Here is a 57,671-nt window from a genome sequence, read left to right as displayed (position 1 = left end):
GCAAAACACCGTTCCCATGAATTCATCGGGGAACGGTGTTTTTTTACAATTCATTCTAATCCTCAATCGTGGATAGATCTCCTGTCGGTAAATGCAGCTCCCATGCCTTCAGGACACGCCGCATAATTTTACCTGATCGTGTCTTCGGAAGTTTATCCTTAAACTCGATTTCCCGCGGGGCAGCATGTGCAGACAGACCCGCTTTGACAAAAGCGGCGATCTCCTCTTTCAAGGCAGCAGTTGGAGTATAACCTTCTCTAAGCGAGATAAAAGCCTTAATAATCTCCCCCCGCACAAGATCCGGTTTGCCGATTACACCCGCTTCTGCCACTGCCGGATGCTCCACTAATTTGCTCTCCACTTCAAATGGACCAATACGCTCACCAGAAGAGTTGATAACATCATCAATTCGTCCCTGAAACCAGAAGTATCCTTCGTCATCCATATAAGCTGAATCGCCAGAAATGTACCAGCCAGGAATCCGGAAATATTCCTCATACTTCGTCTGATTGTTCCAGATCGTTTTCATCATGGATGGCCATGGAGTTTTTATCGCAAGATTCCCCATAGAAAAAGGCGGGAGAACATTTCCACGATCATCCAGAATCGCTGCTTCAATCCCCGGTAACGGACGGCCCATCGAGCCTGGTTTGATATCCATTGACGGATAATTACAAATCAATTGTGCCCCTGTTTCAGTCATCCACCAAGTATCATGAATACGCTGATTGTAAAATTTATCTCCCCAACGTACTACTTCCGGATTTAACGGTTCACCAACCGATAGAACATGGCGCAAACTGCTTAAATCAATCCCCTGTAAAGAGTGCTCCCCTGCACCCATCAACATACGAAAAGCTGTAGGTGCGCTGTACCATACAGATACCTTATTCCGTTCGATTGTCTTATACCAATCCTGAGGACTAAAGCGGCCGCCTCTGACTACATTGGTCACCCCGTTTAACCAAGGGGCAAATATGCCGTATGAAGTTCCGGTCACCCAGCCAGGATCTGCCGTACACCAGTATATATCGTCTTGACGTAGATCTAGCACTACTCTACCTGTATAATAATGTTGAATCATTGCTCTATGCACATGATAAACGCCTTTGGGCTTACCTGTAGAACCAGAAGTATAATGCATAATAAGGCCATCGTCCAAATCAAGCCATTCTAAATTAAGATCAGCAGAAACGTTAGCCATCTCTTCTGCGAATCCTAAGTTTCCTTGCTCAATATCAGTTGCTCCACCTACTAGAAAAATATGACGCAGCTCAGGAAGCTCTTCTCGCTTGACCCGATGCAGCAATTCTGGCGTAGTTACCAGCGCAACAGCCCCACTATCCTCCAAACGATCCTTAACCGCTGTTTCCATAAAGGCTTCGAATAAGGGTCCTGCTATGGCTCCGATTTTGAGAATACCTAGCAGACTGAAATACAGTTCCGGTTGGCGAGGCATAAAAATAAATACCCTATCTCCTTTACCGATGCCATATTTACGCAATACATTTCCGAACCGGTTCGACCGCTCCTGCAGATCGGCAAATGTATAGGATTCTTCCCGTACAGTGTCACTGTAGAGTAGGGCCGTTGCCGCTCCCCGCCCTTCATCCACATGGCGATCAACGGCTTCATAGGCCATATTAACCTTGCCGGTTTCATACCATGAGAAATTACGTTCAACATCCTCCCACTCAAAATTGGCTACTGCCTCCGCATAATCAGACATATTGGAGCTCTGCACACGACCCGGCAAAATTTCGCTATGGACTTGACCCATCACTCTTGCCTCCCTCACTCGTTTGATTTAAGCTTTAAGGGTAAGACTCATGTTTTAAATAATGATGTCAATGCAATGAATGTGAATTTTTTATGTCTGAATTAGTATACCATAGCAAGCGTTTACATACCATTTTTTTGATCTGAAAGGAGCACTGTCATGGAGCATCGCAAAATCCCTATTTCCCATACTCTCTGCTATATGGGTAGAACGATAACTGTGAGCGGACCCCGATCTCCCGAGGACCTTGAAGTCCTGCATATGCATCAGGACCTTGATGCTTTCCGCAGGCCCTTAGAGCAGCAAGAGGCGCTCGTAGAGATCGCCAGCTTGCCAGAGGGCCGTGTAATTACCGCAGTAGAGAATGACGTTATAGTAGGCTATGTGACCTTCCATTATCCAGATGAAATGGAGTTATGGTCACAGGGTGGTATGGAGGATCTTATTGAGCTTGGAGCGATAGAGGTGAGTAATGATTATAGAGGGGCCGGACTAGGCCGGCTGCTGGTTTCTACTGCTTTTGAGCGGGAGCAATTGGAGAATTGTATTGTTTTTACAACAGAGTATTACTGGCACTGGGATTTAAAAGGCAGTGGGCTGGACGTATGGGCCTATCGCCAGATGATGGAACGGCTGATGAAGACCGTAAATATGGTTTGGTATGCTACGGATGATCCGGAAATTTGTTCACATCCCGCTAACTGCCTAATGGTTCGCATTGGACAAGAGGTGCCCATGTCCTCCCAGGAGACCTTTGACAGAGTACGTTTTAGACAACGCTTCATGTATTGAGCATTAAATATGCTGCAGCATAAATTCTAATATGGAATGCGAGCGTTGTGAAGATTGTACTGTAAATTCCCTGAAATTCACCTCAGCTGATCCATCAGACTTATCTGACATGGAGCGAATGATGACAAAGGGCGTGGCGTTCATATGACAGACTTGGGCAACCGCCGCCCCTTCCATTTCCACACAAGCCCCCTCCATTTGCTCTCTTAATTCAGCTACAATCTCCGCATTAGAAATGAATTGATCACCAGATAACACCTTGCCTATCAAGTACTTTTGACCTAGCTCATTGCATGCCTTCTCAGCAAACTGTACTAGCGCAGGGTCTGCCTGGAAGACGGAAGTCTCCTGATAAGGAATTTCGCCTCTTGCGAACCCAAGCCTCGTAGCATCCATGTCATGTTGTATACATGTAGATGATATAACAATATCTCCAATATTCAATTCAGGATGTACTGCTCCAGCAACCCCCGTAAACAGCACACGGGATACGCCAAAATTATCAATTAGAATCTGAGTTGTAACTGCTGCATTTACTTTACCCACGCCAGATTTACAGAGCACTACGGATTTTCCTAATATGTTTCCTATGTAATATTGTATACCTGCTTTAACTTTTGTCCGCTTGTCCTCCATACCCTCTAGAAGCAGCTTGATTTCTTCATCCATCGCTCCGATTAATCCGATGATTTCACTCACAGTAAATACCTCCTTTGATGATTTATTTAGCAAATAAAAACATAAAAAGCTCCATAAGGAGCTTTTTACGGAATAACTGTTCAGTTCTTAAATTACTTATTCAGATGATTAACCGACAAGCGGAGAATCGTTTCATGAGGCAGGATAACCCGCGGATTCTCAACGGTTTCTTTCTTCATAAGCTTGGTCAAAAGTCTCATCGCAACTGCACCCAAATCGTACATAGGCTGAGCTACAGTTGTTAGCAAAGGACGAACCATCGAAGCCATACGAATATTATCCACACTAATGATGGAGAAATCATCCGGTACCTTAAGACCTTCATCTTGAATACTGTGAATGGCACCAATAGCCATTTCATCCGTTGCCGCAAAAATAGCGGTTGGTTTCTTCTTGAGTCCAAGGAAATACTTCATTGCTTCTACACCAGATTCATAGCGGTAGTTACCGATGCGTACCAAATCCTCTTGGTACTCGATTCCTGCCTGTTCCAATGCTTTCTTGTAACCATGGAAACGTGCATATCCATTTGCAGGATCCTGCAGTGTGCCACTGATCATAGCGATCTCACGATGACCGTGACGAATCAATGTGTTCACAGCATCAAAAGCAGCGGTTTCATGATCGATGTCAACGGAAGGATAAGTTCCCTTCTCATCCCGTGTAGCACATAGAACAATCGGAACTGCAGAAGTCTGGAAAGCTTGAATATGTTCGTCAGTTACTGTACCCCCCATGAAGAGCAGACCATCGACCTGTTTCTCCAAAAGGGTATTAATGACACGAATTTCTTTCTCTTTACGCTTATCCGCGTTACACAATATGATATTGTAATGATACATGTTCGCGATATCTTCAATCCCGCGTGCAATTTCTGCAAAAATCGAGTTTGAAATATCAGGGATGACAACCCCAACGGTTGTCGTTTTCTTACTGGCAAGACCTCTTGCCACGGCATTGGGACGATATCCCAAACGTTCAATCGCTTCAAAAACTTTCTTCCGGGTCTGCGGTTTCACGTTAGGGTTATTATTCACAACCCGTGATACCGTAGCCATAGATACGCCTGCTTCTCGAGCTACATCGTAAATGGTTACCGTCAAATTACTCTCTCCATTGCGATAAATTTTATCGTTCGACTAATTAAAAATATGATACGACACTTTGTACATTTGTGCAATGATAACGCTTCATTTTCCTTTCAAAATTTCTTTCAAGGCTGAAAACGTCACCCTGGATTAAAATTGTGACCAGTGCTGGTTAACCTGTCCAAGAGCATCAATAATGTAACTTCTATCTATCGTAACAAAAAGTGAGTGAAAAATCCAACATTCCGTGAAAAATTTTCATTATTTTCACACAATTTTTTTATAATCTTCATTTTCAGTCATTTGGAAGGTTAATTGAGACAATCTTCGACTAGTTTCTTCCATCCAATGCTGGTCTGACAGCTTCTCAGCTAAACGATAGATATCGAGAAGCATATCGACTCGGGTCTGAATCCTCTCTCGGATTATCGTCTCTAGTTCTGATATTCCCCCTATTATAGTTTCTGACAAGGATTCTTTTAATACACTGGCCAATTCATTTCTCTCCGTAAACAAAAAATCTTTTCCCGGATCATCTCCACTGAGTTCTTTTACTAATTTGCCTAGATCTGCTTTAATAAACTGCAAAGGTTCATAACTAGCGCATTCCGGGCAGGTATAGACAGGAACATGAGTAATCTTCATCTTCGTATTAAAAATCAAAGAATGCATATGTAAGTTCATGAGGCCACCACAACTGCACAACTTCTCCATCAAATTATCTTTATACATCTTCTACACCTCTTGCACAAAATTAATAACGCACAAAGTTTGACTTTTTCAACTTCTATATTCGACTCCACTCGATTAAAACCCTCCTTTATTGCATATAATGATTAAATTGGCAATTTGTCTATAATTTACATCCCTAAAGATGACTTCATATTTTAAATTTGATAGAATAATGAAAGAATCATGGGAATCGAAAGGAGCTTAACTAAATGAGACTAGCCGGTAAAAAGGTCATAGCACTCGTAGACGATGAATTTGAAGATTTGGAGCTCTGGTATCCCGTGTATCGGGTGAGAGAAGAAGGTGCCGAGGTTCACTTGGCAGGTCTGGAAAAAGATAAGACGTACATCGGTAAATATGGCGTACCTGCTAAAGCAGAATACTCCTGGGACGAGCTTAATGCCGCAGATTATGATGGGATTTTGGTTCCAGGCGGCTGGGCTCCTGATAAAATCCGTAGATACAGTGCCGTTCTAAAGCTCGTACAGGATTTTAATGCGGCTAAAAAACCAATTGGGCAGATCTGCCATGCAGGCTGGGTATTAATTTCCGCTAAAATTCTGGAAGGTGTAACCGTCACCTCCACGCCAGGTATCCGTGATGACATGGAGAATGCCGGAGCCATCTGGAAGGATGAAGCTGTAGTTACGGATGGACATATCATTTCTGCTCGCCGCCCGCCAGATCTTCCGCCATACGGCAAAGCCTTTTGCGATGCACTAGCTGGGGAATAAACAGTAGGAATATAGTTAAAATCAAACAAGCCCTGTTTCTCACAATTTGAGGAACAGGGCTTTTGATTTGAGGCGTTTAAAATCCAGATGGTTATCTAATCCGCATGGAATCCGTCTCCATGATCATATTTGGATAATTTGTAAACCTAAAAGTCAAAGGTTGAGGCAGCTTTTCTTTGCCTACGTTAAGATAATAAGTTATTGTAGTTCCCTTAGCGTCTTCACGGTATTCTCTATATCTAGAATAACTCTCAGAATCATGTACAAGCCAATGTCCGCTTCCAGCACTATCCACAAAATTATCGTCTATCCCAAAACCGGTTGCTTCATGCAACTCCTCAACTTTTTTGGGAATCAATAAATCCAATAATATAATCCCCTTCTCCTCATCCGCGGTCCGTTTAGAAATCGTGAGATAGTTATCAGGTTCCTTCAGAATCTGTTTGGTTTCCGTGTTAATCACTAACTCCACCTTAGATTTATCCAGTGCTGAAATCCCCTCAATTTCAAGCTTAATTGGATCATCGGGTCTCATATTATCGTTATGGTAGATATTTGTCTGTGGGCCGCCATTTGTTAATGAAACACTACCCAACCCATTTAAGGTCTCTTGATCCTTCCCTTTTCCCATAATTAACTTAGGCGAAAGTGTTCTAAAAATCTTCATTTTATTATCGCCGTCATAAGATTCTTGCATATAAATCCCAGTAGGCCCCATATAAACATTATTCACTTTGATCTTCTGTCCAGAAACAGCCAAACTATCCTTCAGATCAACGAACTCTCCTTCAAAATAATCTTTATCAGTATCCATAGGAATGGTGACGCTTAATTTTTTGATATCACTGTTCATGATAATATGTTCAATTGTTGCTGGAAAAAGCGATAATGTAACATTCAACTTCTCCAGCAACTCATCTTGGTATTTATCCCACACAATTTGTTGAAACATATAAGTCGTACCAGGAGAACCATCCTCCTCACTCACGGAGTTACTAACGCCACTATAGCCACTCATTGAAAATTTATCCTCTGGCGCTTTTTTCAAAGACAACCCCATGAATTGCATCTTCTGATCCGTATTGTTCTGGATTGTATAAAGTACTGCAATGCCTCTCCGGTCTGCAATGATTCCATTAACAGTCCAAGTTATCCCATCCACCTCAGGAGAAGAGATATTTACCTCCTTCATCATCCCCGCATCAAGTGCTGATTTAATCGTCAGATTATTAGCAATAACGGGTCTAAACACTTCAAGCTGACCCCAGCTTTTTGGAGGTAATTGCGCACGTACGGGATTTATCATCTGATTTGCCCAAGGCACAATTATAAGTAAGGCGAATGCCAAGACTACCAATACAACAACAGCGTACTTTTTTCTAAAAGACAAACGTGAACGGTTCCCTTGCTGCATCCCCTTGCGGATCGCGGTGTCCAGTCTTACATCCAGAATTTCTTCTGCCTCCGCATCGATTTTCTGAAAATAATCTTTAAGCAGCTTCTCTTCAGACTCAGCCATAAAATAGCTCCCCCTTCCGCTTCATTTTGTCACGCAGTTGTTTTAATCCTTTATTCAGCCATGTCTTCACTGTGCCCTCGGGTTTATCCAGCACCTCTGCAATCTCGGCAAGGGTCATATCCTTGTAATATTTGAGCACCAGCACTTGGCGATATTTGGGTTTCACTCCATCCAGCGCTTGTTCCATGTCCAGTCTGCGGTCACTTTTCATCTCCATGATCCCCTCATCACTTCGAGCAGCTTCTGCGACTGTATTCCTCTTTCGGCGCTTCAGCTCATCATTACAGCAATTAATCAAAATACGTGTTAACCAAGGAGCGAAACGTTCCGCATCTTTTAAGCTTTTTCGTTTAATCCATGCACGGCAGGTGGCCTCCTGCAAAACCTCCAGCGAATCCGCTTCATTTCGCAAATAGCTGTAAGCAATGCTATAAAGTTTTCTTTTCTGTCCAGCCACTTGCTCATAAAACAGCTCTTCGTCCGTAGCGGCCATTTCCATTTCGTCATTTATAATGTGATCCATTTTCGGCCTGCCTCCCCCCTTGCCTTTATATCTAAATCGGTTCTGTGTAACTCTCTATGTATTGACTGCGCCGCAGGGCAAACGGTTTTGTTTTTTTAAAGTATGGCATAAATAAAGAAAAAGGCTCGGCAAGAATGCCGAACCTTGATATGAAATGAATAAAAGTTACAGTAACTTTAGGATGAGGCTTTCTCCTGTAGTTCCCCGCTTGATCCAAGTGTAAGACCACTTTTTTGGGCAAACGCAGTTAACATTTCTTCCGTCTCTGAGCTTGTACGATGGTGGAAACACGCTTTGGCGATTCTTTTGGCATCCTTGGCCAGTGTGTTCAGTGTGCGGTGTTTAACCTTCAGCAGCGCCTGCGGCGACATGCTGAGTTCTCTAATTCCAAGCTCCAGCCAAAGAGGCAAAGAACGCTCATCCGCCGCCATTTCACCACATACACTGATATCAATCTTGGCATTACGTGCCGCTTCTACCGTCATACGGATCATTCGCAGAACCGCTGGATGGTACGGATGATACATATGAGCAATTTGTTCATTCATACGGTCTACCGCTAACACATATTGAACCAAATCATTAGTGCCGATACTGAAAAAGTCAACTTCCTCAGCCAGTAAATCAGCAATCATAACCGCCGCTGGAACTTCAATCATAATACCCACAGGAAGATTCCGGTTAAAAGGGATATCTCGTTGCTCCAGCTCAGCTTTCACTTCTTCTAAAACAACTTTTGCCGCCTGCACTTCCTCTACGGAAGAAATCATTGGAAACATCAACTTTACATTCCCGTATGCACTTGCCCGCAGAATGGCACTTAGCTGAGTTTTGAACATATCTAATCGGTCCAAGCTGATGCGAATCGCCCGGTAACCAAGGAAAGGATTCTGCTCTTCAGGCAGCTGGATATAATCCAACTGCTTGTCCCCGCCAATATCCAGCGTACGAATCACTACAGTGTTATTGCCCACCTTCTCGACAACCTGTTTATACACTTCAAATTGTTCATCCTCAGTTGGAAAAGATCTGCGGTCCATATAAAGAAACTCCGTGCGGAACAGGCCTACGCCTTCAGCTCCATACTTAAGCGCTATGTTGAGTTCTTTAACTGAACTGATATTGCCGGCAAGTCGCAGGTTCACACCATCCTTGGTAACAGCCTCCACGGTGGCGAGCAGTTCCAGTTGCTCTTTCTTTTTATGCTGTTTATCCCGAATCGCTACGTATTCATTTATCGTAAGTTCATCTGGATGGATTTGTACAGATCCGGTATCACCGTCGATCACAAGCATGTCCCCGGTCTGAATAGGATTAGACAGATTATTCTCCAAGCCTGCTACAAGAGGAATGCCTAGCGCACGAGCCATAATGGAGGAATGTGAGGTTTTACCGCCCATCATGGTGACAATACCTAGAACATAAGTTGGATTCAAGTGAGCTAGCTGGGAAGGAGACAACTCCTTCGCAACAAGAATATATGGCTGTGTATCCGATGGTAACGTAACCTCTGGAGCGCCTAAAAGATGTTTTAAAAGACGGTTTCCGACATCCTTGATATCCACCGCCCGCTCCTTCATGTACTCATCGTCTAGCAGATCAAACATCGCTACAAAATGATCAATCGCTTCTTTCACAGCTACTTCTGCCGCCTTGTACTGGCGCTCAATGATCCCGCGGATTTCACTCATGAACACAGGATCATCTAAGATCGCCAGATGAGCATCAAAAATACTCGATTCCTCCGGACCTACCACTTCTCTGAACTCTTTTTTGATGAATTCAATCTCGTCCTTAGAGGTACGGATACCTTCGTATAAACGCTCAAACTCCTTAGCTAGATCCACTGGGTTCACTTGTGTATCCGGTAAGCTCCATTCCCAGTTCGGCAAGACAAAGGCCTTCCCGATAGCTACACCTGCTGCTGCGCCTATGCCTTGTATCATCCTTCAATCCCTCCAACGTTACTTTCGTGTAAGACTACGGACATTACTGATGATTGCCCCTTTTTAACATTTTTAAATGGAGCATAGCTCCATGATTTGACTCGATCAGGATTCGTGATCACCATCGGTGTAGCCAATGAGGCCGCATGTTCACGCAAATAAGCGAGGTCGAATTTAACAAGCAATTGACCCGGCTCCACGCTGTCGCCTTCTTTTACAACCGCCTCAAAGGGTCCCTTGAGCTGTGAAGTGTCGATCCCTATATGCATGAGTACCTCCAACCCTTCCGGCGTCGAAATACCCACGGCATGCATTGTAGGATAGACGTGCATAACTTTCCCGAATACGGGTGAAGTAAGTTCCCCTTTTTCCGGCAAAAATGCAACCCCATCCCCCACTAGCTTAGCTGCAAAAATGTGATCAGGCACTTCCTCAATGGGCATCATTCTACCCTGCATTGGCGAACTGAACAGCACCTGCGGTAAATCACGAAGCATAAGCTTATTAATCTCCTCGCGGATCAGTTCTGAATACGTGCCAAATACTACCTGGACATTTCCGCCGCCTAGCTTGATAATCCCAGCAGAACCTAAACCTTTAAGCGCTCCAGTATCTATATATCGGTCATTATGAACGGTAAGCCGCAGACGGGTGATACAGGACTGCACTTGTACAATATTCTCCTTGCCTCCAAGCGCCTCTAAGATCAGCGGTGCCTGATAAGGGATATTGCCGGCCCAATCCCCAAGCTCTGAACCTTCTTCACGCCCCGGTGTCGGGATCTGAAAACGGCGAATCGCCCAGCGAAATAAATTATAGTATACAATCCCGTAGCCGATACCAATCGGAATCAGCAGCCAAGCCCTCTGTGACAAATGCATGTTCAAGAAGAAATCGATGGCTCCAGCCGAATAGGAGAACCCGTGATGGATTCCCAGCATGTAGGTCAGCACCATAGCGAGACCGGACATTACAGTATGTACCGCGAACAAATATGGAGAAGCAAATAAAAATGCAAATTCGATCTGCTCCGAAACCCCGGTCAGAAAACAAACCAACGCCGCCCGCACAAAAGTCTTTTTAATCTTGGGCTTCAAATCCTCGCGCGCTTCCTGAATAATTGCAAAAGCAATGGCAGGCAGCGCAAACATCATAATCGGAAACAACCCCGCCATAAAAATCCCCGCCGTAGGATCACCTGCAAAAAAACGCGGCAAATCCCCCTGAACCACAGCACTGCCATCAGGAGTCGTAAAATTCCCAAATTGAAACCAAAACACATTATTAAGAATATGATGTAGTCCAAAAGCGGTCAGAACCCTATATAGGACCCCATAGATAAAAACGCCAAACCCGCCCGTCTGCAATATTCCCTGAAAAAGATTATCAAGCCCTATCTGCAGCAGCGGAGATATTCCTAACATTACCCATGCGAACCCGGCAGAAAATAAGCCCATGAACAGCAAAACAAAACGCGACCCTCCAAAAAACTGGATCGCCTCTGGAAGCTTAATATTTTTAAACCGGTTTTGCGCGACACCGGCAACGATCCCCAGCAAAATTCCGATTAGTGTTGCAGGTTGTACAAGCCCGTCTCCCATTTGGGTGACAATTCGGTCGTAAGTGAACATCCCAGCCAGCGCTGCCAGACCCGCTGTTCCGGCTTGATTGGATAACCCCCATGCTACACCTACAGCGAACAAATAAGGCATATAATAAAATATTGCCTGCCCCGCGTAAGTAGCCACTTCAGACACCGAAGAAAGTCCCCATGCAGACCAAGGTAAGCTGCCCAAACTAAGCAAAATGGCTGCCGCCGGCAGTACCATGGTAGGAAGCATTATGGCTCTGCCCAATTGCTGCAATGATCCGAGCCAATTCAAGGCTACCCTCTCCTTTCTTTCTATATTGAATGGTAAGCGCTGCGGGGATTTTTGTCAAAAGAAACTCATGAGATCATCACGTTACATTTTTAAAACAAATATTCTCACATTCCACTAAACATTTATTCATTAGTATCCATAGAACGGCTGGTATTTACGTGAGGCTGATGAATACTACAGAGTCAGAATCGAGTTTAAGTGTACTTTGTGCAACTATTTATATCGACGTTACTCTGAGCACCTTTTTAACTGCACTTCATACAACTATTTTTAATGATTTTCCACTTCATCTAATCTTTGAGGCGTTTTAAGTGTACAAAGTGCAACTATTTCGCATTTAGATAGCTATTTCGGCAATTTAGTTGTATAAAGTGCAATTATTCCCTTGCGCAGCTACCGTATAGATTCCCTAGCATACCTGATCAGATCAGGTATGATTTGGTCTGGTGTGGTCTGGTGTGGTCTGGTGTGGTGTGGTCTGGTCTGAACTGATCTGATCTGATCTCAGAGCATTCGCTTCATAACATCGAACTTTTCTCCCACACTAACTAGCTCCAACACCCTAAACTCACAGTTAGGAATTCCACCTGAGTTTAAGTGTACTTTGTACAACTATTTATATATCGGCGTTACTCTGAGCACTTTTTTAACTGCACTTCATACAACTATTTTTAGTGATTTTCCACTTCATCTAATCTTTGAGGCGTTTTAAGTGTACAAAGTACAACTATTTCGCATTTAGATGGCTATTTTAGCGTTTTAGTTGTATAAAGTGCAATTATTCCCTTGCGCAGCTGTCCTATAGATGTCCCTAGCATACCTGATTGGATTGGATTTGATTTGATTTGATCTGATCTGATCTGATTTGATTTGGTCTGGTCTGGTCTGGTCTGGTCTGGTCTGGTCTGGTCTGGTCTGGTCTGGTCTGGTCTGAACTGATCTGATCCCAGAGCATTCGCTTCATAACATCGAACTTTTCTCCCACACTAACTAGCTCTAACACCCTAAACTCACAGTTAGGAATTCCACCTGAGTTTAAGTGTACTTTGTACAACTATTTATATCGGCGTTACTCTGAGCACCTTTTTAACTGCACTTCATACAACTATTTTTAGAGATTTTCCACTTAACCTAATCGTTGATGCGTTTTAAGTGTACAAAGTACAACTATTTCCCATTTAGATAGCTATTTCGACGATTTAGTTGTATAAAGTGCAATTATTCCTTTGCGCAGCCTCTAAAGATCCTCTTACCACATTTGATCTGGTCTGAGAACCTTCACCTCATAATACCGAATTCTTTCTCCCTGATTAACCGGCTTCAGCAACCCCTTCTCACTTAATGATTGCAGCAATCGACGCGCCGTACGGAAATTAATGCAGAAATGCGTGGCCACATCCTTTGGACGAACCGGTCTACCGAGACGCCAAGCGAAACGCAGAACCTCTTTTTCCTCAGATAAAATAGCTACGCTAGCAGATTTACGCGCCAAGTAAGGCGCCAGCACCAGTTGTAACAGCATCCGGCAGACCTCGGGACGTTGCTGGATATCATCAAAAGAAAAATGAATCATCCTCCAGCCCATCCCAGTCAAAAAAGTGTCCCGATTTACTGAATAGTTGAATTTCTCGCGGTCCATATCTTTCACATGGCTTTGATATCCATCACACTCGATCCCAAAGCTGCTGCCCGTCTGTGGAAGATAAGCAAAGTCCAGAAATTGTGATTTGCGATTCCAGTCATATACTTCGTATTCTGGATGCAAATCGTCTAGGGACTCAAACATAGGCCACCATACATTCTGCAAAAACAGCTTTTCCGCAAAATTATGTCCTCTAAGCAGCCTGCCTCTTCTTTCACCTGCTCTTGATTTCATATGCTGGTCGATAAACAAACCATGCGCTTCTTCAAACTCCATAACCTATAGCCTCCCCTACAAAATAAAAAAACGCCCTTCACCGCAAAAAGCGGTTAAAGGACGTTCTTCGTCTAATCTCATTATAACTAGCGCAAGGTGCGATTTACATTAGAAATCGCACCTTGCGTTACACAATACCACTTATTTTGGCTAAACTTCATCATCTAAGTTTGCATTAGCCACAGCATCATAAATTTAAACCTAGTTAGTTTATTCCACTTTTGCTCATTCTTCACCAGCTAGTTCGTTCTTCACCAGTTAGTTCGTTCTTCACCAGTTAGTCCGTTCTTCACCAGCTAGTTTGTTCTTCGCCAGTTTGCTCATTCTTCACCAGTTTGTTCGTTCTTCACCAGCTAGTTCGTTTATCACCAACTAGTTCGTTTATCACCAACTAGTTCGTTTATCACCAGCTAGTTCGTTTATCACTAGCTAGTTCGTTCTTCATCAGTTAGTTCGTTCTTCACCAGTTTGCTCGTTCTTCGCCAGCTAGTTCGTTCTTCACCAGTTAGTTTATTCCACTTTTGCTCGTTCTCGCCAGCTAGTTCGTTCTCGCCAGTTTGCTCATTCTTCACCAGTTAGTTCGTTCTTCACCAGTTAGTTCGTTCTTCACCAGCTAGTTCATTCTTCGCCAGTTTGCTCGTTCTTCGTCAGTTCTTTGTGACGTCCGTTGGTCAACGCTAACTATAATCACTACATATTTAACTCAGTGTTTAGTTTAACAGTTATATAACCGAACCTACTGCCGGCTACGCCCATGCATTGTGATCGCTTCTTCGACCTTGATGCAGCGGTCCATAATGGCGATCATACCGTGCTCAGCGGCGATTTCAGCGGCTTCCGCGCTAACTATACCCTGCTGGAGCCACAGCACACGTGCGCCAATGTCAGCTGCCTCCTGCGCGACCTTTGCGCAGTGTTCGCTTCGACGGAATACATTGACGATGTCCACTGGCTCTGGAATTTCTGCTAAAGTGTGATAACACTTTTCTCCCAGGATTTCTCCGTCCACCGTTGGGTTAACGGGGATGATCCGATATCCCCGGCTTTGCATGGCGCCCGCGACCATATAAGAGGTACGATCTGTTTTGTCTGATAAGCCGACAACAGCAATGTTACCTGCGGAAGCAAGAATATCTCCGATCTGCTCCCGACTTGGATTCTCAAAGCTCATAAGTAGTGCCCCTTTCCATAGTTACACTTAATGATCCTTGTTTAACTGAAGCTAGAACTGAAGCTAGATACGCTAGCTCCCTTATTCCTATTGTACCCACTCCACATTCGCACCAAGCGCACGCAAGTGATCAAAATATTGCGGATAAGATTTTGCCACATGATGTGCATCCTTAATCAAAAGAGGTTGACGCGCACGCAAGCCTACTACGGATAGTGCCATAATTACGCGGTGATCATAATGCGCATTAATGGTGACTCCGCCTTCGACACCTTCGGGCATGCCGTGAACAATAATCTCATCGCGGCGTTCTTCTACCTTGGCTCCGGCACGGGTTAACTCTGCCAAGTAATCGGTAATGCGATCACATTCCTTATAGCGCAAATTCTCAACGTTGTAGAATCGGGAGGTACCTTCTGCAAATACTGCAGCAGCCACCATGGCCAGTACCGCATCTGTTGCAGCATCTCCATCGAATTCAACAGCTTTTAGGATACCGTTCCCTTGGACATGTACTGTACCCTCTTCATGTGTAAGAGGAACTTCCATCATCCGCAGCACATCAACAATAGCTCTTTCACCTTGTTTACTTTGTTCTGCAAGACGGTGAATTTTCACATCCGACTTTGTAACGGCAGCCGCCGCAAGGATTGCCGCAGAGCCTGGATAGTCACCTTGAACAGTATATGATTTAGCTGCATAAGCTTGACGACCTGGAACTTTAAAGGACATGTAATCATCCGCGGCGTGCACCACAATACCTGCCTGCTCCAACACTTCCAAGGTCTGGCCCACGACAACCTTCGATTTCAAATCATCGAGGACAATAATTTCACTATCTTCTTCAAGCAATGGTGTCAGAAACAGTAGAGCACTTAAGAACTGGGAGCTTACTGCACCAGAGACAGTAATTCTGCCTCCAACCGGTTTACCCCCACGGATCGTGATCGGCAGTTTCCCTTCATTATGCTCCACCTGAACACCTAGCTGTTCCAACGACACAATCAAGTCGTCATGCGGACGTTTGCCCAATGAGTCTGGATACGTATTTACAAAAGTAACCTCAGGACTTAACGCGGCCACAGCCATAAGAAAACGCAGTACTGCTCCGGCATTTCCTACATTAAGTTCTTTAACGTCTTTTGGGTGACGTCCGAAGCCTTGAATCACAATCTTTTCCTCATCTTCTGTAAGCACAGCACCCAAATCTGCTATGCAGCGGCGGATCGCGTCGCTATCCTCACTATGTGCAGGATGATAAATCGTACTTACTCCTTCAGACAATGCCGCAACCAGCAGATAACGTGTCGTATAGTTTTTGGAAGAGAGGGCTCCAAATTCTCCTTGCAGAGATGGCGTTGGCCTAACAATAACGTCCATAATATAAACTCTCCTTAGTAGATGTAGTGGGTATGTAATGCTTGTTTGACAGGGTATTCTGTTCTTGTGTTATCATTAAACCATTCTTCTGATGAAAAGAGGTCAAACCCATGCATAATGTACCACAAATCACACCGCAAGAATTACGGCAGTGTATAGAGACAGGTGAAGACCTTGTACTCATCGATGTTCGCGAAGACGAAGAGGTGGCCTTTGGGATGATTCCCGGTGCACAACATATCCCTATGGGAGAAATTCCACACCGTACAGAGGATATTCCAAGCGATGCCAAAGTGATCTTCATTTGCCGTTCCGGTGCCCGCAGCCAACGTGTCTGCGAATATCTACAGCAATTTGGTTATAACGCTGCGAACCTTAGCGGCGGTATGATTGAATGGAATGAGACACTCTCTTAAAAGCTCAACCGCGGTAATGCATTAAAATATGTTGCGACACTTCTGCCGCAGTCAGTCCCGTTGTATCGACCGTGTAATGCGCGAATAGGTATGCATCCTGGCGATCTTCCATGATTCGTCTGACCCGTTCTTCTGCATTGCCGGCGAGCAGCGGACGATTCTCATCCCCGCTAACACGTGCAATAATCTCTTCCTCAGTTGCCGTTAGCGCAACTACATGCCCTTTACTCAGCATTAAGGCTGTATTTCCCGGCGCCAATACCGCGCCTCCACCCGTGGATATTAATTTATTCTCAGACTCTAGCATTTGCTTTAGAACCGCAGTTTCTACGCTTCGAAAGTATTCCTCACCATCTTCTGCGAAGATTTCTGCAATGCTTCTGCCTTCAGTCTCAATAATGACATGATCCAAATCAACCAGCTCATAGCCCAGCTCCTCAGCCAAAATAGCACCAACGGTTGACTTACCAGTCGCCATCATCCCTACTAAAATAATGTTTTTGTTCTTATCTTCCTGACTCATCGTTTTTAGTTCTTCTGTATCCCCAGCCATGACTATCCTCCAACCGCGATATTTGTCATATCATAACACAGGGTCAAAACATTAGACAATCCGCTTCTTCCAGTAAAAAAAGACCCGAAAGGCTCCCCATTTCTGGTGAAGCCGTCCGGGCCGCTTGTCATACCGTCAATTAGATTATTCCGCTGCCATCCAGTTGTGGTGGAAGACGCCTTCTTTGTCCACACGTTTGAAGGTGTGAGCGCCAAAGTAATCACGTTGAGCCTGAAGCAAGTTAGCAGGCAAACGTTCTGTACGGTAGCTGTCATAGTAAGCCAATGCGCTGGAGAATCCAGGAACTGGAACACCCAAAGTTACCGCAGAAGCAATGACTTTACGCCATGCAGATTGGTAATTGTCCATAACATTCTTGAAGAAAGGATCAAGAAGCAGGTTCTTAAGCTCTGCATTGTTCTCATAAGCATCTGTGATATTTTGCAGGAAACGGGAACGGATAATGCAGCCGCCGCGCCAGATTTTAGCCAGCTCGCCATATTTCAGATCCCAACCATATTCGTCGGAAGCTACGCGAAGTTGAGCGAAACCTTGCGCGTAGGATACGATTTTGCTCGCGAACAATGCTTTACGCACGTTCTCGATGAATTCGGCTTTGTCACCTTCAAATGTTGTTGCTTCTGGTCCGTTAAGCACTTTGCTTGCTTCTACGCGCTCATCCTTCATAGCAGACAGGAAGCGGGAGAATACGGATTCGGTAATCATGGACAGAGGTACACCAAGATCAAGTGAGCTTTGGCTTGTCCATTTACCAGTACCCTTTTGGCCAGCGGAATCAAGGATAACGTCAACCATAGGTTTGCCGGTTTCTTCGTCGTATTGAGCAAAGATATCAGTAGTGATCTCGATCAGGTAGCTGTCGAGCTCGCCGCTGTTCCACTCTTTGAAAATATTGTGAAGTTCTTTTGCATCCAGACCTAGAACATCTTTCAACAACTGATAAGCTTCACAGATCAATTGCATATCACCATATTCGATACCGTTGTGCACCATTTTAACATAGTGTCCTGCACCGTCAGGTCCGATATATGTACAGCAAGGCTCTCCGTCAACTTTGGCTGAGATTGCCGTTAGGATAGGCTCTACAAGTTTATACGCACTTTCTTGACCACCTGGCATAATCGAAGGACCTTTAAGAGCACCTTCTTCACCACCGGAAACTCCAGTACCGATAAAGCGGAAACCCTTTTCTTCCAGCTCTTTACTACGACGAACTGTATCAGGGAAGTAAGCATTCCCTCCGTCGATAATGATGTCGCCTTGATCAAGATGCGGCAGCAGTTGCTCGATGGTAGCATCAGTAGCTTTACCAGCTTGAACCATGATCAGAATTTTGCGCGGTGTTTCCAGCGAAGCTACAAATTCCTCAACGGAAAATGTGCCTACGAGGTTTTTACCTTCCGCTTCAGCAAGAAGATCATGTGTCTTCTCCGGGGAGCGGTTGAATACGGATACGGAAAAACCTTTGCTTTCGATATTTAGAGCCAAATTCTTGCCCATTACCGCCAAGCCAATAACGCCGATTTGTTGTTTTGCCATCTGGTCCTCCACCCTTTGCACCCTATATTTTTGTGAAATCCATTTCTCGCAGTATAAGAATACCACCCTTTATCAGAGACAGCAAAGCCTGCCCTGCGAATAGAGATCAATTTCATTGACAAATTCAGTCTAAGAAATGATCACAATGACTATTTTAACGTTTTTAACGTCAGAAGTGAACCCCTGTATGCAAGTTCCAATACAAATATAAGACACCCCGATGAACGGGGTGCCTTGAAAGAACATTTGCGGCACTTGCTTACCATTCTAACATAAACAATTCCTTGGTCAAAAAGGCAAGCTCAGCTCGACATTTGTCCGCGCGAACCGTATCTCCAGCCTTTAGGGCATCATTTAACCGATCCAACTGTTCATCTACTTCAATTCTCCGCTGGCGAACCCGTTCTTCCCCTTCAATAGAATAAAAGAGTCTTGTCAGCTCCTCATCTGTGAGCATAGGTCCCTTCTGATATAACACGCGCTGCTGATAACCAGAAATTTCAACTAGGCGAATCACTTCGCCAAACAAAATATTTTCAATAATAATCTGCCGATCCCGGAAACGTTTAACGATTGCATGCCCGCGCATATCCCCAATTAATTTCTCCATCCACTCTGACAAGCGAGCATCACGGATCATATAATCGCCCACAAGCTTATAGCCGTCTTTAATCCTTTGAAACCGCAATTTCACTAACTTACGACCCGTACGGACCGAAATCACAAAGACCTGTTCATTCTCGCTCCAATATAGGGAATAACCTTCTTGAATCAAATCCTTGATCAGGTCCTGGATATGCTGTCTGTCGAACCGCAGTTCCAGGTTACAATATTCCACCTCGTCGTTTTTGTTCACGGCACTCCCCCCTAACAGCTTCACATCTGTAAAGCCAACCTTCATTAGTTCAATTCCAGAGTAATCATGGCTGCCGGACCTCTTCTTGAGTTAACTTCCTTTTTGCGTTCGTCTTAATCTTATTTTATACTTCAGTTTATGTAGCGGTAACTTGGTTTATTGACTATTTTTACCCGCAACAGCCTTTCTCCAAACGCTGATCGAGAATTTTAATGCCTTTTAGTCCTTTTGGAGCATAAACGTTCTAGTCCTTCAGCTGCACAGTGTCATACAGAAGACCTTCGAAACTTACTTCTGTTATATCGTATGTCCTTCTAATTTTCTAAAAAGCCGCTGATATACCGGATCATTCTCCGGTTATCAGCGGCTTTTTTTCCTCAGCTAGTCTTAAATTTCTGTTTCGTTCTATGCACGATAAGCAGATGCAGCCCGAAGAGCATCAGCATTACAATAGCACTTGCCAGGAATGGGACACCATGTCCTACATGATCCCATAATCTACCTGATAATACTGGCCCCGCTACCATTCCTGAGCCTTGGAGTGTCAGGAACAGCCCCCAGACCGTCCCTCGTTCTCCCTTAGGTACTTGCTTAGCCAGAAAGGCATTCCATGCCGGGAGGATAAGCGCGTAGCTTATACCGACCAGTGCCACCGCGATAAAGGCAAGTGGCAGCCAGCGAACCTGAGAGAAAAAGGCCAGCGAAAAGGCAGCTAACAAAAAACCTATATTCAGAAACACCGTTGTCCCTATACGGTCCACCAGCTTACCTGCGGGAATAAGTGCAAGAACTGTAATCCCTCCCCCTGCAATGAGGAGTAAACTGAATTGATTGGGACTAACATGCAGCTCTGTACGTGCGAACAAGGTAACTACAGGTGTCATCAAGCCAATGGCGAAGGCCTGTAGGAACAACGCCGGGTACAGCCATCTGCTGACTTTCAGCGTAGTTCTCACCTGATGCAGCGTTCTTTTTATACTTTCTAACGGACTAAGCTTTTTACGCTCCATTGCTCCACCAAGTCCATGCATGTCCCTCACGACAGCATGAGACCCGCTAGAAGAGATTCGTTTAGGTAAGAAAAGGGCTACTACAACTACAGCGGCAGCACAACCTAACAAGACTAGAAAAGCTACGTGATAGCTTTGTCCACCCTGATCCATTAAAAAATTCACAACAATTGGACCGATTCCTGTTCCTGCGAGAGAAGCCATCTCAACAGCGCCCATGGCCGCACCACTGCTGCCGCTTTTGGTTGATCCGGCCAGCTCGGTAATCCCGGTCATCACACATGGCCAAAGCGGTGAGGTCCCGATCCCAAGAATGAGACAGGCGATGGATAACGCAACGGCCGTTTTGGCATAGATGATCAAACCAATGGCTACTAGAATCAGCAGCAATGCACTTGTCATCGTCCAGCGGAACCCTATGCGCTCCATAACCCAGCCTGAAGGGCTGCGGAAGACGTTGTCCCCCAAATACTGTAGGGCAAAAGCGAATCCCACTACTGTCACCGACAGCCCCAGTATATTCTCCATATACACTGGCAATAAAGCAACAAGCAGCGAACCTTTAACAAATTCAACTAAAAAAATAATTACCCACATCTCAACAATAAATGGTGATGCTAAACTAATATTCATCCGTTGTTCAGCTTTCGTGGACATTCTATCACATCCAAATCCTAGTATTCTGAAGATTGTTTTGTTATACTGATGCTTGCCTTAAAAATTAACTATTCGCGAAAGGTTGTGACAGCATTAAATGAATCAACACCGTACTCCCCTCTTCACAGCTCTAAAAAAGCATGCCGCCGGCAATCCAGTTCAATTTCATATTCCCGGGCATAAGAAGGGGCTAGGAACCGATGCCGAATTCCGTGAGTTTATCGGCGATAACGCTCTATCCATAGATCTAATCAACATCGCACCGCTTGATGATCTACATCAGCCAACTGGCGTAATCCAGGAGGCTCAAAAGCTGGCTGCGAAGGCTTTCGGCGCCGACTATACGTATTTTAGCGTACAGGGCACGAGCAATGCCATCATGACGATGATCCTCTCTGTCTGCTCACCGGGTGAAAAAATAATTGTGCCGCGTAACATTCATAAATCCGTAATGTCGGCCATTATCTTCTCCGGAGCCAAGCCTGTGTTCGTCTCGCCTGTACAGGATGAGAATCTCGGGATAGATCACGGCATAACCACCAGTGCGCTGGAACGAGCGTTAAAGCGTCATCCAGACGCTAAAGGAGTTCTAGTTATCAATCCAACGTACTTCGGCGTATGTGCCGACCTGCGTTCGATTGTCGACCTGGCTCACCGTTACGGGGTACCCGTTCTGGTGGACGAGGCACATGGAGTACTGATTCATTTTCATGAGGATCTGCCGGTATCGGCCATGCAGGCCGGTGCGGACATAGCTGCCACTAGTGTGCATAAGCTTGGTGGTTCCATGACGCAAAGCTCGGTACTGAATCTAAATGCGAAGACTGGGCTGATTAACCCACAACGGGTGCAGACCATTATGAGCATGCTGACTACAACATCAACCTCATATATTTTATTAGCGTCTCTCGATACATCTAGACGCAATCTCGCGCTGAACGGACATGAAATGGCGGAAAGAACCATCCAATTGTCCAACTACGCACGCGAGACCATTAACACTATCGAAGGCTTGTACAGCTTTGGTAAAGAAATACTTGGAACAGAAGCAACTTTCGATCTAGATCCAACCAAACTTAACATTCACGTTCGCCATTTAGGGATCACTGGTTACGAAACCGAAAACTGGCTGCGTGAGAAATACAACATCGAAGTTGAACTGAGTGACATGTATAATATTCTTTGCCTTATTACCCCAGGTGATACTCAAGAATCAGTAGATAAATTATTAGCTGCTTTACGGGTGCTATCCGCTATCCATTATAGCAAGGGTGAAATCTATGAACTGAAGGTTCAGGTTCCAGAAATCCCGCAGCTTGCTTTAATTCCAAGAGATGCTTTTTATGCTGACACTCAGTTAGTTCCGTTCCGCGAATCTGCTGGGTACATCATTGCAGAGTTTATCTATGTATATCCACCGGGGATACCGATTCTCCTCCCTGGCGAAGTCATTACTCAGGATAATATCGACTACATTATCGACCACGTCGAAATCGGCCTGCCGGTTAAAGGGCCTGAGGACCGCAGCATCACTAATGTTAAGGTGATTGTTGAAGCCGATCCTATATCCTAAGATCTATCTTTTTCCTTAAAAACTTAAATCATTTATACAAAAACCCGATACCATAATGAGTATCGGGTTTCTGTATATAAGCATCAACTGTTCCATTCACATAGAACAGCTTAAGTTTAGTCGCTAGAATCTATTCTTGCTGAGCAAGCAGATTGTTGTAAGCTTCTTCAACAGCTTTCCATTCTTCTTCATCTTCGATATTATACAATACCATTTCTTCGTCTTCTTCTTCCATACGCAGAATAATGCCGTCTGCTTCTGGATTCTCGCGCTCTAACAACAGAGCATATAATTTCTCGCCTATGTCGAACGTTTCTACAAGCACCATTTCCACATCTTCGCCCTGCTCGTTCGTCAAGGTCAGCACAAACTCCTCGTGCTCATGGTCGTGATCATGCCCGCAACCGCATGCTTCACCATGCTCATGTTTGTGATCGCTCATTGTAATACCTCACTTTGAATTGTATTATCCTACATCTGGTATCGTACCACGTTAGATTAGTTCAGGTCAATTTAGAACACCTAATTTAACGCTGTTATTACCTTCTCCGACACAAGTACGTAATCGGCATTTTTGGAGGGCTTAATATAGAAGCCTACCCGGTATTTGCCCGCTTCTTTAAAATCATAAGTAAACTCCGAGGTTGGAAACCAGAAATTATCCTTCTGCGAGCCTTCAAGCACCTGTGACTGAATATCCTTAACGTTTCCAGACGGATCTGTCATGGCCACTTTCACTGCTGAAATCTCTTCGGTCAGACTATCTACCTGAGTTAATATCTTTATTTTCAGCTTGCCTACATTGACATTGCCAAAAACCGTATCCCCTTTAAAAAGTACAATATGGACATTAGGTTTAAGGATCGTAACTTTCCCAGAACCGTCCCAAGTAACAACCCCGCCTGTTTCTCTAGCAGGAATGTACGTTTTTCCATCAATTAGATAACCGCCGTCTACAATTTCTTTTCCGTTGCTCCATACTCTAATTTTCTGATTAACGGAATCGGCGAATAATAATGAGCCACCCATTAAGGAAAAAGCAAACACGCACAAAGTGATTTTTTTCCATCTATTCATTTGAGACCCTCCAGATAATTCATGCTGTTAATATATACTTACTTTGTTTCAGCAAGTTGCGCTGATTTCAGGTAAATATTTCATTGATCTTGCGAAAAATGATATTATGGTCTTATTCGAAGTAGAAACATTAGCTATAACCGATTTCAGGAGGGTTCTTTCTTATGAGTCTAAGCCTACAAATGCTAGGAACAGGCAATGCTTTTGCGAAAAAATATTTTAACAACAATGGCTTGCTGCTAGATGAAAATTACACCCTGCTGATTGATTGCGGGATAACAGCCCCGCTTGCCATGCATAGACTTGAAAAATCCTTCAGTGACGTAAATGCTACGCTCATTACACATATTCATGCGGATCATGTTGGAGGGCTGGAAGAGCTTGCACTAACCTTAAAGCATGTGCACGGTAAAAAAATGACCTTACTTCTTCCCGAGACACTTATAGAGCCCTTATGGAACAATACGTTAAAGGGAGGTCTATACCAAGAAGATGCTGTGTCTTCCTTATCTGATATCTTCGATGTTAAGCCCATGCAGCCTGAAAATATCTACAAGCTCTCTCCTACTCTTTCATTAGAGATCATACAAACACCGCATATTCCCGGGAAAAACAGTTATTCCCTTCTAATAAACAACGAGATTTTTTATAGTGCGGACATGACCTTTCAGCCGGATCTACTGATTAGCCTTGTGCGGGAGCGCGGGATCCGGATCATCCTGCATGACTGCCAACTAGGTGGAACAGGCGTTGTTCACACCACGCTGGAAGAGCTGATGTCTCTGCCTAAAGATGTTCGCGAGCGGATCAAGCTCATGCATTATAGCGATGAACAACCAGATTTCGTCGGACTTACAGGAGAGATGGAATTTTTAGAGCAGCATGTGAACTATAAACTCTGATCTTTACAAAAAAAAGCCGTACATAAACGTCTGTAGACGTATGTACGGCTTTTCGTGTAGAACTATGAAAATGTCGGCAAATTATCCAGATTGTTAGTTGGATCTCCATCCGCATCTCCGCGAATATAAGTTTCTCCATCCTTACCTTTAAAAGCGTTCACTCCGGCAATATTTCCGGCCTGTACTTCTTGCAGGGCTTGGTCATACGCCAGCACACGTCCTGTAGAGGTCTGGAAGCTTGTTAAATCGCCATCCCCATTTTTTTGAACAGCTACGAAAGATTCACGTTCGTTATTTGGCACTTTAGCTCGCCCCTTGCACTTGGATTTGCCATCATTCGGCACATCCTAGCTTGCGTAGAGCGTCCAATAATTATGTGCGCCATCTTTAAAGCATTTTTTGCATCCGTACATGTAATATACCTGCATCATAAAATGGTTCTGTAGAAATAACTTCATAGCCGAGTTTCTTATAGAAATTCTCTGCCTGACACTGAGCATCTAGAATTGAAGCTTCCAGTCCAAGCTCCCGAGCAAGCTCTTCCATCGCCAGTAACAAGACACGTCCGTATCCTTTGACCCGATAGTCTTTCAATACGGCGATGCGCTGCATTTTAGCAGTACCTGCTTTGTAATAGATCAATCTACCCGTTGCTACAGGTATCCCTTCATCTATAATCAGAATATGGTGCGCATTCGGACTGATGGCATCATATTCGTCAATTTCTTCCTCGGCCGGTACCTTTTGTTCCTCAACAAATACTTTAGTACGGATATCCAGCCCCATCTGAAGCTGTTCCTCTGTAGTTACCCGTAAGATTTCTGCCGCCATGTTAGTTGCAAACTCCTCTCTCTATGTAGCCAACGATAGTTGTCTATTATATAAAATAATGACAAGAAAGAAAAGCCTACACATGGAATCCGTAACCTCTCAGTAGACTAATCCACAGAATATACTTCTTCAGGGATTGAACGGTTATATACGTCTTGCATCACAGGTGACAACGGAGGATACTGACTTTTAGATTTGCCATCCAGATTGGTCATCTCATTGATTTCGATAACTTTTGCGGGTTTCACCGTAGAGCACCCCACTACACCCAGCAGTAACACTAGGCAAACGCCGACTTCCCATTTCACAATTTTAGACATAAAAAAGCTCCTTTCATCGCAGCTGCAGTTATACTCACTACAGCTTTGACGATTCAGGAGCTTTATAAACAATAGGAGCTATTCATTCCAGTTGCCCTCTTAGAGATTGACGTTTCCAACCAAATGGACTAGATACATCATCCCAACCAAAAAGCCTGCTAAAACAAAATAAGCTGTTCCATATTTCCAGCGTGTACTGGCTGGCACATCGTAATACTTATCATTATCGTGCACGGTACAGCTGATGTCACATTGCATTTTTAAATGAAGACCATTCTCTAACGTTACTTGCTCCAGCTGCGAAATTCTTACCTTTTCAATAATACATTGCTGTGGCAGTGTAGCTTTGCCATAATAATTCAGCTGGTCCCATCTGACCACAACATACTGCTGTCTCTCTAGATCACTGTAGGTAGTAAAAGGTAAATCCCGGCGATGCTCAGCTCCTGGAATCATGTAACCCGCCTCTCGCAAGGGCTCCACGGGAATTAAGAACCCCTTAGTGACAGACTGCGGCCGGTTGTTGTTACGTCTTTTCACATATTTATTATACAGATCGTAAGCAAACATTGCCCAGATGATAAAGAACAAAATCGAACGCAAGTAAACGATTATAGCTAAGCCACCCACCAGACCCACAAGCCACAGCCAGCGCGTAACTGCGGTAGCAATACGTCCACCGTCTAGCGGATGGATTGGCAGCAGGTTAATCAAATTAAGCAATAAGCCTATATAAGCCAGGGAATAAAGAAGTGGACTATCCATATAATATGCCGCTCCAAACACAGCAGTAGCCCCAATAGTACCCAGAATCGGTCCGCCAAAAGCAACATACGCTTCTGTCTTCGCATCCAGCGGATGTTTTTTCATAGTAATTAACGCGCCTAAAAAAGGAATAAATAACGGAGCGCTGACGGGTAACCCGATCCGCTTAGCGGCTATAACATGTCCCAATTCATGAACAAGCAAAAGCAGGACAATACCTATAGCAAACCCCCACGGATAAATCAAAGCATATGCCCCTATCGAAACCATCATGGAGCAGAGACAAAATCGCCTTTCCTTTTAACAGGAGCATGGCGGCTCCGCCCCCCAACCATTTCAGCGGAGTAGAAGTATTCTTTTTCTGCTCATTTTGCATTTGCGGCAAGATCACAAGCTCCTTTATCTTTCAATTTTAAGAAACTACTGTACAGTTCCATCTATCTTATCATAGAAGCATTAAGGATATTTCTACAGTGAGCCCTTCGGAAAGTATACGACGCAACTTTTAGAAACGTTTCAGCGTCAAACCAACTATCATGGATAAATTTTACTGCCAGATAAAGAAAGGGTTGGTTAATATGCTCTCTTTTCACTCCAAAGCTTGGTTATCCGTCTTAATGCTCTCAACACTTTTACTCCCTGCCACCATGTCAGCAAGCTCTTCATTAACTGTATCGGAGTCCTCTGCGCTCGCCCAAGCTTCCTCTGCTAATACTTCGCAAGTATACTACCAATTTGGCATTCCTGGTGGAAACATAGGCGGACCTGCGCTGCTCAAAAATGGTGTAATCTACGTAGATGTTCGGGGGATCGCTGAACAAGCTGGCTTAAAAATGGAATGGGATAAATCCGGCAAACGTGCTCTGTTCAAAGGCTGGACTAAAAGTTTTGCTGTTCGAATCGGGAGTCAAACTGGCGTGCTTGACGGGAAAGCGGTAGATCTAGGAGGAATACCTTTTAAATCCAAAGAAGATGGGATATATGTGCCGGCCCGTTTTATCGTTAAGGCTTTCGAAGGCAGCCATCTCCGTCTGGACTCCACAACGAACACACTTTTAGCAGATGATCTGAAGACCTACAATGTTTTCACAGAATCCTTTGGAGGGCGTACCTATATGCTGGTCAAAGCTAATGGTGATTTATATGTCTCACAAGGCAAGGATACGGTGATAAAACTCACTTCACTCCAAACAAACTTTGACTGGGCAGGAATGAAGATCGAGAAAACGGCGGGGGGTCTGCTAGTCATTAAGATTATTGATTCCTATGGAGAGCCTCATATTAATACACGCGAAATCACACTCATATTCAAAAATGGTGCATTACTACGCAAGGCCACATTCGCTTACCAGTTCAGAGGAGATGCGGATTTCAAACCTTATGATGGCAACCTCATCTTGCATGATGGTAATACCTTACGTTTCATCCAAGACGGCACAGGCAATGTAATAGATACTCTTGATCTTGTAAAGCTGGGTGGCGAGGAAGATGCTTACTATGTAGAAAGCATTGATAAAGATATCATACTGCTTCGTGGAAATCAGAATGGATTGCTAACCTTAATCGACCGCCAAACAGGCGAGCGAACCCTTTTGTATAAGGAGCTACTCACAGCAAAGGATCAGGAATATGCGGAAAATAACGATGTTCCTTTTAAAGGAGATACTTTGAAATTCGTAAAACGGAGCGATGACAAATTGTATTTTATAAATGACTCTCCGCTTACTGGCAAAAAAGAAGTTATCTACTCCATTGAAGCTCATTCCAATAACTCCAAGAATAATGTTGATTAGAAAGTACAGCACAAGCATGTGTATTGATTAAAGAACTAATCGAATCCTCCTCAGTGATTATCCCTGAAAATTAACCTTCCTACATATAGGCAAACGCCGTGAACGTTGTAGGCTAAGGACCATAGACTGTTATCAGGATTGAAACATTCGAGGAGGATATCCATGGAATCAAATACAAATTTTCATCAACAGGTCGCTTGGAATTGCATGAATAAATATGTAGGTATAGTAACGACTGATGGTCAATCCTTTGACGGCTTCATCGCTCACGTGGATCAGAACTATATCACCCTTGCGGTTCCCAGCAATGAAATGGTCGATCGTATGAACGGAATGCCTGCCGAGCAGTCGAACTATAGACAATTCGGGTTCCAGCCCGGCTTTTACCCAAGACGCCGCTTCTATCCACGCCGTATCCCTTTTTTCGGAATAAGCAGTCTATTTCTACTCCCGTTTTTTATCTGACTCGGTGCAGGGGGATGAACGGTCATCCCCTTTCTAGCTATTTAACTACTTAATCGGAGAAAATTAAGAAGTAAATACAACTCTACATCTATATTGATTATAAAAAAGAATTGCCATCCTACTCTATCGTATGGTATTATAAATTTCGTCGCAGGACGGTAGCTCAGCGGGAGAGCACTATCTTGACAGGGTAGGGGTCATGGGTTCGAACCCCATCCGTCCTATACTGAAAAAGCCTTATTATATAAGGCTTTTTCTTTTGTTCAGAGATTTATAGGTTGTAAGAAAAAGCAAAGTGGTGCCATTATCGGCACCACTTTTTTTACCCCCTGTAACCGTTTTAGAAATACATCCTTGGATACTTTTATCGTCTTTCCGACCCGCACGATATGAAATTGACCCGAGTTTAATAGTTCATAGGTTTGAAGTTCACCTTACCAAGTATTTGTTGGATTTCCTTCGCTGTGAGTACAGAGGGATAATTAGAAGTAGTCTTATGTGTTTATTCAACCACCTTAACTTCCACTGATCTCGTCATCGCCTTTAACGTGGAACTATACAAGTTCCTTTTTAGATTCCTTAGTTTGCTTATTGAAGTGTGCTGCTATTTGAATTTTTATTCATAATTGCTCCTCTCAAATTTGGATTTTATAAAAAAATAACGACTGCAGCTAGTGCGATAATTGAAGCAACATATATAGCGGTGCTTTGTGGACTAGCTACACGTTCCATATATCTTTTCCCCTAATGCTATAAGTGTTGCCCACGGTTGCATGATGGTTATCGATTTCATGGTTTTGCCTCATTTCTTCATTGTATTTTCAAATAAATTGAAGCGATGTTAATAATGATTTATTTTCCAACCGATAGTAAAAAGAGAATAAATAATACATAAGGAGAATTTGAAATGGAATATATACTCATTGGTATTGGAATATATGCACTACGTATACTTGTTCCAATTTTTGTTGCTAGAGTTATGTGGAAAAAGAAATCCGAAATATGGAAGATTGTTATTGCTGTCATACTGACAATTTTCCTCCCTTGGTTGGGTTTAATTTATCTCGTCATCAATCGTTTGAGGTCACCCGGCATCCCCCGATTATAATATCTGCATTTGTACAACCCCTGACGCTGAGCAACTTGTTTGCGTAATTGTTCTTTCTATACATACTGGTTATTTGTCCTCTCCTTTATATAGGAGAGGGTGGTTAACCCTCTACCTTCTTCAGATATTCAGTCGCAAACCCGCCATTAAAAACCTTCCAGCAACACTACCTCTGATGCAAGTCCCACGGTTCCGATTTCACCGTCCATACCTTATCCTTGTTTACTTCCTTCCAAGCTTCGTATCATGTATGCATGATTAATTTGTCTTCCGGTTTCAGTCCTGATTTCTTGAACTTTGGTTATTTTTCCATTTCGTTTATCTCTCCTTATTGGCTATGTCCGATTATTGGCGCGTTCTCTCCATGCTAATCTGCGGAAATACTTGCGTGTCTCTGATCCTTACGGCGGGTTCGTACTAACCTGACCTGCCGAGAGAATTCCTATTCTATCTCCTCGACCTCTGAATTAGATGTGCTATACGGGTATCCTCCGTCCCATCTGCCAACTAGAAGTGAAGGTGTGCCCATATGACCAGTTACGTTGATATTCGGAGGAGAGACATCTATCATCTGTTTTTACACAATCCAATTCTTCGTTCCAAATGCGATGAATCACTCTTCCCCCGCAGCAAGGACACTTATCGTCGCTCACCATGCTGTAGCTACTATATTCCCACCGATCGTACTTGTCGGTTCTTTTAGGGCAAACCCCCGATCATCAGATTCTATAAGAGAGGAGAGCTTTTAACCCTCTTTGTCACTGTATATTCCTACTGTGCATCAAATCTCAGTCGAATGAATAGTACGCAGCGGCCTGAATCTTGTAAATATTAACATTTGATTATAAAATCAAACAAAGGCGGTGTTAACAATGAGATTAGTACTGTTCATGTTGGCTGGAATAGGCGCGATTTTCTATCTTTCATTAGGAATCATCATTGTAAAGGTAATCCTTACAAGAAAATTACCAAATAATAATTACACTCCATTTGACTACATCACGGCCCAATCTCCTGTTGAGTTTCACGATGAGAAAAAAGAGATAGAAGAAAATGCAGACCATGGTGATGATAAGGACAAAAACATTATTTCATTATCAAAACGACGACCTTCTCTTCCCTGATGCACAATAGGCTGCTACTTCGTCATGACCTTTGGAGGGACACTCCTACTCCTTGAATGATCTGTATCTTCGTACTGTGACATAAAAAAACTCTTACGTTATAATAGTGTTGAATTAAATATTGAAGGGACTGAACTATGCGCAGATATCGATATCTTAACCCCAAAATAAATAGATAATGGAGGTAATATATTGATTACAGAAATACAAACCGAAAGACTAATATTACGAAAAATGAAATTATCTGACTCTGCTAGTTTGTTTAACATTTGGTCTGATCCAGAGGTTACAAAGTTTATGAATATCAATAGTTTCACTGAGGAAAGCCAAGCAGTAGAAATGATTAAAATTCTTAATAACCTGTCTTTGGAAAACAAAGCTATTCGTTATTCCGTAATTGAGTTAGAATCAAATCGCATAATTGGTTCCTGCGGTTATAATTCTATAGATTCTTCAAATGCTAAAGCAGAGATTGGATATGATATTGGTAAAGATTATTGGGGCAAGGGATATGCTCCTGAGGCCATTCAATCTCTGATGGATTATGCGTTCAATACTTTAAATTTCAACAGGATAGAAGCAAAAGTCGAACCCGAAAACAATAATTCCATAAGAGTTTTGCAAAAGTTAAACTATACATTCGAAGGAACAATGAGAAAGTGCGAAAAGTCCAAAGGAAAGTTTATTGATTTAAGCATTTTCTCAAAATTAGTAACAGAGTAACTTTTAATGAGTGGGCCTACATTTTTATGGTGTAGGCTTTTTATTTACTATATTTTCACGTTGCTCAACTAAATGAATAGTTTGCGTCTACTTCGTCATAGCCTTTGGGAGAGGAGGGTTACTCCTACTCATTTAATGATCTGTATCTTCGTACTGTGTATTAAGTAGAGCAACTGTTATCACATCTTCCAAACGTAGAAGGCTAGACAGACTCTCCTAGCCTCTTTTTTTGAAACCAGTAAATTAACACCTCTTTACCGAAAAGATATTCACAAAAAATCTCGGCACAGCCGATTCCGGATCGAGCTTAGCCGCCTCTGCCCCCTCTCGGGGGCAAATGTTTGTCTGTGTCATGCCTTTTCGCTCCCTTCCTCAGCCTTCCCCACCGTGCTACTTCAAGACCGTAGTGTTTTTTTTGATAAAAGCGATATGACGATCAATTTTAATATTAGGAAGCCTGCCTTTCAGGTACTCGGGTCCCACGTGGCTAATTGATTCCGGTGGACACCAAAAGGTAAATTCGCACCGTATCCCTTTTTTGTCTCATACTGGATATGACCCCCTATGGTATAATTCAGGAAATTACATCGAGGTGATTTAATGAATCGTAGAACAAAGGTGATTATCTGGATGTTTGTTGGATCGGTAGCTCTATTGATCCTTTATTTCTATGGGCTAAACTATATGTTTCGCTATTCTGCTACTTAGAGGGTGGTTAACCCTCACAATCCAGTGTCTTTTTCATTCTTCAAACTTCTCGCCTGAATAAATGAACTTCGCTAGATCCGATGAGTTATAGGTGAAATAATTCATGCATTTCTCTATTTCCAATCTCGCCTATCCATGCCTGCCTTGATCTGTGCTTGAATATCTTTGACTTGCTTCAACGTTGTAGCCTGATCAACTCTTCGGTTCTGAAGCTTAGTCTGCACTCGTCTGATCTTTGCTTGTAACTCCCTTACTTCCGATCTGTATAAAAAGCCACGTACTCATGCTTGCAATGTGGGCAAGTAAAGTACGTCTTCTATATGGCTCCTGGTAGGTTTGCTGTTTGGAAGCCGTTCACCTCGGATAGTTTAATTACAACCTTCGTTACAAATGGCTGACTGCAAAACAAAAAGAGTCGCTTTTCTGCGGCTCACCTTTTGAATAATTTTTATTTCTTTATCATGCCGCTTAAGCTATTACCTGACTTTGCGAAAAATAGTTTTCCCCATATTAACAAAATTGTCCTCTGTGTCTACAAGAGAAACAAACCTTCTTTGAACCTTTACTAAAAAATCAGGTTTTGTTGACGAAATCGAATTTTATGAAGGTCCAAGAGCTCCTCAACATATATTTCAAATACGTTTTATCTCGTATTGTTCATCAATTCACTGGATTACTTGGGGCTGTTCAGTTTCCACAAAATATATCATTAACCTTCCTTGTTCCTTGTTCCTCCTTCCAGATAATCTGTTATAAATTCATCGTCGAATCCGCAACGAGTACAAGGTTTTTGCTTTTTTGGCTCATGCTGGTTGCGACTCCTCTTATGAAATAAAACATATGTAACACAATCCTTAAAATGGTAGTATTTGATAAACGCGATTATTACAATACAGTCGAATCAAGCTCATCTGAGATCGTGAAGTAAGGACTTTCAGCTAATACAGTGCCATCAGGCCAAAGCTTACCCAGGCACACATCATGACGCAATAATGGATAGATTTACTTTATTGGTCCCTATTAATCATCTATTTTTTATATGGAGCACTTAATTGACCATCTATTGATTACATTGTATAATACAGGTATATTATGTAAAATAAAGGCAGGTGAGGCCGTTGGATGGAAATATCGATTTAGATTTAGATATAAATCTTCTAGATCTTGATCCAGCCGTAAAAGTTCTTAAAATGATATATTCTTTTGAAAGCTGGCCCAATCTTCTAAAACTAGCAGATACCTTTTTCAACCGAATAACTCAAATTTATAATAATTACACACACAATAATGAACTGGAGCTAAAACACCAACGACCTTTAATTTATTATTATGGATACAGCTTACTTATGTTGGGACTAGCCCACAAAGAAATCGAAAATTATGATAAAGCTCGAACTTACATTAAAGCTTACAGTGATTTGAGTTGGTTCAAGGGATTAGATGCTGAAGGATTAAATGAGGTAGCCTATTATAAGTACATATCAGAGCCAAATCTCTTAGAAGTAGAAGTGCTTTCCGGAAATATTCAATTCATAGATCGTTATGTTTCTTTCCTTTTATCCAACACTAAAGAAGTTCTACCGGGACTGATAACTTTGTTAAAGACAGCTACTAATTTCAATTTAAACATTGAATCTCATTTAGAACTTTTCTCTAATAGTATTTCAAAATTTGAGGATACCGCTGCTGATGAAATTATAATAAATTCCTACCAAGAAACTTTTTTTATTAATATGATCAGATATAAAACAAAAATTCAAGATTATAATACAGCTATCAAATATAGCATGAAATTATTAGATTCTGCAGAGGTCACAAACTCTGATAAAATCTTTAAACAAGCAGTAGTATACTTCGAATCATTACGTTCATGTGCTGATGCTACTCAGATTAAAGATTTTGAAGAGAAAATAATAAATTTCAAAGAAAGGGTTGAGTCTCTATGAAAAAGTTTGCCGTCTCTTTATTGTTGGTCCTCACTATCGTCAGCATTGCGCCAGCACTGCCAAGTACCTCACCAGTGGTCTTATTCCACGGAGCAGAACATTAATATCAGAAGTACAGCGCGGGTTAGGAGATTGCTCCTAACCTGTTTTTTATGAAGTGCATTATGTAGTTATTGCAATAACATCCTCCATCTTGAACCAATCCCACTCCTCCTCCGACCAGCGGAGTTTAATTCCCTGTTGTTTATCCAGTTTCATCACAATACCTCGTTTTAATATATTCTCCATGGGATCAAACAGAGTGAGTGTAATCGGGCTGTGCTCTTCCATCGAACGATATAACAATATTTCAAAGCGCTCTATCTCCTGTAGATCTAGAGTGGGTTTTTCACGACGTTCCTGCTCATTATTGTCATCTATAATCCGGTTTTTATGTTCGGGCAATATCATTCTGCTACACTCCCATACGTTCTCTAATTTTTTCATCATGAAGCTTCCCTCCTAATAATCCGTCCAGTAATTCGTTTTACTACCATCTATCCCCCACTGGAGCTCTTGTGGCTCTGACTTTCTCTTTTTAAACCTAGGGTCAATCCTTTCCCAGCCTTCAATAATTCGGGCGCTCTCGGGTGGAGTGTGTGGGGTCCATTCTATATATTTTTCGTTAACTAATTCCCTAAGCCCACTAATGATCTTATCTGGTGTCCGTCCACTCTTGATCTCTAACTCCTGTAGAGTTGGCATATGAGCATGATGCACGGCAGAGTGGCGCATGATCATTAGTAGCTTTCGGGCGGTGTCACTAAGCATAGCGCTTCTTTTGCACAGGCTGCCAAGCAAGAATATTAGCCTCCAGAAATACGCGCGGTGCTCCGGTTGATAAGCAAGTTGCGCGAATATATCCCCCACGAATCCCTTTCACATCAATTTTACGTTGAGATATCTTACCTGATTTATCTTGGTACACTATTTCAATGGTTTGACCCATACTTATTTGCATAATTACTCACCTTCCAAGGATAAGAACGTTTGTTTGTATTATAACCAAACGTACGTTCGTTAATCAATGTAAAAATATCCCGCCAGGCATGAATTATTACATACAAAGTCATCGCCCAAGTTTATAATTTGTTCTATAAGCATTTATTGCATTTCCGCAAACAAACTAAGGAGTATGAGTGTTTTTTATATGTTATAGGGGGAAACGAATATTAGGACCGATGACTGAGGCTGAAGCTATGCGTGAATGGTTTACACTCTCCGGTACAGTGAAGGAGATTTATATTATTGAGGTAGATGAGAACGATAAGGTAAGACGCCAGATCGGACCCACAAAGAAGAAAAAGAAATAAGTATAAAGTAGAAAACGTAAAAACACCCCGCCGACCCATTAAGGTTGACGAGGTTGTTTTAATTTTCAAAAAGGAAACTGAGTAAGCGAGACTATTAACAATACAATCCCAACAATCGAGGATAGCACAGCCATTTTATCTTTCGTTTTCAAATACAATGCCGCTCCATTAAATATTAAAGCTCCGCACATCCCCAGCATAGTCCAAGACACTATCACTTGATCCTGGCCGCGGAAAAATGTGATTCCCAGAATGATTGTTGCTGCACTGAATAAAATACCGCACACTCTTAGTACTTTCAGCAAAATGCTCACCTCCGACAAATAAAACACGCTAATCTAATATATTGGTTCCGCCATAAATTATAATTCATAGATTACTATTCCTATATCTGGTAGAATTAATTAGCAATTATTAGCAGATTTAGGGGGATATAAAATTGAACAAAAAAGCTTTTTTATGTATCGTGGCAACTATTGTAATCCTTTCAGGATGTGGTAGTTCCACAACAAATTCAGAGAAAAAAAATACAACGTCTACAGGAGTTATACCGTCCGAAGCAACAGCCAGCCCTTCAGAGCCCACTCCTGAGCCAAAAAAGAAACTTACAGCTTCCGAGAAACTGGCTCTCAACTATGTGGAGATTTTCCTCAATGGTTCAGATATCGAAGCGAAAAAGAAATTCGTATCCGAAAATATACTTCCAGATGTACAACCCATTTTCCAAATGGCTGAATCTACTGAGACACCCGAGAATAATAAACTTAAGAACCCTACAGTAATTGAAACAGCTGATTATACGGACAAAGATGGCGGAAAAGATAAACTCGTGCTTATCCAAGGTGAGAAGTCTTCCTCCAATAGCGAACTTATCATTTTTATTAAAGATGACAAAGTTGGTTGGGGGTATTCGTCTAATGACAAAGATAAGGATGCATTTAACGAAGTGAGAAAACTCTTCAAGGAACCTGTAATTAATACTTCAGATTCAGGTAATGCAGGTACAACTGAACAGTTTCCTGAAGCGATGCTTAAAGAAATCAGTAATTTTGTCGTTTCAGATATTTGGAATGATGGATTTGTTGATATCAGCTGGTATGCAGGTTCAGGAACTGGCTCTACGGGTGAAACAATAGATATAGATTTTACAATCGAGCAATTAGGAAAAGCTATGATTCAAAAAATGGAATACGATAGTTATATCAGCAACCTTGATGCAAAATATGATTCAATTAAAAGCATCTGGGCTAAGCTCACGGGTGAGATGGATCGTATGTACAAACAAATCCAAGATACGCCTCCTATTGCAAATGATGCAACCACCAAAATAGATACAGGATTATTCACCCAGTACTTGGAAGCCTTTACTGACGAGGTTAACAAATTACCTAATACTTAGATTAAAAAATAACGTCCCTGCCGGCCGCCACGGTTAGCAGGGATTTTGTTCGGCTTTAATGGCTTGCGACTCAAAATAGTAATCCACCAGAGCATAGATGAAACCAGCAATACCGAAAAAAATAATAGCTGTACTACTATTCAAATGGTATTCCCGTATAAAGCGTTCATCGTACACCTCGTAAAAGAAACCATATCCCGCAATACCACTCAATAAGAATATCATTATGCGGTTTACTAAAGGATTAACTATCTTTCGAATAACCCATGATAAAGGAAGCAGTATAACCGGGTAAAGAAGAACTGAAAAGAGGAACACCAGAAAAATAAAAGCAAACCCAATGTTTTGAAAACCGTAATATTCTGTTGTACTTATTTTAGTTCCTTCCCAAAGCTCCAATCCAAAGGCTGCCAGGGTGAATAAAATCGTCGAAATAAACCATAACATTATAGGCTTAACTGCATGCAAAACAATCCCACCATCTTTATGCTTTTTATACTTACAGCCGATTTTTCAAATCATCATTTCGCACTTGGTTCTATTGAGGTTAAGAATGGCTTTTGCCCTATTCTACTATTATATGAAATAAAGTACTCCTCATTTACATCTATTAACTTATATATTCCTTTTGGGATTGTGACTGTATTTTGATCACCGCTCATATTTTGTATTACTATTTCTCTTTTATTTACTGACACTACATTAACAACAGCTGAAGTCCCTGCCATCAAAAAGTACCATATAATAAACAAAAAAATGATCATGGGAAGTAGTGAGAATACTTTACGATAGTTCATATCTATTACCTTACACCTCTATTTATCGCCTTAATTATTTCACTTTGGATATTATATCATTAATTCCCATATATTATAGTTATGATTTCCCTTTGGAAGGGTTAATTGTCTTGTAATATGGGTAATCCATCTTCTCTTGAACTTCTTGAACTACATTTTCATTAGTAAGCGATTCTATGAAATATAAACCCAGATCAATCGAAGCTGCTACTCCTCCCCCAGTAAAAACATTTCCATCCCTTACGAACCGTTCCTTAACTACTTCGGAACAATAAGGTGCTAATAGTTCATATGCAGAAGGATTGGTAGTCGCCTTCTTCTGATTTAAGAAACCGGCAGCTCCCAAAATCAAAGCTCCTGTACACACTGACACCTTGTATTCAACCTCTCGGGCAGTCTGAATCCATGTTATAAAATTAGTATCGAATCTAAGTTGTCGAGTCGATAACCCTCCAGGGATAAATATCAAATCATAGGCTGAAAGATCAGGGGAAACCTGGTTTATTTTCATCGTCAATCCTCGATCATCCGTGACTTCTTCCTTGTAGGAACAAAAATCCCACGATACATTTTCTATAGCTTTTAGAACTCCCATCCGGGTAACCGCATCGTAAAAACCAACAAAATCTAACGTAGTCATCCCATCAAATAGAATATAAGCCATCTTCATCATTTTCATTCTACACACTCCTTCGATACTTTTCGGCGAAATTCATTGGGGGTGATCCCGTATTCATTTTTAAAAACACGATAGAAAGAACGCAAACTGTTGAATCCGGAATCAAACGCGATATCCGTGACCGGATGGGTAGTGGATAACAGCAGCATATGAGCAAAGGCTACCCGTTGGCCATTGATGTAATCACGAAATGAAATGTGAAACTGCTCAGAAAAGATTCGGGAAATGATAAATTTACTAATGCCAAGCTCTCTTGAAAGCGTATCCAGATTTATGTGATCTAAAAAATGCATGTCGATGTATGCTAGGATTTTGGGTACGAGATCCATTTCTTTTTTGTAGTCTACTTTTTTCATTAGCAGTAACGGCAGCGCATGCCCTAATACTACAGAGGTATAAGCCTTGAGCAGACGAACGTCACATTGTTCTTTATATAGTTTATACAAGGTTGCCAACAGCTCTTGAAGCACCTTTTGTTTCGAAACTATAGGGTTATCCGGAACATGATTAAGCAAATCCCCTGCAAAATCCCCCGGAAAAGTAGCGTCAAAAAAGAACAGCAGGATCTGGCTTTTCTGTAGAGTTTTGTAGCTGTGAGGTTGATTGGAAAAAATAATCGCTATGTCTCCTTCAGACAAATCATACTCTTTTCCATTGATGTTGATATTGATTTTGCCGGACAAAACCATTGTTATCTCTACATTTTTGTGTAGATGAAGAGGATAAGTGTTATTGGTAGAAATAAAGGAGTGAAACGCCTGGTCACGATGCTGATATTTAATATTCATGTTTTTCTCCCTATCGTCATGGAATGCCAAGCACTATAGCTACTGTAATACTAAGAACATAATATGAATTTGTTCGTTTACGCAAGAACCAAAGAGCAATAGTTGGCACAAAAAAAGATTTTTTTGGCAGGTAAATACGCCCTAAAAGTTTTAAAGTATTACCAGTAAGCTGCTTGTCGCAGACCAGTATCATTTCACTGAGAGGAGGAAGTATAACAGGAACAGCATTCAGCGATAAGACTGTATCCATGTTATACGTCAAAAAGATGAAATGGAAGAGTAAAAAATCAGGTAAGGTTATAGGTGTCTTATTGAGTTTTTCGGTAGCGTTTTCATTTTTAGGAGGTCACACACTTGCAGCTTCAGGGCAGGCAGACGGAGACAAAAGTTTTGCGGGTGCCTCTATTCTTGCTTTTCCTGGCGCGGAAGGTGGCGGCGCCTATACAAGCGGTGGTCGAGGGGGCGATGTATACATCGTAACTACCCTTGAAGATTACGCTGTAAAAGACAAACCGATTGCAGGGTCCCTTCGCTACGGGATTTTATCTACGCCTAAAGAGGGTCGTACCATTGTTTTTCATGTTTCCGGAACGATTGAACTGAAGAGCACGTTAAGTCTCAATAATATTAAAAACCTGACCATCGCTGGGCAAACCGCTCCAGGCAACGGAATTACCATTGCAGGTTGGGATACCAATATCAGCAATTCAGAGAATATCATTATTCGGTACACCGCTTTCCGTCCGGGTGCCACTAATGTGTATAATGGCAGTGATTCAATGGATGCGCTTTGGGGGAGAGACAACAACTACTTCCTCATTGACCATTGTTCCTTCAGTTGGAACACAGATGAAACTCTATCTTTATATAGAGGCGAAAATGGCACGATCCAGTGGTCCATTATTTCCGAAAGTCTGACTCTATCCGGGCATTCCAAAGGAAGACATGGCTACGGCGGTATTTCAGGCGGAGACAAAACAACATTCCATCACAATCTGTATGCGAACCATACCTCGCGAAACCCAAGACTAGGCGGCGGTTACGCAGGTGCTGCAGATGCTGATCATGTGGCGGTTGTTCAGTTCTCGAACAATGTAATTTACAATTGGGGCTTTAACGGCACTTATGGCGGAGGTTTTACTTTTACTAACTTTATGAATAATATCGAGATTGCCGGCCCAGGTACAAGAGATAATGTAACTAACAGAGTCATTGATGCCGGTGAAGCTACCAAGCTGGGCGGTTTCTACATCGCTGGAAACAAAATTAACGGCAAGCTCACAGGCTTACTAAATGATTCTTCAGATTATGTGAAATTTTCTGGCGTACAGGGTGGTGAACAAAAGACTACCCTTGCAGCCACACCATATCTTTCCGCGGACAGTACTGGAGTTAACCATGGTATTACCAATAAAGCATTTGATAATTATGTTAAGTCCGGTGTAAAGCAAGCGAATGAATCTCTATTAAAAAGCATTCTGCAACAAGCGGGAGCTACCTATCCACGTCGCGATGCTATCGATGCAAGAATTGTGGCAGAAGTCGAGCAGAACTCGGGAAGATATATCAACACTGAACATGAAGTCGGAGGTTACATTTCAGACTTTGGCGTCATTGAGGCACAATATGATAAGCAATTTGACACTAATAAAAACGGAATAGACGACAAGTGGGAAAAGAAAAATAAAATCTGGGGCAGCAAGGATGCATACAAAACGGTTACTAAAAATGGTTACACCTGGCTTGAGCTTTATATTAACGGCCTAGTTGATATGAAACACGTCGCCGAAAACCCTGATGCTAAGCTTTTAGCGCCAGAAAACAATGCACAATTTGTTACCGGGAAAGAGGTCGAAGTTAAAATCAATGCTTCCCCTAGATCCGGAAACAAAATAAAAAAAGTTGCTGTATATAATGGTTCCAAATATCTTGGGGAAGCAGTCAAAAAAGGCAACACATACACATACACCCTCAAGAATTTAACGGATGCTTCCTACTATATTTCTGCAAGAGTGACCGATACCCAAGGAAATGAGACACAGACCACAGCCACTAACATCCATATCAATGCTGCTACCTCTTCCCTGGCTGGAAAGGGTTGGACTACAGCAGATATCGGTGATCCGAACATTAAGGGTTCCGGAAGTATGACAAATGATGTGCTTACCGTTAAAGGCAACGGAAAGCTTGGAAAAAGTGAAGGTGGCACAGAACGATCCGAAGCAAACAATGCAGCCAAAGATGACTTCCACTTCGTGTATAAAGAAATGAACGGAGATATGGAATTTACCGCGAAGCTCGAAGAAATCGGGGCCGTTGACAACCATGCCTTCACCGGGCTAATGATCCGCGATGACTTGAATAAAGACAGTGCCGCGGCGGCCCTTGGTATCTCCTATGTGAAGTTGTCCAAAGAAACCAGCTGGTCATCTTATCTGACGGGCAGAAATATTAAGGGCGGAGGATTTGATGAATTAACTGAAACTTTAGACAGCGTATCTGCTGCTGAAAAAGCTGGCATTCAACTTGTTTCAGATATTCCATTTAAAATTAATGGTGTGGAGCAAGGGTATTGGCTCAAGCTTGGCCGTAAGGGAGATGTTTTCTATGCTTACGGATCAACGGACGGAAAAGACTGGAAGCTAATTGGCGAGCGAACTATTGTTATGGAGGGTTCGGTATATGTCGGATTCGCCGTTGACAGCAATGATGTCGCCAATAATATTGAGCAACTGAACTATGCTAAGTTCTCTAACCTTACTGTGGAGAATACATTCACTCCAATAGGTGACTCAGCGATAAATAAATAGCGTCTGTTCATCTCCACAGTTCCAAAAAGACGGAAGCCAGTAAAGCGGCTTCCGTCCTTTTATTGCTATCCAATTGGACCAGCACAATAAATTGCCTGATTCACTGTTCACTATGGCTTTAAAGTTTTTTCTTTAACATTACTTCATCATCCTTAACATACCCGCTCAATTCATACGCTTTAATGGCTACACGATTATCTTCTCCTGTTAAAATCTTAACTGTTTTGACTCCACGAGAATAAAGCTGACTTTCCAGAAAAGAAATTAGAGCAGTAGCGACACCATTTCTACGAGCTGACTCTTTTACATACATTTCAGTAATTTCACCATATGCTTCATTATAACAAAATGATTTCAGACTTTGAGCACAGCCAAAACCAACTACTTCATCCCTTAAAGTAGCCACGGCCACCACTTCATTATTGCTGTTCAAACACTTGATGATCTCTGGCACAGGACGTTTTACTCCACCATTGAACTCATGATTTAATCTAGACAAAACATCCGCGTCACATATCGTTGCTAGCCTAACATTTGGAAGCATTCTCTTCCTCCTCTACAACGTTCCCTTTTCAAGAACATACTCTTCATTGGAATTTTTTAAAACGATATCAAATTTATGATGATAAGAATGCATAAACAACTCATATTGCATCCTGCGCTGTTCATGGGATTTTCTTAAATAATTAATATCTGTTCCTCTTTCAGAAACATCACGTATACTCCTTCTCATCAACTCGGTTTCTCCATCCGTGTATAAGTAGATTTTCAGATCATACAAATTCAGATCAGTAAAGGCAACACTCATGCCTTCTACAATATTTACCTTCTTTTGTGAAGATATGAACATACTTTTTGTATAGTCCGTGCCAATTGTGTAACAATCCAACCCATCCCTCAACATATGAATGTCTCTCTCTAAAGCAAATATATGATGAGCAGCAGGATGACAAGCTGTCACTTTATCGTGGTAATGTACATTCTTATATTCATAGTCGATAGAAGTGTATTTTCTAAGACTAGATTCAACAATATAGGGGTCTGTATTAATATAATTCACATCATCCTGCTGCAAAAGCTTTAAAAGATTATTAGCAAACGTTGTTTTTCCAGATGCACCATGACCCGAAATCCCAATGATGATTCTATTAGCCTCACCGCTAATCAAATTAGCTATCTTATGTAACACCTTGTCCATATTATTAGCCCCTCTCCCTACTTGATCCTATGTATTCCTTACTCCGCTATGGTTTAGCACATTAAAATCAATGGTGCATTTTATATAAAGAAACTTAATAGAAAGGGGTAGATCTTCCATGGCTACTCGTCAGCCAGATTTAGTATTGATCAGTTGGAGCAGAAATCCTTTGGTTGCTGGATCAGCACGTAGGATTATTGCCGCCCGTGTTATTGGAAATGCCGTGCCATGCAGACCTAGCTTGAGACCCAACGGATTGCTTAACACCGCTTTGGCTTGCTTATTAGACAACGATGTTGGTTTTAAAGTGGTCTTTCGTAAAAAAACTTCAAGCATTAGTGGATATATTTTGTTACAACGTAACTAATAGATTTAGGGGGCAGTGAAAATTGCTGCTCTCTTTTTCCTGTGTATCTCATTGCACTTAAAGTCCAATCAATCCCAGAAAATGGTGTATATAATTTATTAGAAACTGAATCTGATTGAAAATGGGTGAGTCCATGAAATTACAAGCTGTGAAAAAAAGCTATGATTTAATAGTAAGCTTAGGGATGTCTTGTGCTCCTGCTATAAATCTGCAAAGAAATAGCTTGAGGAAATTCTCCATGCCGCTCGACTGGATGGTTTCTTATTCATTGGCTGATGTAAATAGACTTTATAAGAATAGATTTCAAAATTTCATGGAATTAATAAATCTGCAAACTCTTGATGAAACACATTTTTTTCTGGAGGATGGATTACCAGTCTATCCTAATGGGAATAAAAATGCACTAGTGAAATCCTATTTTATTCAGGATACTTTATATAACATTATCTCAGTTCATGATTTTCCAATCCACCAAGGTAAACACTGGTCTATAACCTATCCTTCGTATAAAGCGAAGCTGGAATTACGAATTAATAGATTTTGGGACAAGTTAATCCACAGTAAAAAAACTTTATTCATTAGATGGTCCGCCTCATATGAACAGGCTGTAGAGCTACAGTCAATTTTGTCTGATTTATTAAAACCGAACGAATTTATTATTCTTATTCTTATTCCCGTTCGTGAATCAACCTCGGTACATGAATTAAATTGGAACATAAATAATATTTGTGTGTTAGAAGTTCCTGAGGATATGAACGATTATGATAGCTGGGATTATATTTTGAAAGACATACACGTAACTAATAACTAATTTCGCTTTGATCGATCATATGATTAATTATTTCCTCTGCTGCAAAAACATATGGATACAAATACAGCCTACTGATGCTGACCAATAAAGCAATAGGGTTACTAATTCCAAAATCGTATTGACTCCCATGCGCTGCTGGATTTGCGGGTTCAGGCTCTACAAGATCATACTTCTCCATCAGCCTTTCCTTGGTTCCACTATCTACTACTGTTCCGTTTCCTTTATCCGCAAGGACAGATCCCGATTGAAAACACGCCATGAATAAGACACAGCAAATGGTGAGGAATGCTAGTTTCTTTTTTCGCATCATACATCTCCTAATTCTTTCTGTGGTCTCCCCTAAAACTCAGAGCCGTTCAAATTATTTCTTGGGTAATCGCAGGAAAACTATGTATTCGACAATCTTGATCAGTAATAGATCATATTCCATGAAAATAATGGGAGAAAAAGTCTCGAATTCTATAATACTCCTTTCTATATATAAAAACAAAAGCACCCAAAGCTAAAATTAGCAGGGTACTTTTGGATACTTCGCCGTATTTACAATACCAACATTCCGCTGAGCGGTTTATGGAGTTGGAGTTCCGCCGTTCGCATTCAGTGTTTCGCCACTGATATAGCTAGATTCCTGGCTAGCCAGGAATACATATGCCGGAGCCATCTCCGCAGGCTGTCCCGGACGACCTAGTGGTGTGCTCGACCCGAACTCCTTCAGCACTTCCTCCGGTTGCCCACCCACAACTTGAAGAGGTGTCCATACGGGACCAGGTGCTACTACATTGACGCGAATCCCCTTATCAGCTACTTGCTGAGCGAGAGACTTACTGAATGTATTAATAGCAGCCTTGGTGGTCGCGTAGTCCAAAAGGATCGGTGAGGGATTATAAGCTTGAATAGAAGAAGTGTTAATAATGGTGCTGCCCGGTTGCATATGCTTCACCGCAGCTTTGCACAGCCAGAACATAGCATACACGTTCGTCTTAAATGTGTCGTCAAAATGCTTCGTAGTGAGATCAGCGATGTCTGGAACGAATTGCTGTTTGCCCGCGATATTGGCTAAAATATCAATTCCACCTAGCTCTTTAACCGCAGTATCGACGAGTTGTTCGCAGTATGCCTCATCCTTCAGATCGCCTGGAATGGCGATTGCAGTACGACCCGCTTCCTGCACTAGCTTGACCACCTGCTTTGCATCTTCCTCTTCCTCGGGCATATAAGATAGAACAATATCTGCCCCCTCACGAGCAAAAGCAATAGCAACAGCACGGCCTATACCGCTGTCGGCTCCCGTAACTAACGCTTTACGTCCGGTCAGACGCCCAGTTCCTTTATAGGTATCTTCTCCTGTATCAGGTACTGGATTCATTTTCTTCTGCAGACCCGGCTCCTCTTGTTGCTGCTGAAATTCCGGTCCAGCCTTAGTGTACTGAGTGGTAGGATCTTGCATCGTATATTGGTTAGACATCGATCAATTCCTCCTTTATTTTTAGAAATACATTTTTATATTTTCCGAACTCTTTGTTATGTAAACACAACAAGCACGCCTCTAAACATTCACCTTCAATAACACAGCCTTGAATAGTGCCGCAAAAATACCCCAACCACCTGTCAAGGTGGCTAGGGTATCCCCCGCCTAAAAATAAATATATGGAAGCTCACTTATTAGTTAGGGAACGCTCCGTATAGTCTGGCGTATACATTAGATAAAGGAGTGATAAATCATGGGCTTTTTTATATTCCTCTTTGTACTGTTAGCATTGCTTAATATCTTCTTTCCTCATTTGGGATGGTACATGCGCTATGGCTGGATGATGAAAGGTGATGTAGAACCCAGTGATGCCTATTTATTAATGACTCGCATCAGCAGTATAGTGGCACTTATTATCCTCTTTTTTATCTGGACTAGTTTCTGACTTACCCTAACGCTCTTAACACATCTTCAATCTTGCGCTGATGTGACAATACCCCATAATTCATCCAGGCCATAAAATCCACCTCATATACACAGCGATTACGAACAGCGGGCAGATTGCGCCAAAGCGGTGTATCCAACAGCTCCCGTCCTTCTCCTTCCTGTCGATCAAAGGTAATGAACAAATGATCTGCAGTGAGGCTCGCAAGCTCTTCTCTTGTTAGGCTCACCCGCTTCTGTCCACGGGTCAACTTCGGAACCAATTCATGGGGCTGCAAACCTAAATCCTCATGGAGTACGCTACCTGTATACCCCAATTGCCCGCATCCATAGAGATTGATTCCGTAGGAAGATATTCTTAGGCATGCTACAGTCTGCCCTTGGACAGAACGGTTTAGCACTCGTCTAGCTTGCTGCGCCCGATGCTCATAATTGCCGATCACTTCCTGGACACGATCCGTTCTGCCAAAGACGGCTGCTGCGGAAAATAACGTGGCCCGCCAATCCTCTTGATGAAAAGGCAGCTTGAACAACGGAGCAATTTGGCTGCACTCATCCAGGTGCCAACGCTGAAAGCCATCATCCAGCAGGATCAGTTCGGGCATGTACTGGGAGAGCTCCTGCCAATCGCCAGTCGAAATATCAACCGCAGGCACATCGAGGAGGGACAGGTACTCTTGCTTCCCCCACTGAGCGTGAGAATATTGCGCCACCGGTGTAATATCCAGAGCCAGCAGATAGTCTTCCAGAAAAGGAGCGAACACCCGCAGCCCTTCCTGATGGAAGCTTCTGTATTGGCCGGGCGTAACGCCCACCGATCTTTTGAAACGCCGGTTAAAATAATACTCATTGCTATACCCTACGGATAACGCGATATCATGCATACGGTCATTCGTAAGCAGCAACTGCTGCTGCGCCCTTTCAATACGAAGTCCGTTCAAATGCTCTAAGGGAATCCGCCCTGTCACTTCTTTAAAAATCTGTGTGTAGCGTGCACGTGTAATGCCTGCCACTTCAGCTAATTGATCGACGGTTATGGCGTGATTATAGTGTTCCTGCATATAGCGGATGGAACGCTGTACCGCCTCATGGGCTCCTTTCATCTGGATGACAGAGGAATTTGCCCGCATGATCAGCAGCAGTAACTCTTGAAAGCGGGTATGGCCTGCGAACCATTCAATCTCTTCCGTACTTCTGCGACTATGATAGATAGCCTCCAGCAGTAATGCACATTGCGAAAATGGTCTGCAGCTTAGCGGACCGGACCGGAGAATTCCTTCTTTAGTCCCCTTTTCCATTCCACTCTGCCTGCTTCCCCCCGTTTCGATGACTTCAAAAGTAAGCCTATAAAAGCTAAGTCCTCGCTCCTCGGCATTGATTTTGCTTATTAACCCCGGTTCGAACAAGAACCCGACACCTTTTTCCAGTGGAAAACGCTTCTCCTCGGCTTCTAACCATCCCTGTCCTTCCGATACAATGATCAGGGTATGATTTTGAAACACTAAGGTCTGTCCGTTCACCGATAAGGATTGGGCTTCTATGTTAATCAAGCTATAGAATAGCCTCTTTTTATTGCTGTCTTGTAAATCTTCTGCCATTCTAGCGCCCTCCAATTGAGAACCATTTTCATTCACTTTACTATAGTTTAGAATAAAAAAGAAGGTCTATCAACTATGCTGATAGACCTTCTTTATGCTATTCCTTACGACGGCTGCCGTTTTATTTCACCATAGCTTTCAGCAAGTCATCAAGCTTCATCGAATTGGCTGTGATGGCACCAGTCTGCCAGTGGGAACGTTCCATTCTATAAACATTCCCGTTCTTCACCGCCGGCAGGCTCTTCCACAACGGGCCATCAAGGATTTGAGTCGCTTCCTGATTCCCTTCAGTATCCCAGCCCCCGTTGTCAGGGAACACAATGATATGATCCGCTTCGAGCTGAGGGATAAGCTCTTCGGAGATAATAGATTGATATTCGGTCATTTCTGCCGCCATAGGCACAGGTGTCAGGCCAAATTGAGAATAAATCACACCGGTGAAACGGTTTTTAACACCGAATAGAGCAAAGGTTTTATCCGCTACGTTAAGCCGGATCACTGCTACTTTTTCCTGACCCAGAGCCTGTTGCAGCTTAGCTTTCCCCTCTGCCACTTTCTGATCATACTCTGCAAGGACAGATTCCGCCTTCTCCGGAATACCGAGTGCATCAGCAATAGCCGTAAGCACTTGTCTTGAGTCTTGCAACACCGCCTCAGGTAAACGATAGGTTGGTGCTATCTTGGAATATTGTTCATATTTTGCCGCATCCGCACCTCCATCTACAATAATCAAGTCAGGGTCTTTTTCCAGCAACACTTCCATACTACCGGTAATATCAAATTCTGGTACATCAAGATTTAAATAATCCTGTTTACCCCAGCTTGGATGATACCACTGCACCACCGGGGTAATGCCCAATGCCTTCAAATAATCTTCAACATAGATTCCGGCTACCCGTTGCGGTTTAACTGGAATTTCAACATCCCCGAATTCCCCGGCAATCGTCCGAGTTTCACCCTCTTCTGCCGCATTTCCATTTCCTTCAGTTGGTGTGCTAGTGCTCGCTGAGGTAGATTCCTCTGCATTCTCTGTCTTAGCAACGTTTTCTTTCGCAGTATTGTTATTCGTTCCGCATGCTGCCAGCGCAGTTATTGCCATTATAAGTACCGCTGCCCATAAAAACTTCTGACCCCATCTTGCCATTGATCCCTTCACTCCTATGCTTTATTGTCATTGATTATCATTCTCAATAACCTTTATCACAATAGTAGCATGACTTTCATAGCTTTCAATGCACTTTCTCCGCAAAAAACTTATACAAACTATTTCTAGTTGTTCTGCTCTATCATTATTCGGTAGGATTCTTCTTCTATTAAAAATATGTCAGCCTTTATTAATTTGATCGCAAAATTTCTTTTTTTACGATTGATTTATACGATGCTTTCGCTTACAATAAACTCATAAACGCGCGTTTATGAAAAGAGGGGAAACATGCGCAGCGAAGATATTGCTAAGTTGGCCGGGGTTTCCCGAAGTACGGTATCCCGCGTGATCAACAACTATTCCAATGTTCCTGAAGAAACCCGGGCCAAAGTGCTGCGGGTGATTGAGCAACATCAGTACGAACCGAACAGCTTTGCACGGGCTCTGGCCGGTAAGAAAACCGATACCATCGGATTGTTCGCCATCAGTATGAACGAGAAAGAGAACACTACCCGAATTTATCAGAACAATTACTTTGCACCATTCGTCGATGCCGTAGTCGACACGTCGAATGCCCGCGGATGTTACGTTCTGATTCATACGGTATACTCTCCAGACGATTTTCTGAAGGTAAAACAAGCTTTTCTGCAAAAACGGATTGACGGTGGTATAATTGTCGGCACTCAGAAGGATATTAATATCGTCCGCGAAATGGTGGGACTCGATTCTCCGCTAGTACTGATTGATTATGATATCTCAGAGATTATGTCGGAGCATCTTGACCGCAATCATTTGGCCATTGTGAATTCCAAAGATTACGAGGGCACCACAGAAGTGATTGAACATTTAATCTCCTTAGGCCATCAAGAGATCGGCATTATCTGTGGGCAAATGAATACGTACTCTGGTCGAGAACGTTACACGGCCTATGAGGACACGCTGAAAAAACATGGTCTGCCTATGAATGAGAAGTTTATCCTAAAGGGTGATTTTCTGAAAGAGACGGCTTATGAAGAGGTCAAGAAGCTGCTTGCTTCTGGTGTACCTTTGCCGACTGCCTTTTTCTCTTCCAACGATGACATGGCTATTTCAGCGATGGAAGCGTTCTCCGAACATGGAATCATTATCCCTGAGGATATCTCCATTGCGGGTTTCGATGACATTCAGCTGGCATCCCGTATTCAGCCTAAGCTGACCTCTGTACGCTTGCCGATTTATGAAATGTCCAAGGCTGCAGTGGAAAAAGTAATGGAGCTGTGTGATTCGCAGCAGCCGACTTTCAGCACGATCAGCTTTCCAGCTCGTTTAGTGGAGAGAGATTCCTGTCAACCGCCGAAGAAGTAGCACAGATTCATCCTTCACTGAAGAATACATATTTTCTGTGAAGCTGCTATCATCGGTTCTCGAAATCACTGCCTAATACTATCTTTTAGAAACAACGGAAAGAATCCCTTCCCTCGAGGGAATTTTTCCTGAAACTTATAAACGCGCGTTCACAATCGAAAGGAGACTTTCTCACATGAAATTCGGTACCTTTGACGACACTCGTAAAGAGTATGTAATTAACACACCAAAAACACCTTACCCTTGGATTAACTACCTTGGTAATGAACAATTTTTCGGACTTATTTCTAATACTGCTGGTGGCTATACCTTCTATAGAGACGCTCGTCTCAGAAGATTGACCCGTTACCGTTACAACAATATCCCAATGGATGCTGGCGGCCGTTACTACTATCTTTATGATGATGGTGATTTCTGGACTCCAGGCTGGATGCCAGTAAAACGTGATCTGGACTTCTACGAATGCCGTCACGGTCTTGGCTACACCTCCATTACTGGTGAACGCAACGGTATCTCTGTAAACCAGCTTGCTTTTGTACCTATGGGTCATAACGCTGAAGTACATCGTCTTGTAGTGAAAAACACGGGTTCCGCGAAGAAATCCGTTAAGCTGTTCTCTTTTGCAGAGTTCTGTCTTTGGAATGCACAAGATGATATGACTAACTTCCAACGTAATCTCAGCACTGGTGAGGTTGAAGTGAAGGGTTCCGTTATCTATCACAAAACAGAATACCGTGAGCGCAGAAACCACTACGCTTTCTACTCTGTTAACAAAGAAATCGCCGGTTTCGATACTGACCGCGAAGCTTTCGTAGGGATGTACAATGGTCTGGAAAGCCCGCAAGCTGTTGCTGCAGGTGAACCAACTAACTCCGTTGCCAGCGGCTGGTCCCCTATCGGATCGCACGCCCTGAACATTACTCTGGAGCCGGGCGAAGAGCAAAGCTTCATCTTTGTCCTTGGTTACATTGAAAACCCAGAAGAAGACAAATGGGAATCTCTGAACGTTATCAACAAAAAACCAGCAGAGGCTATGATCGAGCAATTTGCTACAGACGCTCAAGTGGACGCCGCTTTGGCTGCACTGGCTGCACACTGGGATAACCTGTTGTCCAAATATCAAATCCAAAGTGGCGACGACAAGTTGAACCGTATGGTTAACATCTGGAATCCATATCAATGTATGGTTACCTTCAACATGTCCCGTTCCGCTTCTTACTTTGAATCCGGTATTGGCCGTGGTATGGGCTTCCGCGATTCAAACCAAGACTTGCTCGGATTTGTACACCAAATTCCTGAACGTGCTAAAGAACGTATTCTCGATATCGCCGCTACACAATTTGAAGACGGCAGTGCCTATCACCAATACCAGCCGCTCACCAAAAAAGGTAACAATGAAGTCGGTACCGGCTTTAATGATGACCCGCTTTGGTTGATCCTTGGCACAGCTGCTTACATCAAAGAAACAGGCGACACATCGATTCTTGATGAGCAGGTTCCTTTTGACAGCAATCCGGATAACACAGCTACTCTGTTTGAGCACTTGAAACGCTCCTTCGAGCATGTAACTAACAATCTCGGACCTCACGGCTTGCCGTTGATCGGCCGTGCAGACTGGAATGACTGCTTGAACCTGAACTGCTTCTCTACAGAGCCGGGCGAATCTTTCCAGACTACTGCCAACATCGAAGGCCGCGTAGCGGAATCCGTATTTATCGCGGGTCTGTTCGTCTTCGTTGGACCGGACTATGCAGAAATCTGCCGGATGCGCGGACTTAATGATGTAGCTACGGATGCAGAAGCTAAGATTGACAATATGCGTGAAATCACACTGACTCACGGTTTCGATGGTGACTGGTTCCTGCGCGCTTATGACCACTATGGCGACAAGATCGGTTCCAAAGAAAACGAAGAAGGTAAAATCTTCATCGAACCACAAGGTATCTGTGTTATGGCCGGTATCGGTGTGGAAGATGGTCAAGCTGAAAAAGCTCTGACTTCCGTGCAAGAGCATTTGGATACTAAATACGGTATCGTATTGCAACAGCCACCATATTCCAAGTACTATCTGAACCTGGGTGAAATTTCTACGTACCCTCCGGGCTACAAAGAAAATGCTGGTATTTTCTGCCACAATAACCCTTGGATCATGATCGCTGAAACTGTACTTGGACATGGTGACAGAGCGTTTGAAATTTACGCTAAAATTGCTCCTGCCTACTTGGAGGACATCAGCGAAATTCACCGTACTGAACCTTATGTATACTCGCAAATGATCGCAGGTAAAGATGCCGTTCGCCACGGGGAAGCTAAAAACTCCTGGTTAACTGGTACTGCGGCTTGGAACTATGTAGCGATTACACAATCTATCCTTGGTATTCAAGCGGACTTCAATGGTCTGAAGATCGATCCTTGTATTCCTACAGAGTGGGACAGCTTTGAAATCACCCGTGTCTTCCGTGGAGATACTTATGTGATTCAAATCAAGAACCCGAACCATGTATCCAAAGGTGTAGCTAGTCTTACCTTGGATGGCGCAGCTGTAGAAGGTAACATCATCACTCCTGTTGGAGACGGCGCTGTACACCAAGTAGTTGTAGAACTGGGTTAATACAAAAAAAATCCGCTCAATCGTTCAAACGAACGGTTGAGCGGATCTAAAATTAACAGTAGATGCCCCCTGAAGGATTCAGGGGGCATCTTTTTTTTACCCTTCCACAATATCTGCTCTTAAATCACTCGCAACCTCAAGCATTCTAGGAATCACGGCTTCATTGGCGCCAGAAACATAAATATCGCCCTGATAATGTCTAAATGGGATTGTTGTATCACCATAGCTCCACATAAAGAAATCTCCCTCAATGGACATGGTAGTGGCACCTGTTACTGTAAAAACTGATGTATAGGTGAAATCAGGTTTGGATGCGAAATATTGCTTACACTCTTCTAAAGATAGGGTTGTTGCTGAATCTCCAGCATTCTGCATTGCTCTTGTCATCCGATAACGTTTACTCATTGTGATGCCTCCATTATTATCTGTAAAATGATCAGTTGCCTTATCCAGATCAAATATAGCATACAATGAAGGGCAAATCCCATTCCATTTCTAAGTCGAAAATGTTAATATAGCCGTTTTTCATAGCTTTCTTTTAGTGATTTTGAGATATCCTCTGGAGTAACTCCAAGTTTACGGGCATGCTGCGCCAGTATTTTTGATGGATTAGGCAAGATTTCTTTCGCAAGCCAATGTTCGTCATCCCACAAATGTGACCGCTTAAAGGCTTTTGCACAATGCATATAACATTCTTCTACTTCCACGCCAATTCCAATGATCGGGACTTTACCATGCGCTTCCATAGGTTTCAATATATCTTCATCCTTAACTATACTCGCGTGCCCATTTATTCTTAATGTTTCTTCAAGTCCGGGGATGATGAATATCAAACCGACTTTTGGGTTCTCAAGTATATTCCGCAAAGAATCAAACCGTCTATTCCCAGGGCGTTCAGGGATCACTAAATGTTTATCATCCAACACGTGAACAAAACCTTCTGAGTCCCCGCGCGGAGAGACATCGCAAGCACCGGACGAACCGCTTGTAGCCATAAAAAGCATTGGGGATTTTGAGATATAATCACGGCAATGATGATCTATAACAGTTATGGTTTTGTTGTTAACCAATTCGCTTGGGTACCCAAATAAAGACCTTAGCTCTTCTTCTGACTCTATAACTTTTTCGAAAAAGTTTGACTTCATACTTCTCCCTCTCTCAACTTAATAAGCCCCAATGTTCTTATTTTTGCTCAAATATCCGCTTAATAATTGGGCGAAATTTTTTCTTGTTGATTCATCCGATAACTTCCCAAAAGTACCATACAGATTATCCCCATGATATCTTGGAAACACATGTAAATGATAATGCCATACATCTTGGCTGCCATCCGGCTCATTATGTTGTCTAGAAGAAACGCCATCACATTTATAAACTTCTTTAAGACCTTTAGCAATTTCAATTTCCAGCTCATGTATCCGGTTTGAGATTTCAACCTTCAATGTGTAAATATTCTCGATATGCTGATTAGGGATGATTAGAACATGCCCTTCATTATTCGGATACCAATGAGAAGCAATAAAAGCCGTTATGTAATGATCTTGATAAATAATATCCGCTTGCTTAGAACGCACATCTTCATTTTCAATGCCCGAAACCAACAAACAAAAGGGACAAGTATAACCCTCTGGAGCATGATTATAAATATAGCCCGCCTCCATTGTTATAGGATTTAAGAATATTTCTATGTTTCTTCTAATTTCGCCATTTCGCGTGTGTTCTCCTTTTTGCAAAAAGAAAAGGACAGACTGTAAATTACAGCTGTCCTCATCGGTAAATGTTGATAAACTACAGCCATTCCCGAGCTCTATGTCTACCTATAACTTAAACGCTGGCTTCCGGAATCCATACCTTCATTTCACCACTGCCACGATTTCCCCATAAGTAATACGGAACCGCCTTAACCTTTACGGTTTGAACTGGTGCTTTGACTCTGCTGTAAAGCTCACCACTCCAGCCCTCTTTATCTACACGTAGCCCCTCTGCCTCGACAACAACAGCGCCGCCGAGCAATGTCTCATCAAAAGCCGCAGTAAGTTCACTGCCTTCTTTTAAGGAAATCGAGCTTAACGGCTCACCATTATCGATACTTTCAAGACAATACACAAGAGGTCCACGCTGAATCGTTACTTTTTGAGCATCAGCACGCAAACTTGGATGTGCGTAGATACGATGTGCCTCCATAGGGTCATGCACTTCGATTACATCTCCTGCTCTCCACAGTCTCCGGATAACGAGGTATCCCTGCTCGATGTTCTCAGCAGTATTCATTGCTTCACCGTTGACTCTGATCTCCATTCCTTGGCTCCAAGATGGAATCCGTAAGGCAATCCCAAACTCTGCTTCCGCTGCGGGATTAATCTTCAACGAGACTTTACCTTCCCATGGATAGTTACTCTCTTGCTGAATCGCAATATCTGTTCCACCCAGCTTTGTTGTCAGCTCACTGCCAATATACAAATTCGTATAGAGCGTATCACCATGGATCGTATAGATATATTGATTAAGCGAAGTCAGCAGACGCGCCACATTCGGAGGACAGCAAGCGCAGCCAAACCAGCCTTGACGCTCGGACTTCACATGATGTTTATCTGGATTGCAACTGCATGCCTTAGGCCATACTTCTAGTGGATTCACATAAAAATAGTGCTTACCATCCTGTGCCATTGAACCCAACACATTGTTATAAAGCGCCCGCTCCATCACGTCGGCATAACGTGCATCCGGCGATATTCTCAGCATTCGCTGTGCAAAAAAGATCAACCCAATAGATGCACAAGTCTCTGCGTACACCGAATCGTTAGGCAGATCATAATCGAAGGTGAAAGCCTCACCCCGATGCGTAGATCCGATCCCGCCAGTAATGTACATTTGCTTAGTAGTGATGTTATTCCACAGTCTCTCGCATGCTTCGCGAAGGGTATCATCTCCCGTAAGTGCGGCTAGATCAGCCATGGCAGTATACATATAAACCGCACGTACAGCGTGTCCTACAGCCACTTCCTGTTCTCTTACCGGAAGATGACTTTGGTAATATTTTAAATCTAAATTCTCCTTCTGACCTGTAAAAAAATTGATACTACCCAGATTATCCCATTGTTGCTTTAGGAAATTCGGCTGTTGACCTCGCTCATTAATAAAAAAGCTGCTGAGCTTCAAATACCGCTCCTCACCTGTGAGCCGATACAGCTTCACGAGCGCAAGCTCAATCTCCTGATGGCCATCATATCCCCGCATTTTGCCTTCTTCCGGACCAAACACAGAATCGATATGATCAACCATTCGGCACATGATGTCGAGCAGTTTTCTTTTGCCTGTAGCTTCGTAGTAAGAAACGGCGGCTTCAATGAAATGCCCAGCACAGTACAGCTCGTGGCAATCGTTCAGATTAGTCCAGCGTTTGCCGGGTTCTTTTATCGTAAAATAAGTATTTAAGTACCCGTCTTCCTGCTGCGCTTCTCCAACGAGGTCAATCACTTCATCCGCTTGACGCTCCAGCTCAGGGTCACGTTTGATGCTTAAGGAATAACCTACGGCCTCCAGCCACTTGGCTACATCACTGTCTTGAAATACCCAGCCGTAAAATTCACCGGTCTTCCGGCCCGCAGCAATCTCAAAGTTAGCAATGGCATGACTGGGCTCAGCTCCCGCTGCTTTGTCGTGCAATGCCTCATATTGATACGGGATTACAACATCCTGAACCAGCTTTATATAACTTCCCCAGAAATCATCTTTAATGCTAACGGATTGATCTTTTACAACTTGCTGATCCTGGATCGTTTTATTCATCATCATCTTCCCCTTAGCCTTATTTTATACTCGCTAATTACAATTATAGAGCGTACAATAGATAAAAAATATAATCAGAAGCAACCCCTTTTTTGTACTATTTCACACTCCTATTTCCAAGGACAATTTGAGCTCGGACTACGATAAAAAGAGAGGTAGAACACAGTGAGTCCTTCCTATGTACATTTCGCAGCGCCGCCTTTTCCATATTTTCTGGAATGCAATCACACTGTATATCAACCCGGAGAGCAGCATCCAAATAGAAGCCATATCGGCTTATTTGATCTGATTATTGTAGAGCAAGGTTGCCTATTTATTGGTGAAGAGCATAATCAATGGGAGGTTGCGGCTGGGCATACGCTGCTTCTGATGCCTGACCGCTATCATTATTCCGTTAAGACTTGCGAGGAGCTGACTTCGTTTATATGGATTCATTTTCATACCCTCGCAGATTGGTCAAGCTCTGATGGCGAGCCCGTGTATATCAACCGAGAGACACATTTCCGGCAGTTTCTTACTC

General features: G+C 42.8%; 59 protein-coding genes, 1 tRNA gene and 1 pseudogene (1 of these 61 running past the window's edge). 20 read left to right on the top strand and 41 right to left on the bottom strand.

Annotated features, from left to right (window positions below):
- Nucleotides 1–55 precede the first annotated feature (55 nt).
- Nucleotides 56–1,780, bottom strand: coding sequence for an acetate--CoA ligase (gene acsA, locus MHI51_RS12445; protein WP_076129125.1), 1,725 nt, complete (start codon nt 1,778–1,780; stop codon nt 56–58).
- A 159-nt stretch (nt 1,781–1,939) separates the two neighbouring features.
- On the opposite strand from acsA, the gene MHI51_RS12440 reads away from it, so the two are divergent.
- Nucleotides 1,940–2,572 carry a GNAT family N-acetyltransferase gene (locus tag MHI51_RS12440; RefSeq protein ID WP_076305210.1) on the top strand — a complete coding sequence of 211 codons (633 nt, stop codon included), beginning with the start codon at nt 1,940–1,942 and terminating at the stop codon, nt 2,570–2,572.
- A gap of 3 nt (nt 2,573–2,575) precedes the next feature.
- On the opposite strand, the gene MHI51_RS12435 is transcribed toward MHI51_RS12440, so the two are convergent.
- The 3 genes from MHI51_RS12435 to MHI51_RS12425 form a co-directional block, all read right to left on the bottom strand.
- Entirely contained in the window at nt 2,576–3,271 is a 696-nt protein-coding gene (locus tag MHI51_RS12435) for a 5'-methylthioadenosine/adenosylhomocysteine nucleosidase (RefSeq protein ID WP_405173912.1), read from the bottom strand.
- 92 nt (nt 3,272–3,363) lie between these two features.
- Nucleotides 3,364–4,374, bottom strand: coding sequence for a catabolite control protein A (gene ccpA / locus MHI51_RS12430; protein WP_036686140.1), 1,011 nt, complete (start codon nt 4,372–4,374; stop codon nt 3,364–3,366).
- A gap of 252 nt (nt 4,375–4,626) precedes the next feature.
- Nucleotides 4,627–5,091, bottom strand: a complete 465-nt coding sequence (locus MHI51_RS12425; protein ID WP_076129122.1) for a hypothetical protein — start codon at nt 5,089–5,091, stop codon at nt 4,627–4,629.
- Between the two features lie 209 nt (nt 5,092–5,300).
- On the opposite strand from MHI51_RS12425, the gene MHI51_RS12420 reads away from it, so the two are divergent.
- Nucleotides 5,301–5,825 carry a type 1 glutamine amidotransferase domain-containing protein gene (locus MHI51_RS12420; protein ID WP_076189861.1) on the top strand — a complete coding sequence of 175 codons (525 nt, stop codon included), beginning with the start codon at nt 5,301–5,303 and terminating at the stop codon, nt 5,823–5,825.
- A 91-nt stretch (nt 5,826–5,916) separates the two neighbouring features.
- On the opposite strand, the gene MHI51_RS12415 is transcribed toward MHI51_RS12420, so the two are convergent.
- The 9 genes from MHI51_RS12415 to aroA form a co-directional block, all read right to left on the bottom strand.
- Nucleotides 5,917–7,344, bottom strand: coding sequence for a DUF4179 domain-containing protein (locus tag MHI51_RS12415; RefSeq protein WP_405173911.1), 1,428 nt, complete (start codon nt 7,342–7,344; stop codon nt 5,917–5,919).
- Nucleotides 7,337–7,867 (bottom strand): sigma-70 family RNA polymerase sigma factor, encoded by a 531-nt coding sequence (locus MHI51_RS12410; RefSeq protein ID WP_094902125.1) that lies wholly within the window; start codon nt 7,865–7,867, stop codon nt 7,337–7,339. The genes MHI51_RS12415 and MHI51_RS12410 overlap by 8 nt, the downstream gene beginning before the upstream one ends.
- 176 nt (nt 7,868–8,043) lie before the next feature.
- Nucleotides 8,044–9,813, bottom strand: coding sequence for a phosphoenolpyruvate--protein phosphotransferase (gene ptsP / locus MHI51_RS12405; protein ID WP_076136100.1), 1,770 nt, complete (start codon nt 9,811–9,813; stop codon nt 8,044–8,046).
- On the bottom strand, nt 9,810–11,696 hold the full coding sequence (locus MHI51_RS12400; RefSeq protein ID WP_036686132.1) for a glucose PTS transporter subunit IIA: 1,887 nt from the start codon (nt 11,694–11,696) through the stop codon (nt 9,810–9,812). Before MHI51_RS12400 ends, ptsP begins: the two co-directional genes overlap by 4 nt.
- An 811-nt stretch (nt 11,697–12,507) precedes the next feature.
- Nucleotides 12,508–12,660 (bottom strand): hypothetical protein, encoded by a 153-nt coding sequence (locus MHI51_RS12395; RefSeq protein ID WP_405173910.1) that lies wholly within the window; start codon nt 12,658–12,660, stop codon nt 12,508–12,510.
- Between the two features lie 285 nt (nt 12,661–12,945).
- A complete protein-coding gene (locus MHI51_RS12390) occupies nt 12,946–13,614 on the bottom strand; it encodes a hypothetical protein (protein WP_405173909.1) in 669 nt (222 codons plus the stop codon).
- Between the two features lie 425 nt (nt 13,615–14,039).
- Nucleotides 14,040–14,186 (bottom strand): hypothetical protein, encoded by a 147-nt coding sequence (locus MHI51_RS12385; RefSeq protein WP_179087503.1) that lies wholly within the window; start codon nt 14,184–14,186, stop codon nt 14,040–14,042.
- A 164-nt stretch (nt 14,187–14,350) separates the two neighbouring features.
- On the bottom strand, nt 14,351–14,785 hold the full coding sequence (locus tag MHI51_RS12380) for a CoA-binding protein (RefSeq protein WP_076104783.1): 435 nt from the start codon (nt 14,783–14,785) through the stop codon (nt 14,351–14,353).
- 87 nt (nt 14,786–14,872) lie between these two features.
- Nucleotides 14,873–16,165, bottom strand: coding sequence for a 3-phosphoshikimate 1-carboxyvinyltransferase (gene aroA, locus MHI51_RS12375; protein ID WP_076129118.1), 1,293 nt, complete (start codon nt 16,163–16,165; stop codon nt 14,873–14,875).
- A 110-nt stretch (nt 16,166–16,275) separates the two neighbouring features.
- On the opposite strand from aroA, the gene MHI51_RS12370 reads away from it, so the two are divergent.
- On the top strand, nt 16,276–16,581 hold the full coding sequence (locus MHI51_RS12370) for a rhodanese-like domain-containing protein (RefSeq protein WP_036686126.1): 306 nt from the start codon (nt 16,276–16,278) through the stop codon (nt 16,579–16,581).
- Between the two features lie 4 nt (nt 16,582–16,585).
- Here MHI51_RS12370 and MHI51_RS12365 read toward each other — a convergent pair whose 3' ends face one another.
- The 4 genes from MHI51_RS12365 to MHI51_RS12350 all read right to left on the bottom strand — a co-directional run bounded on the left by MHI51_RS12365 (nt 16,586) and on the right by MHI51_RS12350 (nt 21,217).
- On the bottom strand, nt 16,586–17,134 hold the full coding sequence (locus tag MHI51_RS12365) for a shikimate kinase (protein WP_235219530.1): 549 nt from the start codon (nt 17,132–17,134) through the stop codon (nt 16,586–16,588).
- A 144-nt stretch (nt 17,135–17,278) separates the two neighbouring features.
- Nucleotides 17,279–18,694: an NADP-dependent phosphogluconate dehydrogenase gene (gene gndA, locus MHI51_RS12360; RefSeq protein ID WP_038570246.1), complete on the bottom strand. Its 1,416-nt coding sequence runs from the start codon at nt 18,692–18,694 to the stop codon at nt 17,279–17,281.
- A 259-nt stretch (nt 18,695–18,953) separates the two neighbouring features.
- Entirely contained in the window at nt 18,954–19,550 is a 597-nt protein-coding gene (locus MHI51_RS12355) for a hypothetical protein (RefSeq protein ID WP_036686566.1), read from the bottom strand.
- 377 nt (nt 19,551–19,927) lie between these two features.
- Complete coding sequence (locus tag MHI51_RS12350) at nt 19,928–21,217, bottom strand: MFS transporter (RefSeq protein ID WP_076219150.1); 1,290 nt, start codon at nt 21,215–21,217, stop codon at nt 19,928–19,930.
- A 97-nt stretch (nt 21,218–21,314) separates the two neighbouring features.
- Here MHI51_RS12350 and MHI51_RS12345 point away from each other — a divergent pair, with 97 nt between their 5' ends.
- Nucleotides 21,315–22,790 (top strand): aminotransferase class I/II-fold pyridoxal phosphate-dependent enzyme, encoded by a 1,476-nt coding sequence (locus MHI51_RS12345; protein WP_036686120.1) that lies wholly within the window; start codon nt 21,315–21,317, stop codon nt 22,788–22,790.
- A 130-nt stretch (nt 22,791–22,920) separates the two neighbouring features.
- Here the strand turns inward: MHI51_RS12345 and MHI51_RS12340 are convergent, their stop codons facing one another.
- A complete protein-coding gene (locus MHI51_RS12340) occupies nt 22,921–23,232 on the bottom strand; it encodes a DUF1292 domain-containing protein (RefSeq protein WP_036686118.1) in 312 nt (103 codons plus the stop codon).
- Between the two features lie 80 nt (nt 23,233–23,312).
- Nucleotides 23,313–23,867 (bottom strand): copper amine oxidase, encoded by a 555-nt coding sequence (locus MHI51_RS12335; RefSeq protein ID WP_036686116.1) that lies wholly within the window; start codon nt 23,865–23,867, stop codon nt 23,313–23,315.
- A 164-nt stretch (nt 23,868–24,031) separates the two neighbouring features.
- Here MHI51_RS12335 and MHI51_RS12330 point away from each other — a divergent pair, with 164 nt between their 5' ends.
- Nucleotides 24,032–24,769 (top strand): MBL fold metallo-hydrolase, encoded by a 738-nt coding sequence (locus MHI51_RS12330; protein WP_076219149.1) that lies wholly within the window; start codon nt 24,032–24,034, stop codon nt 24,767–24,769.
- A gap of 62 nt (nt 24,770–24,831) precedes the next feature.
- Here the strand turns inward: MHI51_RS12330 and MHI51_RS12325 are convergent, their stop codons facing one another.
- The 4 genes and pseudogenes from MHI51_RS12325 to MHI51_RS12310 form a co-directional block, all read right to left on the bottom strand.
- Nucleotides 24,832–25,071: a DUF3892 domain-containing protein gene (locus MHI51_RS12325; protein ID WP_036686113.1), complete on the bottom strand. Its 240-nt coding sequence runs from the start codon at nt 25,069–25,071 to the stop codon at nt 24,832–24,834.
- Between the two features lie 85 nt (nt 25,072–25,156).
- The gene (locus MHI51_RS12320) at nt 25,157–25,600 is read right to left on the bottom strand and encodes a GNAT family N-acetyltransferase (protein ID WP_076136093.1); all 444 of its coding nucleotides are present in this window, start codon (nt 25,598–25,600) and stop codon (nt 25,157–25,159) included.
- A gap of 107 nt (nt 25,601–25,707) precedes the next feature.
- Entirely contained in the window at nt 25,708–25,920 is a 213-nt protein-coding gene (locus MHI51_RS12315) for a hypothetical protein (protein ID WP_076219148.1), read from the bottom strand.
- Between the two features lie 99 nt (nt 25,921–26,019).
- Nucleotides 26,020–27,061, bottom strand: a pseudogene (locus tag MHI51_RS12310) (site-2 protease family protein).
- Nucleotides 27,062–27,263: 202 nt separating this feature from the next.
- Here MHI51_RS12310 and MHI51_RS12305 point away from each other — a divergent pair.
- The 6 genes from MHI51_RS12305 to MHI51_RS12280 all read left to right on the top strand — a co-directional run bounded on the left by MHI51_RS12305 (nt 27,264) and on the right by MHI51_RS12280 (nt 34,552).
- The gene (locus MHI51_RS12305; protein WP_405173908.1) at nt 27,264–28,478 is read left to right on the top strand and encodes a copper amine oxidase N-terminal domain-containing protein; all 1,215 of its coding nucleotides are present in this window, start codon (nt 27,264–27,266) and stop codon (nt 28,476–28,478) included.
- Between the two features lie 162 nt (nt 28,479–28,640).
- Complete coding sequence (locus MHI51_RS12300) at nt 28,641–28,943, top strand: hypothetical protein (protein WP_036686108.1); 303 nt, start codon at nt 28,641–28,643, stop codon at nt 28,941–28,943.
- 152 nt (nt 28,944–29,095) lie between these two features.
- Nucleotides 29,096–29,167: transfer RNA gene (locus MHI51_RS12295), tRNA-Val, on the top strand.
- A gap of 1,756 nt (nt 29,168–30,923) precedes the next feature.
- Nucleotides 30,924–31,175 (top strand): DUF3951 domain-containing protein, encoded by a 252-nt coding sequence (locus tag MHI51_RS12290; RefSeq protein WP_076219399.1) that lies wholly within the window; start codon nt 30,924–30,926, stop codon nt 31,173–31,175.
- A gap of 192 nt (nt 31,176–31,367) precedes the next feature.
- The gene (locus tag MHI51_RS12285; protein ID WP_076219398.1) at nt 31,368–31,898 is read left to right on the top strand and encodes a GNAT family N-acetyltransferase; all 531 of its coding nucleotides are present in this window, start codon (nt 31,368–31,370) and stop codon (nt 31,896–31,898) included.
- A gap of 1,826 nt (nt 31,899–33,724) precedes the next feature.
- Nucleotides 33,725–34,552: a hypothetical protein gene (locus MHI51_RS12280; protein ID WP_076189826.1), complete on the top strand. Its 828-nt coding sequence runs from the start codon at nt 33,725–33,727 to the stop codon at nt 34,550–34,552.
- A gap of 162 nt (nt 34,553–34,714) precedes the next feature.
- Here MHI51_RS12280 and MHI51_RS12275 read toward each other — a convergent pair whose 3' ends face one another.
- Genes MHI51_RS12275 through MHI51_RS12265 form a run of 3 tightly spaced genes read right to left on the bottom strand, consistent with a single transcriptional unit; the run spans nt 34,715 to nt 35,552 of the window.
- Nucleotides 34,715–35,041 (bottom strand): YolD-like family protein, encoded by a 327-nt coding sequence (locus MHI51_RS12275; RefSeq protein ID WP_076279830.1) that lies wholly within the window; start codon nt 35,039–35,041, stop codon nt 34,715–34,717.
- A gap of 12 nt (nt 35,042–35,053) precedes the next feature.
- Nucleotides 35,054–35,392: a hypothetical protein gene (locus tag MHI51_RS12270; protein ID WP_179087054.1), complete on the bottom strand. Its 339-nt coding sequence runs from the start codon at nt 35,390–35,392 to the stop codon at nt 35,054–35,056.
- Nucleotides 35,355–35,552 carry a hypothetical protein gene (locus tag MHI51_RS12265; RefSeq protein ID WP_305953709.1) on the bottom strand — a complete coding sequence of 66 codons (198 nt, stop codon included), beginning with the start codon at nt 35,550–35,552 and terminating at the stop codon, nt 35,355–35,357. Before MHI51_RS12265 ends, MHI51_RS12270 begins: the two co-directional genes overlap by 38 nt.
- A gap of 178 nt (nt 35,553–35,730) precedes the next feature.
- Between MHI51_RS12265 and MHI51_RS12260 the strand changes: the two genes are divergently transcribed.
- The gene (locus tag MHI51_RS12260) at nt 35,731–35,904 is read left to right on the top strand and encodes a hypothetical protein (RefSeq protein ID WP_162636725.1); all 174 of its coding nucleotides are present in this window, start codon (nt 35,731–35,733) and stop codon (nt 35,902–35,904) included.
- Between the two features lie 65 nt (nt 35,905–35,969).
- Here MHI51_RS12260 and MHI51_RS12255 read toward each other — a convergent pair whose 3' ends face one another.
- Nucleotides 35,970–36,209 carry a hypothetical protein gene (locus MHI51_RS12255; protein WP_076189823.1) on the bottom strand — a complete coding sequence of 80 codons (240 nt, stop codon included), beginning with the start codon at nt 36,207–36,209 and terminating at the stop codon, nt 35,970–35,972.
- Between the two features lie 134 nt (nt 36,210–36,343).
- Here MHI51_RS12255 and MHI51_RS12250 point away from each other — a divergent pair, with 134 nt between their 5' ends.
- Nucleotides 36,344–37,303 carry a hypothetical protein gene (locus tag MHI51_RS12250; protein WP_081387674.1) on the top strand — a complete coding sequence of 320 codons (960 nt, stop codon included), beginning with the start codon at nt 36,344–36,346 and terminating at the stop codon, nt 37,301–37,303.
- 33 nt (nt 37,304–37,336) lie between these two features.
- Here MHI51_RS12250 and MHI51_RS12245 read toward each other — a convergent pair whose 3' ends face one another.
- From MHI51_RS12245 to MHI51_RS12230, 4 genes are all read right to left on the bottom strand, one after another.
- Nucleotides 37,337–37,771, bottom strand: a complete 435-nt coding sequence (locus MHI51_RS12245; RefSeq protein WP_081387675.1) for a hypothetical protein — start codon at nt 37,769–37,771, stop codon at nt 37,337–37,339.
- Nucleotides 37,772–37,824: 53 nt separating this feature from the next.
- Complete coding sequence (locus MHI51_RS12240; protein ID WP_076219631.1) at nt 37,825–38,100, bottom strand: hypothetical protein; 276 nt, start codon at nt 38,098–38,100, stop codon at nt 37,825–37,827.
- Between the two features lie 79 nt (nt 38,101–38,179).
- Nucleotides 38,180–38,770, bottom strand: a complete 591-nt coding sequence (locus MHI51_RS12235) for a DJ-1/PfpI family protein (RefSeq protein WP_405174058.1) — start codon at nt 38,768–38,770, stop codon at nt 38,180–38,182.
- Nucleotides 38,771–38,775: 5 nt separating this feature from the next.
- Nucleotides 38,776–39,567, bottom strand: coding sequence for an AraC family transcriptional regulator (locus MHI51_RS12230; protein ID WP_342410715.1), 792 nt, complete (start codon nt 39,565–39,567; stop codon nt 38,776–38,778).
- Nucleotides 39,568–39,740: 173 nt separating this feature from the next.
- Here MHI51_RS12230 and MHI51_RS12225 point away from each other — a divergent pair, with 173 nt between their 5' ends.
- Nucleotides 39,741–42,377 (top strand): Ig-like domain-containing protein, encoded by a 2,637-nt coding sequence (locus MHI51_RS12225; protein ID WP_405173907.1) that lies wholly within the window; start codon nt 39,741–39,743, stop codon nt 42,375–42,377.
- A gap of 118 nt (nt 42,378–42,495) precedes the next feature.
- On the opposite strand, the gene MHI51_RS12220 is transcribed toward MHI51_RS12225, so the two are convergent.
- Nucleotides 42,496–42,921, bottom strand: a complete 426-nt coding sequence (locus MHI51_RS12220; protein ID WP_076219632.1) for a GNAT family N-acetyltransferase — start codon at nt 42,919–42,921, stop codon at nt 42,496–42,498.
- A 12-nt stretch (nt 42,922–42,933) separates the two neighbouring features.
- Complete coding sequence (locus MHI51_RS12215; protein WP_405173906.1) at nt 42,934–43,575, bottom strand: uridine kinase; 642 nt, start codon at nt 43,573–43,575, stop codon at nt 42,934–42,936.
- 118 nt (nt 43,576–43,693) lie between these two features.
- Here MHI51_RS12215 and MHI51_RS12210 point away from each other — a divergent pair, with 118 nt between their 5' ends.
- Together MHI51_RS12210 and MHI51_RS12205 are read left to right on the top strand one after the other, a co-directional pair.
- Nucleotides 43,694–43,942, top strand: a complete 249-nt coding sequence (locus MHI51_RS12210; protein ID WP_076136059.1) for a hypothetical protein — start codon at nt 43,694–43,696, stop codon at nt 43,940–43,942.
- Between the two features lie 133 nt (nt 43,943–44,075).
- On the top strand, nt 44,076–44,753 hold the full coding sequence (locus tag MHI51_RS12205; protein ID WP_405173905.1) for a DUF1796 family putative cysteine peptidase: 678 nt from the start codon (nt 44,076–44,078) through the stop codon (nt 44,751–44,753).
- Here MHI51_RS12205 and MHI51_RS12200 read toward each other — a convergent pair.
- Both MHI51_RS12200 and MHI51_RS12195 read right to left on the bottom strand, forming a co-directional pair.
- A complete protein-coding gene (locus MHI51_RS12200) occupies nt 44,743–45,060 on the bottom strand; it encodes a hypothetical protein (RefSeq protein ID WP_405173904.1) in 318 nt (105 codons plus the stop codon). The genes MHI51_RS12205 and MHI51_RS12200 overlap by 11 nt on opposite strands.
- A gap of 261 nt (nt 45,061–45,321) precedes the next feature.
- Nucleotides 45,322–46,218: an SDR family oxidoreductase gene (locus MHI51_RS12195; RefSeq protein ID WP_076277985.1), complete on the bottom strand. Its 897-nt coding sequence runs from the start codon at nt 46,216–46,218 to the stop codon at nt 45,322–45,324.
- A gap of 256 nt (nt 46,219–46,474) precedes the next feature.
- On the opposite strand from MHI51_RS12195, the gene MHI51_RS12190 reads away from it, so the two are divergent.
- Nucleotides 46,475–46,666: a DUF6199 family natural product biosynthesis protein gene (locus MHI51_RS12190; RefSeq protein WP_076130567.1), complete on the top strand. Its 192-nt coding sequence runs from the start codon at nt 46,475–46,477 to the stop codon at nt 46,664–46,666.
- A 1-nt stretch (nt 46,667) separates the two neighbouring features.
- On the opposite strand, the gene MHI51_RS12185 is transcribed toward MHI51_RS12190, so the two are convergent.
- On the bottom strand, nt 46,668–48,263 hold the full coding sequence (locus MHI51_RS12185) for a helix-turn-helix domain-containing protein (RefSeq protein ID WP_076277986.1): 1,596 nt from the start codon (nt 48,261–48,263) through the stop codon (nt 46,668–46,670).
- Nucleotides 48,264–48,384: 121 nt separating this feature from the next.
- Complete coding sequence (locus MHI51_RS12180; protein WP_076277987.1) at nt 48,385–49,407, bottom strand: ABC transporter substrate-binding protein; 1,023 nt, start codon at nt 49,405–49,407, stop codon at nt 48,385–48,387.
- Between the two features lie 288 nt (nt 49,408–49,695).
- Here MHI51_RS12180 and MHI51_RS12175 point away from each other — a divergent pair, with 288 nt between their 5' ends.
- Nucleotides 49,696–50,751, top strand: coding sequence for a LacI family DNA-binding transcriptional regulator (locus tag MHI51_RS12175; protein WP_405173903.1), 1,056 nt, complete (start codon nt 49,696–49,698; stop codon nt 50,749–50,751).
- A gap of 175 nt (nt 50,752–50,926) precedes the next feature.
- Nucleotides 50,927–53,362, top strand: a complete 2,436-nt coding sequence (locus MHI51_RS12170; protein WP_036685988.1) for a GH36-type glycosyl hydrolase domain-containing protein — start codon at nt 50,927–50,929, stop codon at nt 53,360–53,362.
- A 96-nt stretch (nt 53,363–53,458) separates the two neighbouring features.
- On the opposite strand, the gene MHI51_RS12165 is transcribed toward MHI51_RS12170, so the two are convergent.
- The 4 genes from MHI51_RS12165 to MHI51_RS12150 form a co-directional block, all read right to left on the bottom strand.
- Nucleotides 53,459–53,767, bottom strand: a complete 309-nt coding sequence (locus MHI51_RS12165; RefSeq protein ID WP_076130570.1) for a hypothetical protein — start codon at nt 53,765–53,767, stop codon at nt 53,459–53,461.
- Between the two features lie 104 nt (nt 53,768–53,871).
- Complete coding sequence (locus MHI51_RS12160) at nt 53,872–54,507, bottom strand: pyridoxamine 5'-phosphate oxidase family protein (protein WP_342410705.1); 636 nt, start codon at nt 54,505–54,507, stop codon at nt 53,872–53,874.
- 18 nt (nt 54,508–54,525) lie between these two features.
- Nucleotides 54,526–55,095: an HIT family protein gene (locus tag MHI51_RS12155; RefSeq protein ID WP_342410704.1), complete on the bottom strand. Its 570-nt coding sequence runs from the start codon at nt 55,093–55,095 to the stop codon at nt 54,526–54,528.
- A gap of 91 nt (nt 55,096–55,186) precedes the next feature.
- Nucleotides 55,187–57,154 (bottom strand): glycoside hydrolase family 127 protein, encoded by a 1,968-nt coding sequence (locus tag MHI51_RS12150; RefSeq protein WP_405174057.1) that lies wholly within the window; start codon nt 57,152–57,154, stop codon nt 55,187–55,189.
- 162 nt (nt 57,155–57,316) lie between these two features.
- On the opposite strand from MHI51_RS12150, the gene MHI51_RS12145 reads away from it, so the two are divergent.
- Nucleotides 57,317–57,671, top strand: partial view of a helix-turn-helix transcriptional regulator gene (locus tag MHI51_RS12145; protein ID WP_405173902.1) — the beginning only. The gene runs 512 nt beyond the window's last position; the window shows 355 of its 867 coding nt (coding positions 1–355); its start codon is at nt 57,317–57,319; its stop codon lies off the right edge, out of view.

Source organism: Paenibacillus sp. FSL H8-0260, from assembly GCF_045040625.1.
Taxonomy (GTDB): domain Bacteria; phylum Bacillota; class Bacilli; order Paenibacillales; family Paenibacillaceae; genus Paenibacillus_AQ; species Paenibacillus_AQ odorifer.
The sequence above is the reverse complement of the archived record's forward strand: the minus strand, read 5'-3'. Positions and strand labels throughout refer to the sequence as shown.

Coding starts and splice junctions, on each gene's coding strand:
- MHI51_RS12365 (WP_235219530.1), bottom strand. CDS start 17,134: ATGGCTGGGGATACAGAAGAACTAAAAACGATGAGTCAGGAAGATAAG.
- MHI51_RS12185 (WP_076277986.1), bottom strand. CDS start 48,263: ATGGCAGAAGATTTACAAGACAGCAATAAAAAGAGGCTATTCTATAGC.
- MHI51_RS12265 (WP_305953709.1), bottom strand. CDS start 35,552: ATGCAAATAAGTATGGGTCAAACCATTGAAATAGTGTACCAAGATAAA.
- MHI51_RS12165 (WP_076130570.1), bottom strand. CDS start 53,767: ATGAGTAAACGTTATCGGATGACAAGAGCAATGCAGAATGCTGGAGAT.
- MHI51_RS12380 (WP_076104783.1), bottom strand. CDS start 14,785: ATGAGCTTTGAGAATCCAAGTCGGGAGCAGATCGGAGATATTCTTGCT.
- MHI51_RS12235 (WP_405174058.1), bottom strand. CDS start 38,770: ATGAAGATGGCTTATATTCTATTTGATGGGATGACTACGTTAGATTTT.
- acsA (WP_076129125.1), bottom strand. CDS start 1,780: ATGGGTCAAGTCCATAGCGAAATTTTGCCGGGTCGTGTGCAGAGCTCC.
- MHI51_RS12200 (WP_405173904.1), bottom strand. CDS start 45,060: ATGCGAAAAAAGAAACTAGCATTCCTCACCATTTGCTGTGTCTTATTC.
- gndA (WP_038570246.1), bottom strand. CDS start 18,694: ATGGCAAAACAACAAATCGGCGTTATTGGCTTGGCGGTAATGGGCAAG.
- aroA (WP_076129118.1), bottom strand. CDS start 16,165: ATGGACGTTATTGTTAGGCCAACGCCATCTCTGCAAGGAGAATTTGGA.
- MHI51_RS12190 (WP_076130567.1), top strand. CDS start 46,475: ATGGGCTTTTTTATATTCCTCTTTGTACTGTTAGCATTGCTTAATATC.
- MHI51_RS12415 (WP_405173911.1), bottom strand. CDS start 7,344: ATGGCTGAGTCTGAAGAGAAGCTGCTTAAAGATTATTTTCAGAAAATC.
- MHI51_RS12205 (WP_405173905.1), top strand. CDS start 44,076: ATGAAATTACAAGCTGTGAAAAAAAGCTATGATTTAATAGTAAGCTTA.
- MHI51_RS12160 (WP_342410705.1), bottom strand. CDS start 54,507: ATGAAGTCAAACTTTTTCGAAAAAGTTATAGAGTCAGAAGAAGAGCTA.
- MHI51_RS12425 (WP_076129122.1), bottom strand. CDS start 5,091: ATGTATAAAGATAATTTGATGGAGAAGTTGTGCAGTTGTGGTGGCCTC.
- MHI51_RS12395 (WP_405173910.1), bottom strand. CDS start 12,660: ATGAAGCGAATGCTCTGGGATCAGATCAGTTCAGACCAGACCAGACCA.
- MHI51_RS12335 (WP_036686116.1), bottom strand. CDS start 23,867: ATGAATAGATGGAAAAAAATCACTTTGTGCGTGTTTGCTTTTTCCTTA.
- MHI51_RS12340 (WP_036686118.1), bottom strand. CDS start 23,232: ATGAGCGATCACAAACATGAGCATGGTGAAGCATGCGGTTGCGGGCAT.
- MHI51_RS12230 (WP_342410715.1), bottom strand. CDS start 39,567: ATGAATATTAAATATCAGCATCGTGACCAGGCGTTTCACTCCTTTATT.
- MHI51_RS12275 (WP_076279830.1), bottom strand. CDS start 35,041: ATGATGAAAAAATTAGAGAACGTATGGGAGTGTAGCAGAATGATATTG.
- MHI51_RS12440 (WP_076305210.1), top strand. CDS start 1,940: ATGGAGCATCGCAAAATCCCTATTTCCCATACTCTCTGCTATATGGGT.
- MHI51_RS12420 (WP_076189861.1), top strand. CDS start 5,301: ATGAGACTAGCCGGTAAAAAGGTCATAGCACTCGTAGACGATGAATTT.
- MHI51_RS12345 (WP_036686120.1), top strand. CDS start 21,315: ATGAATCAACACCGTACTCCCCTCTTCACAGCTCTAAAAAAGCATGCC.
- ptsP (WP_076136100.1), bottom strand. CDS start 9,813: ATGATACAAGGCATAGGCGCAGCAGCAGGTGTAGCTATCGGGAAGGCC.
- MHI51_RS12320 (WP_076136093.1), bottom strand. CDS start 25,600: ATGGCGGCAGAAATCTTACGGGTAACTACAGAGGAACAGCTTCAGATG.
- MHI51_RS12390 (WP_405173909.1), bottom strand. CDS start 13,614: ATGGAGTTTGAAGAAGCGCATGGTTTGTTTATCGACCAGCATATGAAA.
- MHI51_RS12215 (WP_405173906.1), bottom strand. CDS start 43,575: ATGGACAAGGTGTTACATAAGATAGCTAATTTGATTAGCGGTGAGGCT.
- MHI51_RS12150 (WP_405174057.1), bottom strand. CDS start 57,154: ATGATGAATAAAACGATCCAGGATCAGCAAGTTGTAAAAGATCAATCC.
- MHI51_RS12300 (WP_036686108.1), top strand. CDS start 28,641: ATGGAATCAAATACAAATTTTCATCAACAGGTCGCTTGGAATTGCATG.
- MHI51_RS12290 (WP_076219399.1), top strand. CDS start 30,924: ATGAGATTAGTACTGTTCATGTTGGCTGGAATAGGCGCGATTTTCTAT.
- MHI51_RS12180 (WP_076277987.1), bottom strand. CDS start 49,407: ATGGCAAGATGGGGTCAGAAGTTTTTATGGGCAGCGGTACTTATAATG.
- MHI51_RS12350 (WP_076219150.1), bottom strand. CDS start 21,217: ATGTCCACGAAAGCTGAACAACGGATGAATATTAGTTTAGCATCACCA.
- MHI51_RS12315 (WP_076219148.1), bottom strand. CDS start 25,920: ATGTCTAAAATTGTGAAATGGGAAGTCGGCGTTTGCCTAGTGTTACTG.
- MHI51_RS12195 (WP_076277985.1), bottom strand. CDS start 46,218: ATGTCTAACCAATATACGATGCAAGATCCTACCACTCAGTACACTAAG.
- MHI51_RS12170 (WP_036685988.1), top strand. CDS start 50,927: ATGAAATTCGGTACCTTTGACGACACTCGTAAAGAGTATGTAATTAAC.
- MHI51_RS12305 (WP_405173908.1), top strand. CDS start 27,264: ATGCTCTCTTTTCACTCCAAAGCTTGGTTATCCGTCTTAATGCTCTCA.
- MHI51_RS12210 (WP_076136059.1), top strand. CDS start 43,694: ATGGCTACTCGTCAGCCAGATTTAGTATTGATCAGTTGGAGCAGAAAT.
- MHI51_RS12410 (WP_094902125.1), bottom strand. CDS start 7,867: ATGGATCACATTATAAATGACGAAATGGAAATGGCCGCTACGGACGAA.
- MHI51_RS12240 (WP_076219631.1), bottom strand. CDS start 38,100: ATGAACTATCGTAAAGTATTCTCACTACTTCCCATGATCATTTTTTTG.
- MHI51_RS12330 (WP_076219149.1), top strand. CDS start 24,032: ATGAGTCTAAGCCTACAAATGCTAGGAACAGGCAATGCTTTTGCGAAA.
- MHI51_RS12370 (WP_036686126.1), top strand. CDS start 16,276: ATGCATAATGTACCACAAATCACACCGCAAGAATTACGGCAGTGTATA.
- MHI51_RS12175 (WP_405173903.1), top strand. CDS start 49,696: ATGCGCAGCGAAGATATTGCTAAGTTGGCCGGGGTTTCCCGAAGTACG.
- MHI51_RS12220 (WP_076219632.1), bottom strand. CDS start 42,921: ATGCTTCCAAATGTTAGGCTAGCAACGATATGTGACGCGGATGTTTTG.